Source organism: Spiroplasma endosymbiont of Tiphia femorata, assembly GCF_964020225.1.
GTDB lineage: Bacteria > Bacillota_I > Bacilli_A > Mycoplasmatales > VBWQ01 > Spiroplasma_E.
Map to the genome: position 1 here is coordinate 1,499,457 of NZ_OZ026544.1, position 57,671 is coordinate 1,557,127.

Below are 57,671 nucleotides of genomic sequence, written 5' to 3' on the forward strand. Positions count from 1 at the left end.
CATAAAATAATTGAATATTATGACTCTTTTTATTACGTCGTAATAATAACTGAAAATCCTTTCTACTAATAAAACAAATTGGAAACTCATCACTATGTCATAATAAACGATAATATATGCCTTTAATTTGTTCAGAAAATGGATTGGAGTAAATAGATGGTTGATTTTGACTATCTTTAATGTTTTCGGCATTATTACTTAATGTTTCCAACTCACTTTCCAGTTCAATCTGATTTTGTTTCAATGTGTAAGTTAAATCTTCACAATATGCTTCATTGAAAAGTTTTGTATACTCTTTTTCTTGATCTTCATTATCTCAAATACAGTAAGGAATAATCAATAAATCAGGCTTATCAGTAGTTGTTCTACCATTATAATAAGCTGAAGCTTTTATTAATTTAGCAATTTTTTTTCATCTTCGATCAGAAATGTAAGCTTTACCATTAGTTGCTTCTGTTAAAATTTTACGAAAACGAGAAATAAAATTTAATGTTTCTTTGCTTAAAGTAACAGTAGTTTCCAATTCTTTTAATCACTTTTCATATTCAGAAGTTTTAATTTGTAATTCAAGTGGAACTTTTACTTCTAAACTAGTAATACTTTCTAACATATCATTAAAATTTTCTTCATTAGTTAAACCATAAACTATCATTCTAATAATAAAACGATCAAATAAAGCTTCTAAACCTTTACCACTTTCTGGTAACTCATTGGAAGCTGAAATTAATAGTTTTAATGGTACTTTGATATCAACACCACCATTACGAAAGATTTTTTCATTAATAATAGTTAGTAATGTATTTTGAATTGAAGGGCCTGCTTTTCAAATTTCATCCAAAAAAGCAATATCAACAGCAGGCAAATATTGATCAATAATTCTTACATAGTTACCTTTTAATAAATCTTTGATTGAGATTGGTCCAAAAATTTCTTCTGGAGTAGAAAAACGATTCATTAAATATTCAAAATTTCGCCCATCATGGAGCGCATATTTAATTCGTCGTGAAATTAATGATTTAGCAATTCCTGGTAATCCTAATAAAAATATTGATTCTCCTGATAATAACGCCAAAATAGCAAGTTTAAAAACAGTTTCTTTTTCATAAACATCAGCGCTAATTACTTTAATTAATTGTTCAATTCGCTTAGAAAGTAAACTATCTGTACTCATTTATATTCTCCCTTACTTATTATTTATTCGACACTTAATTCTCTTCTTACATCATCACTTTTAACAATTAATAAACAAGCAGCAATTAATCATAAAACAGTTATTAGTAAAACAATAATCATAAATATTGGAACTTCTGCAGAAACAGTTTCATTTACTAATCCATTAACCACTAACAAAATTGTACAAAATACTTCTAAAACTATAAAATAAGCAATTGCTAAAATAATATAAACAATTGATCATCCAAACATAGCACTAGCAGTGCGACCAATCGCTACTGGTAAATAAAATATAAAATTAAATCCCAGAGTTATAATTAAAAATATATAAATTATATAAGTTGGGTTCATGTTACTACCTTTATTACTCAAAATTTGATTAACCAAATTGTTAGCTAAAAAATAAGAAAAAATTAAATGAAAACAAGAAACTGTAAGTAACAAAATACGAGCAATATTTTCCATTTTTGAACTTCAATACATTCTTTTAAATTTAATACTATCACTTAATAACGGATTATAAGTAGTAAAACGTTGTTCTTCAATATCTTTAAATGATGGATTATCATTATTTGGTTTGATAATACTATTATCAACATTTGACAATGGAGTATTTTTTAAGTCATCTTTTTTTTCTTCCATATATCTAACACCCCTTATTTTTTATTTATATTATAACTTATTTTAGGTATTAAAACTTAATAATAGTATCTGATATAAATCAAAATTATAAGTGTTCAATTTTACAAAATTATCAAATTTAAATTTATTTTTTTAAAATATAATATGGCAAAATTAAAAACAAAAAAATAATTATTTAACTTTGACCATCCAAAATTAAATAATTATTAAAAATATTTTTTAAATAAATAAGAAATTATAAATCATTATAAATCATTATATAAAATAAAACATTTTGTTGATTCACTAAAAATAATACTTAATATATTTTAAAAACAAAATACCTAATGAACATAATAACTGTTAATTATTTCACATTTTTGGATTGCATCTCAAAAATTATTATTTTTTATTTTTACTTTTAAACCAATAATTAAAAAAGTTAATGCAATAGTAAAAAATCCAAAAATTGGAGTTAAAATTATACAAAAAATAACTCCAATTTGTAATTGAACTCAATCATAATAACCATCATAATTATGAACTACTGATGAACATATATTTTCTGCAGAATGATTTAAAATATAATTTACACTCATATAATTTAATAAACTAAATCCATTTGTTATTTCTATTGTTATTTCTATAATAAGTCTTTTTTCTTTATATAATTTAAGATGTTCAAAAAAACTTTTATTAAAATTAGAAAAACCAATTAACATTAAACCAATTACCATAATTAAAATAGTTAAAATAAATAAAAATAAGGTTACTAATTTTAATTTTTTATATTTTTGCAATATCATTTATAATTTTCCTTTCAAAATAAAAACCCATTTGCTTTTATCTCAACAAACAATGGGTTAAAACTACGGGAGATTATCAAAAATCCGGAATAAATTAAATCGTTGTAGTCTTATTATAAATTTAGACAAGAAATAATTTGGATTTTTATGAAATTGTAAATTTATCTTACTACTAATTTAAAAATATTACAATTAAAATACTCAATTTTATAAATTATAAAAACATTTTAATAATTTAATTAACATAAATATATAACAAAAATTCTTATTAACTTTTAATTTAATAAGTTTTTTTAATTTTTTATTTTAAAATAAGTAAAATTATGTTTTTAAATTTATTTGATTACATTTAAAAATAACCATTTTTATATAAATAAAAATACTATATGTTCTATTAACAATCATTTCTTTTAAAACATGTCAAATATTTGTTTCAGTAAAACAACCAATATTTCATTTTGCACCTTGATTAACAATACCTTTTTTATTATTTTTAAAATATTGTTTTTTTAACTTTTTATGATTATCTAATTCTTTATATAAATAATCAATTAATTGTTCATATTGACCATTATTAATGAAATCTTTACAATTATTATATTCACTTCAATATTTTCCTTTATTTCCCGCCATTATACCAAGATATAATGTTCTAATTAAATGGAATTTATCTAAAACAAACTCAGCATCAAGATAATCTGCTACATCTTTAATTCATCCAGCACTATCTCCACAAATAATTATTTTTGCTTGTTCAACATTTTCATAAAATTTTTGACAATGTTCTTTAACAAATTCAGCAGTTTTTTTAACTCCAATTGCTGTTCTTGTTGGTCTAATAATTGCTTTTACTCTTTTATTTTGTACTTTATGATTAATATTATCTGTATATGTTGTTATTAATCTCATAGAGTGTTTTATACCTTTACGTTTAAAATCTCAAAACTTTCGATGTCCATCATCAATTGCTACAAAAATAGGTTGATTTTTTTCTAATTTTACTTTTACTGGATTTGCTTCAATTACTTCTAAATTTTTAAAAACTCTATGAACAGTACTAACACTAATACCTGCTTTTTTACAAATAGCACAAATATCACATGATATCTTTTTCCATCAGCAAAATATTCAATAATAGTTTGTTCAACATCTTCACCAATTCTTTTATATTTAGGTAATTCTAGTCATTCATCAACTAAACAAACACGAACTCATTTTTGTAATTTTTCATCAAAATATTCATAAATTCTTCTTTTATAAGTTACTAATCCATACATTATTTTTCTTGTTCGATATTGATAATCAACAATTTTATATTTCTTTTTATCTCTTGTATTTTTTATTCTTCAATCTCATTTTTCTCATTTTTTTGTTATATGTTCTAAAACTAATTTATCAATTTTTGCACTTTGTTCTCTAAAATTTCATTTATAATTAAAATTCACATTTACTTCTCCTAACTATTTTAAAAAAATCTAAATTTATTGTAAATATATTTAAAAAAATAATTTACTTAATTATTATATAAATATATAAGTGTAATTTTAAATAAAATAAAAATTATTTAAAAAACCACTTTCATATTTAAAATATAACAAACAATTTCAATATAATTAATAGTATAGGTATCACAAAATAAACACCTTTAATTTAGGCATTATTTTGAGTTTAAAAGCATACTTGTAAAAATAATCAAAAATAGTACAATTTATAAGTAAAATCAAGGAAAAAAGGAGTAATTAAATGAGCAAAATAAATAAATGTTTAATAATAAATTGTAATAAAAGAAAAGAATTTTTTAATAAAAAATATGATATTTTTTGTAATGAGCATAATATTAAATTTACAGATTTTATTGGTAATCAATGAATTCCAAATGCAACAATAGAAAAATGAAGAAAATATCCAAAATTACATACAGAATTTGTTAATTTAAAAGCAGCAGAGTTTATTCACCAAGAAAATAAAAAAATAAATCCCAAAGTTAGTTTTAGTCAAACAGGAAAAGAAATTTTAAAAAGGGAGAATTTAAATGCAAAATAGTAAAGGAAAATCATTAAAAGTTGTAACTAATTTAAAATCTTTAAAAAAGATTTTGAAAAATGAATGTTGTTTGTCAAAGTAAAAATTGTAATAACAAATGAAGTAATATTGTTTTATTAGAATTAAAATCAACAACATTTAGTCTTTTTCTTTGTGAAAATCATGCAATTAATTTAGAACATGAATTATTACCAAAATGATTAAAAACTTCTGAAAAATTAAGAAAAAATAAAAAGGAGAAATTTATTATGAAAACATGAATAAAAGCAAATTTAAGTAAAATAACATTAGCATTAGCACTAACTGGTGCTACAACTGGAACAATAGGATTAATCATGGGGGGGCTGCTTACCCATGAAAATAACAAATTTAATTCTTATGAAAAACCAGACCATACAGTAGTATTATGTAATGCTCCAATATGAGTTAATATGTATAATGGTTCTTATTATTCTTTATACTGCTCAAATAAAAAGTTACATGATGTAGATATTAAATGAAATGGAAAATATTGAAAAGGTTACTTTGATAATTAAACTTCTAAATTTATATAAGAAATATTTTCGTTATATTTATCAAATAAATTAATATTTTTTTAAGTCTATTTCTTCTTTATCTGTTATTAAAATTAAATTATAATTACCAGCACCAAATATCCCACTAATTTCAATCCGATTTAAATTATTAATCGGATTTTCAATTTGTAATTCAAATTCATTATTATTATCAATTTTTATAATTTCTTTATAAAATTCTAATTTAGAAAATAATTGAGATTTATTTGAACCATATAAATTTAAAGCATTTTTAATTTTATTTTTATCAATAATTGCTCTTGTAAAATATTTACCATATTCTCCATTACCTAGTGTTCAATCTGCTGGAATTAATGATGGAATATTATTACTTTCTAATTCATTTGTAATAGATAATCAATTAAATTGATTATTATCTAGTTTAAATAATTCATTTTGACTAATATCATTATTTTTTAGTTTAATGTTATTTATATCTGTAAAATCAAAATATGCTGATTTTAAAATCACTTTTGCATTTTTAAATTGTCAAATATCTTCCTTAGTAGGATGTATTGGATTTGATTTTAATTCAAAATAATAAGGTAACAATATTTTATTATCATCATTTAAACCTTTATTAATTGACATACTTGAATAAATATTATTTGATAACATAATAATTAGTTGTTTAAATATTTTCACTTGCTCTAAATTAATATAATTAGGATAATCTAATTTTCATTGCTTAAATAAATTAGTTATTACTTCATCGGGTTTTTGATTTTCAAACTTTCCTCTTAACATGTCCATTTTATTTGGTGATTTTGTTGGGTCTAATGATGCTCCATCAAAATTACGATTATAATTATATGTGTAACTTAACATGTCTAATAATAGTTGTTGTAAACTATCAATTGGTGGTTTATCATTTATTTCTAGTTCAACATCATGAAATTTATTAGTTGTAGAAATAAATAAATTATAGTTACCTGCTAAAAATCATGACTCTAATTTTGTATCTTTTAATTCTAGTTCATCAGATAATGGTCATACTTTTGAATTTTTAGTAACATCATAACCAATTTTAGCATTAGTTACTCTTGCATTATTAATAATTTCTTTTCTTGTTTCACTTCCACCACCAATAGCAATTAAATCTAAAACTGATTTTTCTTGTTCTATAAATTGTTTTGCTAAATGTCAAGGTAATATTTGTTCACTAAATCATTGTTGTAATATTCTAACTTTTGGTTGAGTTTCAATAGGCATTGATAATAGGGGAAATGCTATCTTATCTTTAACAAATAATTTTGGGTATACTTCCATATTGTCAACTTCACCAAGTACCTTTATATTATCGAAAATCATACTTCTAGGGGCTTTAATTTTTAAACCGATAACTTTTGTATCTTTATCTAATGGTTTTTGTAATTTAATAATAATGGGATAACCATCTCTTGTTTTAAAATCTTTAATTTTAATAATAGTAATACTTTTAGTACTTCTTGTTTTTGGATTTTGATAAGGTTGTGAATAATTATTAATTATATATAAGTTATCAATATTATTTTCAGTTAATGGTTCATTAATAGATACTGCATATAACTTAAATTGATTTAATAAATTTATTTCTTGAAATATTAAATTTTTAATATCAGTCATACTATATTCAATAGTATTATCATTAATATTTGTGCTAGCTCTTTGATTTAATTGCATAGTAAAGTCTGATGTTTCAACTGCAATAGTTTTTAATACTTTATCAATATCAATAAAACCTATTTTAATAGTATTTGCTGAAAATCTTAAACTATTATTTTCATTATTTTTAAATAAACGTTCAATTTCATAAATATATATAGTTCTTTTTTTAAATTCATCGTATGCTCTATTAATATCTGGGTCACTAGTAGCACTCATCATATTAGTAAAATCATAAGGAATATTATCAATTAAATAATCATTTTCTACTTCTGCCTGATTAAGTTTAGTTTGTTTCTGTTTCTGTGGAAACTTCGTTTGTGGTTTGTTGTTGTTTTCCATTGTTCTCTCCTATTAATTGGTTATTTTCGGGATTAAATAATTTTAATTTAACTGTTAAGTTATTAATTTCTTGTTCATCATTAATATTAAAGGTTTTACTATTTAATAAGTCTTTATCAACACTTACTAATATTTGAATAAATTTAAGAATATCAATATTAAATTGTCATAATTTTTGTTCAATATAATTAATAGTTGAAATATTTACAGCTGTACTTTCGGGAACTGATTGTTGTGCAGATTTCTTTTGACTTGGTATATGAATACCACAACGTTTAAATATTTCATTAACATTTCAATCGTATATATCAGTTAAATTTTTACCTTTAAAATTACTATTTGTCATATTGATATTTTCGTTTTGTTCATTATTATCTCCACCACTTTTAAATATATAGTTTTTAGTAACTAATGTTCTTACTGCTTCTTCTAATGTTGATTGAACATTACCATAAGTTTGACTAAATATAAATTTAGGTGAATTTAAAATGGTATCTAAAACAATTTGTTCATAAATAACATCTAATGCTTTAATTTTATCCATTACTTTATCACAATCTGCTAACTCATTTGCTTTATTTCGCATAATTGATATTGGTATATAATTAATATTTAATGTTTGTATTAGGATTATTAATAAATGATTTAAAATCTAATGGAAATTGTTTTTTATTATCACTAATACTATAAATTGAGCGATTAATTATTACTTGTTCATTATTTAATGTATAAATTTCAAATAATCTTACAGTTTGTGCATTTTGTTGATAACTATCATAAAAAATAGTACATTGAATTAATTTACCACCAATATCATAAACTCTTTGTTGTATATCTACTACTTGAAAATATAAATCATCATTAGCAATATAAATTAAATAACCACTAATTCCTAATTTGCTTAATTTAAAAATAGAATTTCAATTTTTTCTATAAAATTCTTGCTGAATTAAGTATTTTTTAATAGTTTCATTATTAATATCTAATGGAGCATTATATAAATTAGCATTATTTTCTGCTACAAAATCAGTGAAATAAGTTTCATGATTAAAATCATTAAAACCAAAATAATTTAAAATTGAAGCATGAGTACTTTTATTTTTATTATTTAAAAATTTTACTTTTTCATTTTGATTATCACTAATATTACTTTTATCTTTTCTAAAAAATTTACCTAACATAATATTCACCACCTTTCTTAAAATATTTGATTAATTTTTAATATGATTTTTACAATGATAAATATAATTAAACCTGCTGTTGCTGATGATAAAATTACTCCTATTAAACCTAAAATAATTTTTATAATTTTAAAAAAAATAATATTACTCCTGTAATTCTTCTAATTTTCATGTATTACCTTTATCGCTACCTTTTAAAGAATAAATAGTAATAAATTTTGAGTGTTGTACTGATAAAACTAAGACATTAGTATTATTGTTAAAAACTTCTATTGGTACACCTGCTATTTTTGTATTAGTTATAATAAATTCTTTAATTGCAAAAACATTATTATATATATTTCAAGAATAATAAACTTTATATCTTTTATTAACTATAAAATCATAAGTAATTTGTCAATTATCTCATTTATTTTTTTCTCTTATTCCTACTTCTTTTCATTGTGGAATATTTGGTGTTGGATTATTTTTTAATTCAATATCTCATTCATTTTCTCTAATTTCATTAGTTTCTAAACTATATGAATTAATTTTAATAGGTTTTTCTATATCAATTTTTTCAGGTGCAATAATATTTAATGTTTTACTATTAATTTGATAAACATTATCATCTGCTTGTTCTAATACTTCAAAACTAATAATTGCTCCACCATTACCATCATTTAAAGTTAAAGTTCAATTTGTATTATCAAAATTAATATTTAATGTAGCATCACTATTACCAATTTTTCCCGAAACAATTCTTCAATTTCCAGTACCCGTTACTCTTGGTGATTTAAAAAATATAACTTGTTGATAACCTTGGTCTAATGGTTTTTCATTTGCAACTTCTCATGTTACAAATATTCGATAAATATATTGATATAATGGTGCATATGTAATTTTTCATGTTTTATCATCAATTCTATTACCTATTACTTTTCATTTAATAATTTTAAAATCTGCTAATTTTTTATCTATCTCAGTTTTATTATAATAATCAGATAAATTAGGTATTTTTTCTTTTAATTCATTAATAGCACCACCAATAGTTTTATTAGTAGTTTCTAAATTAGGAATTTTTTGACTTACAGCATTTATTTGAAATGCTACTGGAAACTTTTTTTCTGTATCTTCTAATTTTTTATCTACTTCTGTTTTTATGTAATAATTATCTAAATTAGGTATTTTATCATCTATATATTTCTTATTTGGAATATCTAAATCATCAGTTATAACTGGATTATTTCTATAAATTAAAGTTTTACCACCAACATTAGTTTTAATAACTTCATTAACTAATCTTGTAGTATTCTCTTTATCATCTTTATTATTAAATATTCTATTTTCATCAACTGAACTACCACCAGAAGCACTAATTTTATTATTTTCATTAATAGTTATATTAGTACCAGCAATTAATTTATTTTGTTTTTTATCTAATAAATTATTAGTTTCTAGTTTTGTATAATAATCACGTTCAGTACCTTCTTCTGTTATAAATTCAGTTGGTATTCCAGTTCCTTGATATTGATATACTTCAATTTGATTAATTACATTTGTATTAAATTCTATTGTTGGAGGAGTAGGAGAAACTTCGAATAAAATTTTTTTGTACTATAATCATAAAATAAAGTTACGCTTCTAGTAGCATCTGCTACTGTTGTCATTTCTTCTCATGATATTATTTGAATGATTGATTTTGTATTATAACTTTCATTGTTATTTAATAAAAATTTTATTTCTTTTTTAAGAGTATTAACTATTTTTTTATCATTTTTATCTTGTAAATCAATTACTCAAAGAATTATAGTTCATTTATCTAAATAAAAATCATCATTATTAATTTTCTTTCATAATGGACTAGTTTCAATATTAAATCAATTATTTTTAATATCATCAATACTTTCATTAGTTTTAGTTAATTCATCATTCAATTTAGTTATATTATTTTCATTTGTAGTAATTCGTTTTTGTTGTTTAGCAGAAAAATCACAAGTTGGTGCATGTGTATAATCACCAATTTGTGGATTATTTTGTAATGTTGTGGACGTATGAGATTAACCCTTAGAATTATTAGTAACATTAACAATATAACTGCAAATTCTATGATTTGTTAATTAAATTATACCATAAATTTTAAAAATGTTAAAAAATATAATTACAAAATTACATTTAAATAACACAAAAATTCTAATCTTAAAATTAGTTTTTAAAAATATTAAATTGTATTAATTTAAGTACTATTAAGATAACTTCTATAATTTAAATAATTTGCTTTTGCTATTAATATATTATTTAATGTTTGATAATTATATATTTTTGCTCCATTAGTTAAAGATTTTAAAAAATGATATACATCACTTTCTGCAGAACATCCAATATTTCAATCAGCATTTTGATTAATAATTCCTTGTTCATTATTTTTAAAATAATTATAAGTTTTTTTAGTAACTTTATTATGATTATTTTCTAAAATAGTAATTAATCCATTATAATTACCATTTGAAAAAGTAGTTGTTACATCTAAATACTTTGTTCAATCAAGTGCTTTTTTTTGATGTTTACCACGAACATTAACAAAAGATTTTCATAAATAACTATAAGCATGATATTTATCTAAAATATAATAACAACCCAATCAACTAGCCATTGCTCTAATTCATAATGCACCATCCCCAGCAACTACTAAATTATAATTATTATATTCTCAATTAATAGCAAATATATTTAATTTAATATCATAATGATTATTAATAGTTTGCATTGTAAAATTATGTAATTCTTCTTGTTTTGGTGCATTATTAGTTTTAAATAACATAAATGAAGTTATTTTCTTATCTAATTTATTTCTATATGAATAAATTTCTTTTCTTCCTAAATTATAAGTTAAAAGTCTACAACAATATTGTTGTTTTAAACCATTTTCATCTCAACAAGTTATATAAGCATCATCTGCACATATATTTAATTTTTCATTATCTAATACTTTAAATTTTTCTTCTGGTATTCATTTTTCAATTTTTGCATTTTTAAAAATTCTTGAAATAAGATTTTTAGAAAAAGAAGTATATTTAAATTCTGATTGAATATTAAAATAACCTTTTTTACTTATTAAATTTTCAATTAAATTATCTAATATATCAAAATATAAATCATTAGTAATTCTTGCTCTTTTTTTAATACCAAATTCTTCATAAATTGGATAATAATGTTTTTTATTAATTGTATCTCAATAAACTCTTTGTCTAAAAGTATCCATTCCAATTGGCGTATTTACTGTTCTATTACATGTTCAAGCAACTTTATATTGATTTTTATCTCTATTTAGAAAAAAATATTCATCAAAATCATGGATTTTTTGAAAATATTTTGCTAAAATATCAGTGATTTCAGATTTTAGAAATCCTTTAAAACTAAACATTTTTTAACACCTTTCTATTTATTTTTTTATCCTAACTATTCTAACAAATTTGTTAAAATATTGTTGAAAAATGTTTGGTTTTAGAGTATAATATTAAAGAACGATAAAATAAACTGCAAATTCTATTTACGTTTAAAAGATAACTTTTATTAGTTATCTTTTCTTTTTTAATAAAATAATGTACAATAAAGAAAAATATAAATAGAAAAGGAAAATAAAAATGATTGAGCAATGATTAGCAGATGTAATAGTACTTTCAGTAATGTTTGGAATAGTATTTTTGGTGTTAATTACATGTAAAGGACATGATTTATGTCATAGAGAAAAAAATGGGTATATTTTTTATGTTTATATCTTTGAATTTTTTTGGTTTATTTTGAGCATATAAAATATATAAAAAAGACCATCCTAATTTTAAATTCTGATTAACTGTAAAAAACAAATTTAGAAGAAAAAATAAAAAAATAGCAGTGTAATGCTATTTTTTGTTATAATTATATTATAAAAATTAAATAAAAGAATATATAAAAGAATATATGAAGTAATTAATAAAGTTAATAAGTTAGTTTTTTCCGCCACTTAACTTAAAGATTATATTAATTATATCATAATTTTTCGTTTTTTAAAGCATATGAAAGGAGATTTTTATGTGCAAGAAGAAAAAATAAAAATAAGAACAATTTTTAATGATGCTAAAAAATTAAGAGAATCATTAGAAAATTATTTTATTCATTGTAATGAATTTAAAGAAGTTCCTACAAAATTAGGAATGTTAATTTATTTAGATATAACTGAAAGTACTATTAGGACTTGAAAACAAAAAAAGAGAAATACTTTTTTACAACAAATTAATTGAGCGCATTCTCAAATTGAACACTTAAATTTACAAAGATATTTAACTTCAAATGCTGGTACTTCATCATGATATTTAGAAAGAGCATATGTTAATAAATATCATTTATCTACAAAAATTGATATAAAGAACAGTGATAACGTCGCCCCTATAGCAATTAGTTTAGAAAATAAAGGAAAAAATAAATGTTAAGTAATTTTGGTTATTTATTAGATATTGCTAAAAGAATGTATTTAAAACAACCTTTAAATATTACTAAAATTAAACAATTAGGTAGTCGTAAATCTGGTAAAACATTTAGTGATATTGAATTCTTAGGTATTTTATTAATGTTAGAAAATATTAATATTCATGCTTATTTAATTCGTAATATGTCAAAACAATTAAATGATAGTTGACAAGAATTAAAGCAAATTATTAGAGCAACATATCCTAGTATTAATTTTATTATTAGTGAAACTAAAAAAACTATTGAATTTAATGGTAGTAAAATAACTTGTAAATATTTACATTCACAAGATAATAGTAATGTTAAATTAACTGGATTAGCAAGTAATTATTTATATGATTATGTAATTATATGAAGTGATGAAAGATATGAAATTACTGAAAATGATTATCAAGATTTAAAAGATGCAATAAGAGGCGCAAATCAATTATTAGAAATTGAAAGTTGTAATCCTTGAAGTATTTTAAATGAATTTATTAAAAAAACTATAAATGCTTGTCCTCAAAATGAAAAGCAAATTATTAATGAATATGAACAATTTACTATTATTGATAATACTATTTATCATTATCAAAATTGAAAATTAAATACTCATTTAAAAGATAGTGATAAACAACAATTATTAGAAATAGAACTTCTAGACCCAATATCTGCAAGAGTAAGAAGTCATGGTTTAGTAGATTATGAATCTGGTGGAATATATTCACATTTAATTCATAAGATTAGTAGATTATTACAACCAAGTTATAGATTTAGTGCTGGATTAGATTATGGGTTTAAAGATGATGCTTTAGCATGTTTATTAATAGGTTTTGATTATAATTTTAAATTTGTTAATGTTATTGATTGTTTAAAAATAGAAAATAAATTAATTCGTTATGATAATAAACAATTAGCAAGATTAGTAGTTGAGTTTTATATTAAATTAGCAAAAGAAAATAATTTGTTATATGAATATGGTTTAACTGTATATTGTGATTTTAGTAATTATACATTTATTGAAATGTTAAATGATACAGCAATTAAATATCAAGTTAATTCATGGCTATATTTTAAAGATTGTGTGAAATTAAGACTTGAGTTTAGAATAGGTAAAAATGTGGCTTTAATGGCATCAGAACGCTTAAATATTAGTATGAATGCACAAGCATTATTAGATGAATTTAGATTGGCTGTATGAGACCCTAAAAGTATTAAACAAATACCATTAGCTGGTAATGACCATTTACGTGATGCATTTGATTATGCAATTGAGCCATATATTAGAAATTTAAGTGCAAATATAAATCCTTATTTTGAAAGGAAGTAACATATGAATAATCATAATACTGAAATATTAATTCCTAAGTGATGTATGATTAATCTTCAAGAAATAATAGCAAATCATGCAAGTAAATTATTATGGGGTAATGGTTATACTTTAACAAGTGAACATGAAGAATATAAAAGAGCAATTGAAAAAATAAAAGAATGAAATAATTTTGATAGTTTGTTTTATCAAGATTGTCATATTAAATCTGGTTATGGTTATAGTATTGTTCAAATTGATAAAAGTAAAACTGGTAGAATATCATTAAATTTTGCTCAGCCATATGCTCAATCAAGAGTTGCAAGAGTATTAGAAACTGAATATAGTGCATCAACATGGTCAAGAGTACAGTATGATGACCAAAGTATTTATGTTAAAACAACATATACTCAAAATCAAATAATTAGATATTTTACAAGTGATTATGTTACTTTAGATGGTTTACAAGAAAAAATAAGTAAAGATTTACAATTACCTTTAATAGAAAATCATAATTTAGGTATTATTCCAGTTAAATTTATGCAAAATTTACCTAAAAAGAATTTCTTTGGTGGAGTTATTGGTGATTATTATCCAGATATGACTCCAATTAAAAAATTACAAAAATTATTAAATAAAACATTTGAATCAATTGAACATGAACTTGAATATAATGTTACTCGTGTATTTTTAGATATTACTGAACAAGAAATAAATCAATCTAAAACTGCTTTTGATTTAAAGAAATTAATAGGTAAATTTATTTTACAAGCAAATTTAAGAAGTTTAGGAAGTACTAGTGGAACACCACCAATTGCAATATTACAAGGTAGTCCAATATTAGATAAATATGCAGAATTTATTCAATTTATTATTGATAAAGCATTTGAAGGTAGTGGATATAGTCCAGTAAATGATACTACTAGTCAAAAAACTGAAGCAGAAGTATTAATTACTAATTCAAGAGATATGGAAACTACAAGAATTAAAAGAACTTTAAATCAAAGTGATTGAAATGAAATATTTCAAAGATGTTTTATATTAATGGGATTAGATGGTGATAAATCAAAATGAACATTTGAAATTAAAGAAAATACTATTACAGATAGATTAAAATCACTTGAAATTGATGAAGCAGAATTAAGATTAGGAATTACTAATATTAAAAGAATTATAGTTAAAAGATATGGTGTTAGTGAAGAAGAAGCACAACAAATTATTAATGAAAATAGAAAATATCAAAAAGAAGAAATTGAATTTAATAATACTTTTTTAGGAGAAACTAAAAATGGGAATGACACCAAAACAGAATCATCAATTAATTAAAACTGTATGAAAAAGTACAGGTGAAATTGAAAAAGATTTTACACAAAATAAAGATTTACAATTTCGTGTATGTCCTTTTACTATTATTTTAGGTGCTATAAATTCAACAGAAACGGGTTATAAACCACCAACTTCAATACCTAATGATTTTATACTTCATTTAGTAAAATCTTTACTGGAAAAGAAGCAATACAAGCAGTTTGAGACCATTCTTATTATCCTATTCAAAATAAAGATAATCCAGATGAAGCATATAAACAATTACAAATTGGTGATGTATTTTATGGAAATATTGTAAGTGACCAATTAGGTATTACTTATTCAGCAACTCCAGCAAATAATGCTTTTATTCAAGAACAAGCAATTAAAAATGTAGTTATTAATATTCCAAATGAAAAAAAGAATTTTAGTTTTATTAATAATATTGTTTCAAATTTATATAAGTTATATATGATTCCAGAAATTAATAAAGTTATAAATACTGATAAATCAATTAAAGTTGATAGACAATGATATATTCTTGAAGTTGCAACTAAAACTTATAATCCAGAAAATAAAGAATTGGCTTATATTCAATGTACTTTTAGTTCATTAAATGATAAATTAGCACATAGTGGATTAGCAATTAATCAATATGTGCAATTAGGTGCACCTGCTGACCCAGTAGCATTACCAGCATTAGATGAAAATAATAATATTGTTTTGGATGATAATTATTTAACACCATTACCAGTTACTCATTGTCAAATATCATTTTATGGTTCAGTAAAACCTATTTCAATAGCATTATGAGGTAGAGATATTGATAATAATCCTATTAATACTAAACAACATAAATATCGACAATATCCAAGTAAATTATTATTTCCATGACAATATCAATGTTCAACTTATGACCCAGTAAGTTTTCAAGCATTACCAGAAACAAATTATGTTTTAACTGTTCAAGGTCAGAGTGTTATGGATAGTTATCAAGATTGACAAAAAGTAATTGCACCAAATTATGATGATGGTGCAACTAAACATTATGAAGGTCATTTAAGAACTAATGTTGAAAAAACTAAAAATACTAATAAAGTTGATGTATCAAATAGATTAGTAAATTATTGAGATAATAATTTTTTAAATGGTGCTGAAATAGAAGATTATAATTATGCAACTGCTGGTAATCCATATTTTCAATATTATAATAAAAATAATAAAAAATTTATTGGTAATACTCATTATAATATGAATAATAATAAATTTAAGCAATTAAATACTATAAATGCATTACATTATTTTATTTATAATCCTATTAGTGAAATACCTTTAACAGTTAGAGAAACTATTAAAATTAATCTTAATACTATACCTATATTTGGGTCATTTATGAATGCTTTTGTTGGTGGATTAGATATTGGTGCTAAATTATCAAGTAATTTATTAATACCACAATTTCCTTATATAAATGGCTTAATATCTGCTGAATTATATAATTTTTATACAACATTATTATATAGTTCACAAAGTACTAATCCAGCATTAATTCCATTAGATGTATTTAGAAATGATACTCCAGATGCTATACAAGCAGTTGCTGGAACAGCAAGTCATATGACATCATTTACATTTAATTTAACTGATATGATTAATTTACAAAATTTTGATATTAATGATGGAAGTATTTCTTCACAAGGAATTTATGATACTGTAAATTTAGTTCAAAATGGTGCTGGTGGTAAAGATACAATTTCATTATTAGCAAAAGAAGATAGTTCAATTCCATTATTAAATGCTCCAAATTTTAATAATACAAATATTGTTAAATGAGCAATTGATATGATTGATATTAAAGTAGTAGGTAAAAGTAATTTTAAAATAACATTTTATTCAATGCCAGATAATAGAAATGGTGCTGTTAATGATAATTTTAGTATTTGAAGTGGTACTTATCAAACAGTTGGTAAAGCAAGTAATAATAGTAGATTAATTCAAAATACATTTATTTTAGCAAATAATACTTTTAAATTTGACAAACCATTTAATTATCCTCAAGCAATACAACCACCCCCATTAATAGAAAGAGCACATCCTATATTTATTGATTTAAGTAATCAAAGTAAATATGGAATTAATAATACTATTATTAATACTGCTCAAACAGATGTTCATCAAAGTAGATATCAAATGAGGCCACATACTTTAGAAGATGTTAAAGGTAAATTTCATAATAGTATTGGTATTTATGTAAATCAATATGGTTATGATAATGTTGATAAATTTAAAGAAGATTATGAAAGTATAACATTTAATTTTAATTTTAATATGAATGCGTTATATGAAACTTATGATGGTGAAACTACAAAAAGTTGAACTAATTCTAAAAATTGAATTACACCTATTAAAATAAATTTAAGTGATATTGGTAATTTGCCAGATAACCAAAATGATACTGCTCTTTTTCAAGATAAAGATATTATTTATAATAATAATTCTGGAAATCATAATGATAATAATAATAATAATAATTGAACATTTAATGTTAATAATAAAGAAGATTATAGTCAAATTGCTTCTTTAACAAATGCAGAAAGATTAAATAATATATATATTAATGATTTATTATGAACAAATGATAATCCAAGTAGTGGTCACACAATATCTTCATCAACATGATTTAAAATAATGGCTTTTAAAACAAAAGCATATGAAAGTCAAGAAGATAATTTAATTGTTATTGAATATCAATTTATAACTACGTTTTCAGCAATACCTCCACAAAGATCACCTTCATATGAAAAAACTAACGCTAATTGAAACTTACAAACTACATCATTGGTAATTAATCCTAAAAGTTCAACTTAGAAAGGTGGTGGTAATTATGTTAAATGAAAATGAAATGAAAGAAGGTAATACTATGGAAGAAAAAGAAAAAGATGAAGAACAAGAAAAAACTAAAGAAGAAGTAAAATCAGAAGAAAATACTGAAAAAGAATCTGAATCTGAAGATAAAAAAGAACCCGAAAAAGAAGAGTCTAAAGAACCAACTTTAGAAGAAAAATATAAAGAATTAGAAGAAAAATATAATGCTTTATATAAAGAAAAAACTGATAAAGATAGAGAAATTAGACATTCAGAAAGTTATAAAAAATATGATTTATCACAAGAAAATATTAATTTATTAAAAAGATATCTTGGAGATAAAGAAGATATTGAAGAAGAATTATCATTATTAAATAAAGATTTTCCACATTTATTTAATAAAAATAAAGATACAAATATTAGTTCTTCTTTAGATGTAAAAGATAAATTTAAAGAAAATAAAGAAGATGAAGTAGATACTAGAAAAATAGGAATGGTAGGTTAATATGACTATTAAAGAATTTAATGAAAAATATAAAAATATAAATCTTCGTTATGATAAAACTTTAAATTCTTTAAGTTTATCTACAGAAGATGATATTAAGAAAATAATAACAAAATATGATGAATTAAAATTTTATCATCATGAACAAATAGATTTTATAGTACAAGTAACAAGTGATTTATTAGAATTACAATCAGTTTGAGAAATTAAACCTACTAGAGAATATTTAAAAATAGAAGAATTAGAAGCGCAAGGAGATAAATAAAATGGCAATTATTACAACACAATCAACAACAATTAATGACCCAAGTAATCCAACTGGGAAATTAGATTTATCAGTTAAATATATTAAAAATTTAAAAGTTTTATTATCAAAAAGAGTAGCGTTAATTAATGCAACAGTAGAAAATAGAGAACAATTAGATGCTGGTACTGCTATTTATAATATTACTAAAAGAAATATTACTGAAGATTATACTGCTGGTGCTGGAGCAAATAATCTAACAGCAGTGAATACAGTTCAAATTCTTTTAAATAAAAAGAAAGAAATTAATTTTGAAGAAGAAACATTAGATTTAAAGTTATTAGGTGCTAAATATGAAGATGGTAATGTTCTTGTATCAGATAGTTTAGCATCAAGTTGAATTGATGCAAAAGCAAAATCTGTTGAAATATATTTAGTTGCAAAATTATTATCATTAGCAGTTAAAACAGCCAAAGATAATGGAATTATTAATATTGCATTACCAAGTAATCCAAAAATAGATGATTATAGAATGTTATTATGATTAAAAATATCAAATACGTTAGCAACATTAAAAGCAAGAATTACTGATGAATATATTGGTACAGATGAAGAAGATTATGTATTATGAGTATCTAGTTTTTTTAAACCATTAGTATTATTATCAACAACTACATTAGGTAGTGATAGTGCTTCACAAGCATTAAAAGATGGTAAAATTGTAGAAATTGGTGGTATTAAAATTATAGAATGTCCATGATTAGGAAGAAATTATCCTGCTGGAGTTATTGATAAACAAGAATCATTTAATTTTTTAGGATGTGATGCTGTATTAGTACATAAAGAAGCATTAGCATTTCCATTTAATCGTGGTCAAGATAATACTTTTGTTTTACAAAGTAATGGTAATGTTAAGAATTTTCATAAGTTTTTAGTTTCAGAAGGTAAAGCATTAAGACCAGATTTAGTTAAAGGATTTACAGTTACTTCAAGTATAGATATTGCAACAGCAATTGAGTTTACGAATTTAGGAAAAATAACTATGGCTGGTGATGCTCCAACTGCAGATGAAGTAGAAAAAGCAGTTATTGCTAAAAATCCTAATTATGTTAAAGGTAATGCTAATTTTTCAGATTTAACAGCAACAAATGCTAATGTTGAAGGTAAAACTTTATATGATGGTTCTTTACAAGTAACTTTTACAAAGAAGTAATTTAAATGCCTATTATATTACTTTTAAGAATGATATTAGAAACTGCTGTTAGTGATATACAAACTGCTGAATTAATAGAAAAATTTAAAAAAAATAATTCATTATTTAATAGTTTTTAAAAAATCCAGCAGGAATATTAAAAAATCAATTAATGTCAAAAGTATTAGGACAAGGTAAATCTCAAAAAGAATTATCTGAATTTCAACAAGTTTTACAAAAATTAACAAATTTACCAGTAATTCATAAAAAAATAATGACACATATTACTAATAATAATATTGCTAAATTACAACATATTCAAAAACAATATTTAAATGGTAAGTCATTAATGGATAAAGGTAAAGAAATAATAATGAATTCTTTAACTGAACAAGATTATGATAGTATGATTGGAGTTTATGTAAATCTTTCTAGTAGTGCATTAGCGGGTGGTATATGAACTCCAGTAATACAACAACAGTCGGGTACTTATGGTATTGCTACATTAACTTATAGAACTAATTTATCTAAAAGTTATGATTATTTTATGGTTTCTAGAGAAACTTGAATTGATATGTGTAAAGCAACAGGTGCTTATGGTACTGGTGCTAATAAGATATTTCAAAATCAATATTATCACGGTGGTTTATCAAAATCTGATAGAGAACAAAGAGCCAGAACTAATGTTAAAAATATGAATAAAAAAGTTACTCAACAATCTAAATATAAATCAGTTATTGGTGTAGTTAATAAATCACAAGCAGTACAAGGATATGGAAGGTTTAAAGATTATGGAAAACAAAAATAATATTGATTGAAATGTAAATTTAAATTATATTACAAAAGATGATTTAAAAACTATATATGGTTTTATACCAGATGCTGACCAAACTACTATTGATAATACTAAAACTGATTTTACTATTATGTCTATTGCTATATCAAGTGAGCGAATTAATACTATTACTGGTAATCAAATTGAAGTAATAGGATTTAAAAATCTTAATGAAACTCAACAACAATTAGTTAAAAGAGCAACAGCAAGAATGACTATATATTATTTAACTGATGGAATGGCATTTATAAGAAGTAGTGTATCAATTAGTGGTAATGGTTTATCAAGTAGTATTAGTCCACCAAGTGAACCAGATTATGTATTAATGGAAGTATATAATTTATTACAACAAGCAAATTTACATACTCCAAGAAAAGCAATTAATAATCCTATTTCATGTAATACAGATAATTTTAATACACCTAATATTTTTGATGAAAGTGATACTAGAGTAATTACTTGAGATTCTGGTAATAAAACATTTTTACGAAAAGAAGGATTAATTGCTGGTACTGGTATAAAAATAGATGATATTACTGATACTATACCTAAATTAAAAATTCATGTTGATAGTAATATTGATTCATTATGAGAAGTTGATAAAGATAATCCTAATTTTATAAAGCCAAAAGATGATAAAGGTATTGATGTTAATGGTAAAAGAATTATTGATGTTGGTACTCCTACATTTTTAAGTGATGCTACAACTAAAGAATATGTTGATAAAAAGCAAGATAAATTAATTGCTGGTACTAATATAACTATTGATGAAAATAATAAAATTAGTGCTACTGGTGGTAAAGTAGATTTATCTGATTATTATAAAAAAGAAGAAGTAGATAAAAAATTAGAAGATACAAAAGCAATGTTTCCAGTAGCATTTCAATTAAATGCTATTGGTCAAGAAATTCCTAGTTTAAAAACTACTAATAAAACAGTTGTTGGTGCTATTAATGAAATTAAAGTAAATAGTAGTTCAGTTGATGAAAATAGAATATTTGATAATAAAGAACAGAAAAAAGTAAGTTTACATTTTACAAATGATATTGCTATTGCTGGTGGTCAAACATTTACATATAAAAATAATCCATATTTAACAGAAGATAATGATATACCAAATAAAAAATATGTAGATAATAAAGTAAATGATAAACAAGATAAAATTAATGATTTAGATAATAGAATATTTAAAGATAAAAAACAAAAAGAAAATATTATTGAATTACTTACAAATGCTTTTTATCTTGCAAATACTCTTTTTGATGAAAATGAATTTTATGGAACAAATACAAAAGAATTAGGTAATAAAATTCATTTAAATGCAAATGGTATTGTAAAAATTTTAAAAACTAAAAATATACCAGAATTAGAAACATTTTATAAAACTATTATTGGTGCTATTAATGAATTAAATAAAAGAATACCAAAAATTAAAAGTAAAACATTAAATATTAATGAAGTAGATAATACTTATGATATTGAATTAAAAAATAATCCAACACCAAGTCCAAATATTTCAAATTGAAAAGAAGTAGGAGAAGTTATAACAGATAAAAATAATAATAATCAAAATTATATAAAATATATATTTAAAGATAAAACACATTATAGAATATATATAAGTTATGGTGATTATACAACTAAAGAAAATAATAAAAATTATAGTTGACAAATAATTAATTTTTATTATCAATTAGATACAAGCGTTGTAAAAAGTAGTTTATGAATAGCAAATAATAACAATAACCAACAAACTGAAATTAATATTTATAACATTAGAATAATGTGGGGTATGGGTAGAGATTATATTTTTAAAAAATTAGAAGAATTACAGGAATAATATTATGATTTGAAAAATTATAAAGATTATTTTAGGTTTGATTGGAGTTTTATTATCTTCTGCTGTTGCTGGTTTAATTATATTTATTATTGTAAAAATTATATTAAAAATTAATCAAATATTTTAAAGAAAGGTGGTGATTAATATGGATACTACAACAATTATTATAGTTGCTAATTTATGTATTAATGGAGGTTATGTTTTAATTAAATTAGGAAAAGCATTAGTTGCATTTGGCAAATCTTTAACAGACCCTAATAAAAAAGCACTTAAAAAACAAAATAAAATTAATAAATTACAAAGTAAATTAAATTCTATTAATAAACAACCAGAAATAAAAAGTATTTATTAATAATAAAAAAATGCCTTTAATAGGCATTTTTATTTATTTATAAACTCATATGACTATAATCTCATCTTAAATTTGATTCACTAATTTCACTAGTAGCACCATATTGACTTATACTATCATTAATAAGATTTGCAGTTTCATTATTAAATGCTGTTTCTTGCATTTCTTCATTATGATGTGTGGTTTCCATAGGTAATAAATTATGGATTATTTCACTTGCACCAGCAATTATGGTAGGTACTGCATAAGCAGCATTATTAAAATCATTATTAATACCCATAGCAACACCACTACTAATTAATGTTCCACCAGTAGCCATATTGGCTATTTTACGTATAGTTTCAAATTTACTTGGTATTAATTCAGTAATTCCAGCAACTAAATTAGCAATACCATATGAATTAAGACTAATAAATGTATCTCAATCCATTAAATGATTATCAGTAGTATTGGGATTGCTTAATAATAAATCTGGTGGAAATGGGTCAACTGTTGTAGTACTAGTAGTAGTTATAGGAATAGGTGTTGTAGTTGGTTCTATAGGATTTGTAGTATTAGTAAATTTAGCATAATTAACTATTCCAATTGTTCCTAATCCTAATAATATTTTTTTAGAACTATTTAATAATTTAGTTTTATAAGAATGTCTTTGATTTAAATTTCAAATATCTAAACCTAATTTTTTACCAAATAATAAACTATTAATTGAACCTAATAATGGATTACTTATTACTTGACCATAATAAGCACTTGTACCAATCATTGCACAAATTGGACTTATTAAAGAGCGAAGTATTTTTATTAAAGTATAATTATTTGTTTCCATTTTTATTCTCCTTATTTTTTTCCTTAAAATAATTTTTAATACCTTTATTATATATTTCTAATAAATGATTTAATACTGCTTGTTCTCTTTGATATTGATAAGTTGCGACTATACATTTATTAGGTTTATGATTAGCACATATATGTTCTTCTGACATTCTTTCAATCATTTTATTCTCCTTCATTAATTTCTATTTCTAAATTAGAAATAATACATTCTAATATATAAATAAAATCTTTTACTAAATGAAATTGTGATTTTTTTAATAAATCTTTAATTTTCATTTCTTTATAATATCGTAGATGATGTAATTTAATATTACGTGCAATTACTTCTTTATTCATTTTTATTCTCCTTTTATAAATATAAATTTAAATTTCATATTTCCAATAGTATCTCTATTATTACCACAAATAATTAAATATCCTGTTTGATTATTTTCTAATATTCATGAATAAAAAATATCTTGTGGATATAATTTTGGATATAAATTTAATGATAATAAATAACATAAAGCATCTTCTTTATTTTTTAATAAACTTACTGTTGGACATTTTATTTCTTTTGGGCTTTTTTCATTATAAAATCATTCAGTTCTAATGTTTCTCATTATTTCACATCCTTTTATGAACTCATCAGCACCGTAATAAACGGTGGACTATAGAATTATAATCTTATCCAAATTTTAATAATTCTATAGTTTCGTTCTGTATAAAATAAAATTTAGGACTTACATTGACATATTATTTAAGCAAGAATAAAAAATAGGGAATAGGAGTTAGAAAGGGTATATGTCAAATGCCTAAATATTAATTATTATTTTCTTTCCTTATCTTTATTTAATTTTTCATTTTCATATTGGATAAAACAAATTTTATGCATATATCAATATGTTTTTATTGTTATTTTAAAAAATCTAAAACTATTTTTTACTCACTCGCCATCCATTATGGATTTTTTACAATAATTACATTTATGAATTATCATTATCAAATTCTCCATTTTCTATACATTTTAGTAATGATTTTATATATAAACATTGTGCTTCACTTACTATTTGTAAATCATTATTTAAATAATTAATTAATTTTTGTTTATATTCGTTTTTATACTCATCAATAATATCTTGGGTAGTAATTTCCATTTTTTATTTTCCTTTCATTAAACTTCAAAATTTTCTATAATTTCTTCTTCTTTTTCTAATTCTTTTAATTTAGATAAAGCAGAATTTATGTCAGTATTATCAGTTGAATTAGTAATAGCATCAATAGTATCATGATATTCTTTAAACTTAGGATTTGAATCAATAATATCAATAATATGATTATTTGGATTATCAATATATATTTTTTCATTTTCAGTAATAATTGCTTGGTCATTTTCATAAGCAGTTTGCATATCAACTGACATAATTCCCCATTTTCTTAATAATTGAGTTAATACAGTTTTTTTAGCCATACTATCAAAATCACTAACAATAAATTTTTGATTCTTTTTATATGTTTCACTATATTTATTAAAATGTTCTATTATTTGTTCAGTTGTTCAATATAAATTTTTTTCAAAACCATTTTTTAATTTAAAATAAGCACAATAACCTACTATTTTTGATTTTAATCTTTCAATAGGATTTTCAATAAATTTAAATTTTATTTCATCTTTTAAATAATCAATCTTTTTTAATTCTCCTTCTCTAACTTCAATAACATTAATTTTTTTATATTGTTGACTTCTTTGTGCTAATTGAATATAACCTTTATATCCCATTTGAAACTGTGCTTCTTTAACAGTTACTCAATTACCTTTTTCATCTTTATATTTACGATTAAAAGGTACAACTCAACAATAACCAAAATTCTTTTCTAATGGTAATTGTAATAATGTTGCTTGATAACATGCTTCTAATATTGTAGTTAAACTAGTTTTTGCTAAACCTAATTGATTTTTAATTGCTAAAGCATTACTTTTAAATCTTTGTACTTCTTTTTCACTCATATTATTACCTTGATTTTTATTAGTAAATCATTGTTCAATAGTTAATGAATTTTTATTATTAGTTAAATCATTACTCATTATTTTCTTCTCCTTTTTTATTTAATAATTCTAAAATTTCATCTAATTTTTTATTAATTTTTCCTAAATATTTTAATAAAATTAAAATTGATTTATCCATTATTATCATCCTTTTTACTTGTTATTTCATCAACTATTATTTCTAAACATTTCATACATCAATTTTTACTTAACCAAATTCTTTTATTACAATATTTACATTTATTCATACTTATTTATCCTTGTTTTTAATAAACTTAATTCATATTTAATTTGTTTTCTAATTTCAAATTCAATTACTTCATCATGCGAATATTCTAATAATTCATTTAAATATTTAATATTTTCTTTAATTTGCTCTATGTTTTCTTTATTCATTTTCATTTTTATTTTCTCCTTTAAAATAATTTATTTTTGCTTCTAATCATTCATTTATTAATTCATGTGTTATTTCTATTTTTATTTCTTGCTGAGTATTTTTATTAGTTAAATAAACATAAGTTTTATAAGATGGAGTTATACCATTCTCAAGTAACATACAATAATAAGCAGTTAATTGTAATTTAATTCTTTTTAATTTATCATCATCAATACAAGCATAAGTTTTATAATCTATTAAATAATATTTATTTTCTTTTTTATTTAAATAAACTAAATCTGGTGTTCCAGTAACTAAAGTATCAGTAATAGGTTTTTCTATAATAAATTCATAATTATTTTTATCTTTAAATTTTTCTTTTAAAAACATAAGTGATTTTTTACAATAAGAATAATTTATTGAATTTGTTACTGGTTTTAATTTTTTTAATAAATCATTAATAATATTTTCTTCATTAATATTTTGTAAATATAATTCATTAAGTTTATGAACTCATTTACCACGAACTGAAGCATTTTTTAATACTTCTGGTGCTATATGACTATAACCAAAACCTAAATAATTATCAATAATTCTAGAAACTGATATTAATTCTTTATCATCTAAAAAATATTGATGAGTTTCTTTTTTAAAACTTAATTTACTCATATTTATTTTTACCTATTAATATTCAAAAACATTTATTACATAATCTATTACCAAAAGAAGATTGTTTTCTACATTTATCACAAGAACCAATCATTCTATATTCTCTATATTCCATAAATATTTTTTCCTTTCATTAATATTTAGAAGCAATAATTATTAATGTTAAAATCATAATAATTATTCAAATTGTTAAAAATATAATTCTACTTTTTCATGATTTTTTATAAAATTCTTTTTGTTCCTCAATTAATTCAATTTGTTCTTTTAATAATTTATTTTGTAATTCTTCATTTTCTTTTTCTTCCATATTTAATTTTTCCTTTCATTAATTAAGTTTTTCTTTAAGTTTTTCTTGATTTGGATATTGCATATCTAATTCAAATGCTAATATTTCATAATGTATAATATATGCATCTTCTAATAAATGATGTTTATAATTTTTATGAAAATTATTTGCTTCCTTAAATGTATAAAAAACTTTATATTTTGTTTCAAATGTATAATTAACTTTGTATTTTACTAAATAAACGTATGTCATATTTATTTTTCTCCTTTTAATTTTTTATTGTGTTATGATATTGTTAATAAGGTATGTATTTATATATAAAACCCCCTATTTTCTTAAATAATACAAATGTAATTGTGAATTAGATTAATGGGTTCTTTACTGAGCCATAATAAGGCTATTCAAATTAATCTATAATTACATTAAGCGATACAGTGTAACATTTTAACTTGCTTAACATTAAATGCTCTTTTATACTGATATAGAAGTATTTACATTTCGTACTCACTATTAGACTTCTACGACAGTTTTATTAAGTTTTAATCTTTTAACAAAAAAAGAACGATAGTTATATCGTTCTTTGTTATCCAATTATGAATCTAAGGGTTAAAGTGATGCGCCCTTTTAAGTATTTAAATTCACCTTACTTTAAAAGTAAAATTAAAACTATGGGGCTTGGGAACATAGTCACTGCTTATCAAATTTTTTCCAATATGAAATCTAATTTTTTTAATATCATTAGTCTTAATAATATCAGTTGCCTTTAATGATAAATTATTACCATCAATATCTAAAAAAGTAAAAGCACTTAACTCATTAATTTGCACCTTTAAAGCTTTAACAAAATATCCTTTAAAAGTAGCAAGTGATTTAATAACAAAATTTCAATTAATATTTGGATCAACCGTCGAATCAGGATAATCTAATAAGAAAAAAGTAGAATTATTTTTTGCAAATTGATACATTTCTTGTCAATATTTATTTTCTAAAAAAGTTTCTAAATCACCAATATTAATATAATCATTAACATTAATATTTTCAATACTATTATTTATTGAATTTGAAAAGCCAAAATAATAACTCAATTCCTTATATTTAAAATGATTACCACTATTATCACTAGTCAATAATACATGTGGAGGACTATATTTTATTAATGATTCATCACTATCTACTGCTTCTTGTACCATACTAAAAGGAACAAAATCAATAGGATTAACTTTAAGATAATCAATAACCTCTTCAATACTTGTTGGTTTTAAATCAATGAAATCATAAACAACATTTGGATTAGAAACATATGTTATATAAAAAGGTTTTAATGGAAAATTTGAAGAATATGAATAAAGATTAACATATTCTTTGGAACTATTCACAGCATTACCAACATAATTTAATTCGGGATTATGAACTAGTTCGAAATATGGTTTAATAGTAGCTACATCATTAAAATCAATATCTGCTAAAGGAATTGTTGATATTATTGGATAAAGATGAGTATCACTAGCAAATTCTTCTTTATAATCATTAATAAATTTATTAATTTCATCTTCGATTGTTTTATAAATAACAGTATTATCAATTTTATCCGCATAATAAAAATTAGTTGGTAAATAACCATGTGTTCATTGTTCTTGCAAATAATCACTACCATTTGGAAATTTTCCTGAAACATGTTTACTAAATTTTCCTTCAAATTGATTAAACATCATAAATTTTTCATAAAATTTAGCAGTATTTTTAATTAATGCAATTACTGGTATTTTAAATTCAATAAATGAAGATTGTAACTTTAATTTTAAATCAAATTTAGTAACACCATCAGTTTGAATTAAACTCTTATCTAATTCATCATTACTATTGGGTTTATAAAAAGTGAAATCATAATTAGTAATATTAGTTGGAAAAAAACTATCTCATCAAGATTCTTTTATTAATAAATCAAAAACTTGTTTTTTTGTTTCTTCTTCAAAAAATGGCAAACGTAAATTTTTATTACTACTATCAATTGGAACATCATTCATATCAACAATAATTGATTCTTCTGGAATATTTTGTTTAAAATCACCAATATTAAAAGCACTCTGCATAGCAAGAGCAATAAAAAAAGTGCTAATTGCTAAACAAATTATCATAATTAAAGAAATAGTTATTGTCAGAAAAGTTTTTTTTACTTTTACTGGTTCTACTTTACCAGTAACGTATTTAGTAATATTATTTAGTTTTCTTCAATCATCATTATCTTTCTTTTTAGCCATATATTATTCACCTAAATTTCCATTATCTAAAACTTAATTCATACATTTTAATAATACTTTTAATTAAATATTTTTTATTTTCAATAGTATTTAATCATCAATGCAAAATAGCAATTCATCATAATAAGAGTGCTATAACCGCGAAAATCAATACTGTGATTCGATAAGGACTGTCACTATAAGAAAACATAAAAAAACTAATACCAATAATTATTAAATTAACAATAGAACCAAATATTAAAAAAAATAAACAACTTAAACCAATACCTCTAATAGTTTTAGATAAAAAAACGGGTAAAATCATAATTAAAATTATAAAAGCAAATAAAACAGTAACTAACATTGCTACTACTTTTAATATTGCACTTTGAAAAACTGGTGCTGATGGTATACCAGGAAGATTAGCAACCAATTGACCAAAACCAATGCCATTAAAAAAAATCAAGCCAATTCAAAAAATTTGAATAGTTAAAATAAATATTCGCGAAAAACCATCACCAAGACTAGTAAAGTAAACTCTTGTTAAATTTAAATCTAATAATGAAGGTAAAGGAGTTTCCTTTAATTTCTTTAACTCTTTTTGACCAATAAGATTACTTGTAGTTAAAAATTGTTTATCTAATGATTTATCCATATCTTTCACCCATCCTATAAAATAATTATAATGCATTTTATTTAAAAACTATATAGTTAACTTATATCCGAATTTTAAATATATAAAATAATCAAATTATTATTTTAAAATAAATACAAACATAATTAATAATATCTATTTTTAACTACAAGTAATATGAAAAATAAACAATAATTTTCAATAATTATTGTTTATTTTAATAATATAATATTGTTTAAATATTTTTTCGATTATATGGAGTATCCAGAAATATTTGCACTTGCTAATTTTGAGTGAGAATATGATAAATCTATTGAGTTTATTTGTTTTCACTTATCAACTTCATTATTTAGATTTTCTACATTTTCATCACATACAGATTGTAATTCAATATTATCCATAATTAATATTTCTTCTTCATTATTTATATTTATTAATTCTTGTGATTTATTTGCATTATTTCTTTCTAAGTTATTATTTGATTTAAAATTAGTTCTAATTTTTTTTAAAATAAAACCTATTAAACCTCCAACTAAACAAAGAGAAAAAATAGGTAAAATTCAAAAAGACATTGAAACTAATTTATTGTTTTCAACTTGCTCTGACTCTAATTTAAATGTTGCCAATTGTTCTTGATTAAATCATGAAATTTGGTCAGGAGTAAATGCTTGAATTTGTTCTGGTGTAAATGCTTGAATTTGTGCAGTTGTAAATTTTTCTATTTGTTCTAGTTCAAATTTTGGTATTTGTTCGTTTGTGAATGATTGAATTTGTTCTGGTGTAAATGATTGAATTTGTTTTTCTGTAAAAGATTGAATTTGTTCAGTTGTAAATTGTGTAATCTGACTTGGTGTAAATCATGAAATTTGGTCAGATGTAAAAAAAGCAATGTCTGCATGACTGAATATTTGTATTTGTTGTGGTGTTAGTGCTTGAATCTGTCATAATGTAAATCATGAAATTTGATCAAAGGTAAATTGTGCAATCTGTTTTGGTGTAAATCATGAAATTTGTTTTGGACTAAATGCGTGTATTTGTATTTTAGTAAAATGTGCATTCTGAACTGGTGTAAATCATGAAATTTGGTCAGATGTAAATAATCTAATCTGAGTTGGTGCAAGCGCTCGAATTATTTCAAATGATAATGATTGAATTTCTGATTTTGATAATGATTGAATTTGTTTTTCTGTAAATTCTCGAATTTGTTTTTCTGTTGTTGAATCAACTGTTGTGCTATTAAAATACCCCTCTATTTTTCCAACAAAAATTTTTCGTTGTTCTGATGTAAAAAAATGAATTTGCTCTTCTGTAAAATTTAAAATTTGTTCTTGATTAAATCATGAAATTTGGTCAGGAGTAAATGCTTGAATTTGTTCGGTTGTAAAAACTTGAATTTGTTCTGGTGTAAATGCTTGAATTTGTTCTCGTTCAAATTTTGGTATTTGTTCTGGTGTAAATCATGAAATTTGATCAGATGTAAAAGAATCAATGTATGCACGACTGAATATTTGTATTTGTTCTAATGATAATGATTGAATTTGTAGTTTAGTAAAATCTGTAATCTGACTTGGTCTAAATCATGAAATTTGTTTTGGACTAAATGCTTGAATTTGGTTTTTAGTAAATTCTACAATCTGACTTGATCTAAATCATGAAATTTGATCAGATGTAAATAATCTAATCTGTCATGGTGCAAATCATAAAATTTGTTTTGGACTAAATGCTTGAATTTGTTCTTCTGTAAATGATTGAATTTGTTTTAGTGTTAATGCTTGAATTTGTTTTTCTGTAAGTGCTTGAATTTGTTCTCGTTCAAATTTTGGTATTTGTTCTGGTGTAAATCATGAAATTTGATCAGATGTAAAAGAATCAATGTCTGCGCGACTAAATATTTGTATTTGTTCTAATGATAATGATTGAATTTGTTTTTCTGTAAATTCTCGAATTTGTTTTAGTCATAATGCTTGAATTTGTTCTGGTTCAAATTTTGGTATTTGTTCTGGTGTAAATGCTTGAATTTGTTCTGGTTCAAATTTTGGTATTTGTTCTGGTGTAAATGCTTGAATTTGTTCGGTTGTAAAAACTTGAATTTGTTCTGGTGTAAATGCTTGAATTTGTTCTGGTGTAAATTCTGAAATTTCCTTTTCTGTTAATGATTTAATTTTCTGACTAGTATACATTTGTAAATTCGAACGAGTCGAACGTTTTTTTCTATTTAAACTTAATGAAGTTACTTTTATTGGTTTTAATGTAAATGTTTGAAATTGTTCTCTTTGAATTATTTTTTTGATTCTTTTATTCTTAAACTTTAAAACTTGTGCCGGTGTAAAGGCTGCAAGTTGTTTTTTAGTAAATCATGAATTCTGCTCTTTAGTAAATCATGAAACTTGTTGTAAAGTAAATACTTGAATTTGTTCTTTTGTGAAATGTGGTATTTGTTCTTCTGTAAATGCTTGAATTTGTTTTTTATTAAACATTTTAATGTGTTTTTGCGTTAATAATTGTAATTGTTCTGCCATTAGTAATTGTAGTTGTTCTTTAGAAGTCATTTCAATATTATATAAAAAATTTAATGATAATATATTTTTTAAAATTGGTTCATTGATACCATTTTCTAATGTTAATGCATTATTCACTGGTATCAATGTCTCAACATTATTGCTAATTACGATACTTGAAGATGAGTTATTAAAAATTAATAAATTATTTATCATATTTTCGCTCCTTTTTAAAAATTAAAAACTATTATTTAATAATAGTTAAATTTAAATAAAATTATATTTATTATTTAAACTATACGTGTATTTTAATATTATTAATTTACTTAATCAATCAAAAACTTTCTTCCATAATGAGTAAAATAATTATTCATTATACCAATAAAAAAAGAGTAAGACCTTTTACTTACTCTCTAAATTAATACTGCTTATGTTTTATTTTCTAAATGGCGGTCTTGACGGGGATCGAACCCGCGATCTCCTCCGTGACAGGGAGGCGTATTAACCACTTTACCACAAGACCGTGGTTGCGGAGACTGGATTTGAACCAATGATCTTCGGATTATGAGCCCGACGGGATACCACTTCCCCACTCCGCGATGTATAAAATTTAATAATAATGGAGGAGGCTGAGGGATTCGAACCCTCGAGCACTTGCGCACTGACAGTTTTCAAGACTGTTCCCTTTAACCGGACTTGGGTAAGCCTCCGAGTATTTAAGTATGGTGGACCCTATCGGATTCGAACCAATGCTCGCCCGGTTATGAGCCGGGAGCTTTAACCAACTAAGCTAAGGGTCCTAGACTATGGTAGCGGGGATGGGACTCAAACCCATGGCCTCTCGGGTATGAACCGAACGCTCTAATCAACTGAGCTACCTCGCCAGTTTTAGTTTAAATGTTTAACCGATATATAATGGTGGACCCTATCGGGATCGAACCGACCACCTCCTGCGTGCAAGGCAGGCGCTCTACCAAATGAGCTAAGGGCCCTTATTTAATAATGGTCGGGAAGACAGGATTCGAACCTGCGACCTCTCGGTCCCAAACCGAGCGCTCTACCAAGCTGAGCCACATCCCGATGGTGCGCCTGGCAGGACTTGAACCCACAACCTTTTGATCCGTAGTCAAACGATCTATCCAATTGATCTACAGGCGCATTTAATTACTAAAATTTATAGTAACTCATTAAATCATTAAACCTAATCAATTATAACTTATTAAAAGTAATATTTACAAGTATATTTGCAAATATTATTAATATTTTGGAGGAGCCGATCGGATTCGAACCGACGATCAAAGTTTTGCAGACTTATGCCTTAAACCACTTGGCCACGGCTCCAAATATAATTAAAAAAATTTAAAGACTTTTCAATATTACCAAGACTAGTTACTATTTGCAACTTGTTTTACAATATTATTCATAAAATATTTAAATATTTTTTTATTATTTATTTCACTAATTAAAATTTTATAAAGGTATTTATAATTAATTATTAAATTAAATAATAAAAAAAGCACAATTGTGCATTTAATTTATGGTGGAGATGGCGGGGATCGAACCCGCGTCCAAAAGTTAACTGACTAACTGTATCTACAGTTTAGTATAATTTAGAAAAATCACTATTTAATAATAAATTATACGAAATTATGAATAGCTAGTTAATGGAAATTCGAAAAAATTTATTAACATCATTTTTTCTAGTTTATCCTATGATACGTTACTAATAATGATAAACTTGCTATTAGTAACGGTAGTATTTACTTCTTAAGTAATTAAGCAGGTAAAACTGCTTGATTTCCTAAACCAAATCCAAAGTTGTTTAACTTTGTTGTGAATCAGTTAGGTACTACGGTTTTAGTTTGTTTTCCGGTTATGAAACCTCGTAGTATTATGGTCTACCAAACCACTGCCACAATTAGTTGTTCACTCCTGTCGAAACCAGAACATCCCCGCTAATATTATACATTACTTTCTACTATAAAGCAATTTTTGGTTTTCTTAAAAATTACTAATAATTCTTTCAAACTTTCATCATAAATTATAAAATCTAAAAATTAAAATTTGGCAATTTATCAATGCTATTACTAATTCAAGAATTAATGGCAAAATTATCATGAATTATTACTTTTGAAACATTTCATTGTGATAAATTTTGATCAAACGTTATTGCACCGGCAAACATAGAATGCATAGTTATTACATTTGAAACATCTCAACCCGAAATATCTTGATTAAATTTTCTTGCACCAGCAAACATACCATGCATATCTGTCACTTTATTTACATTTCAACTTGAAATATTTTGATCAAAAGCATGTGCATTAAAAAACATACCTCTCATAATTTTTACTTTTTCTACTCTTCAAACTGAAATATTCTGATTAAATGAAGTTGCATATGCAAACATATCACTCATATCTGTAACATTTGAAACATCTCAACCCGAAATATCTTGATCAAATGATGAAGCACTTTGAAACATCTGTTTTGTACTTGTTATTTCTGATGGTAACTGATCTGGCACTTTTTGAATTGTTTTTGGCATTTTAACAGCTTGAATTTCTCCAATTTTATTTTCATAAAATCCAATTTGAACAATTTCAATAGTTTTTATATCTGATAAGTCTATTTTACTAGTTGTTTGCTCTTCTCCATTACTATCAACGTAAATTGTATCTTGTTGTTGTATTATTGTATATTTATAACGATTTGATTGTCTATTTGAATTTGGTGGTTTAGGTAATAAAATCTTTGGATTAGATTGTGATTTTATTTTTTTTCTTTTTCATTTTCTTCCTCGTTTTTTGCTTCTATATCAGAAGTATACAAAATACCAGCAGTGGCTCCACCAACTAAAGTAGTACCACCAACAATTGCAGTAATAATTTTCTTTTTTTTACTTTTTTCAGACATAAAAAAACCTCTCTTAAATTCTTATTTTTTTATAATGGCATGACCATATTTTATATAATTTTATGTAGTAAAGTATTTAATATACTTAAATTTTATTTCAATTGTGATTTGTTAAAACATGATGCTTTTCTGTCACTCAATAATTTGAAGAAAATAACGTAATAAATATTAAACTAATAACAGTTAATAACGCAATAATATTACCAATATAAAACATTATTTCATTATTTAAAGTAATTAAATTATAATTAATAAAACTATCGAGTAAATCAACACTACAAGTTAAAATAGCTATACATGATGCATAAATTCCTGTGATAGGCATTAATTATCGATAATTTCAATCTAAAACCAAACTATATATAACAAAACTGCAAATGCCAAAAGCAATATTGGATAAAATTTGTGAAATCAAAACTGCGTAAATATTAATAGTTACTAAACTAATCATAATACTTACTATATAGATTCCAAAACCAAAATATAAAGCAATATTAGCACTGAAAAAATAATATAATCATCATCCCAATAAAAAAACACCAATTACTTGTGGCAAAGTAGTAAATAAAGTTTTATAAACATGCCATCTTTGATCAATATTACTTATTTTATAATTAAAAAATTGAGAATTCATTAAATAATAAATTAAATAAATAGTTAATCCAAAGATAATTAAAATTATTATTTTTCATTGAGAAAAAGTTTTAATTTTTTTTAAAACTATTTCATCATGCATACCCATATTTTTTGGATCTTCTCGCAAAAGAAAAGACATGAAAAAAGTCAAAATGAAAAAACACAAAGCAGCAATAATAAAATAACTGATTTTTGAAATTGTAATAGTTGAAATATTAAGCGTAAGCATATTAATTGGTATAATAATTAAACTTGCCAATAATCCCGGAACAATAAGTATAGTAAAAGTTAAAAAAGCATGTGATTTTACAAAATATTGTTCATTGAACATTAATTCATGAACTCCCAATGATGCAGTACTCATTCCTAACGCAATATTTAACAAAATCAAAGAACAAAAATTTGGTACAATTAAAACTAAACAGCAAGTAACCAAAAGTCAACTATGCATTCATCAAATATACAACTTTCTTTTTTTAAATTTTGCAGTAAAAAAAGTAGCTGGTATAGCAAAAATAATTACAGTAAACGAAATAATCACTGTAATACTAATTGCTTCAGTTACTAAATTAGTTAATGATAAAACTAAAAAATTATTAATAGCTTTTAAACTATTAATACCAAGATAAAGAAAAAAATAATAACTAATAAATAATCATTGCCACTTATTTATCTTTTGCTTAAAAAGAAAAAATAAATAAAAACTTGTAAATAAACAAAAGATTATTAAGAAAGGTAATCATATTATCATAGTTTTTTCCTTTCTTAATTAAATTATTATTTTTTGATTTGTCTTACTGCATCACGATTTTTAATGGTCTCTCTTTTATCATAATTTTTTTTACCACGAGCCAATGCTATTTCTAACTTTGCTCTACTTTTACTATTTAAATATATCATTGTTGGAACAACAGTTAAGTTTTTTTGCTTTTGTTCTTGTTGAATTTTTTTAATTTCACGAGCATTTAAAAGTAATTTTCTTTTTCTTAATGGATCAAGTATATAACTAGTAGTAAATTTATAAGTAGTAATGTTCATATTAATAATATAAGCTTCATTATTACTAAAAGTTACATAACTATCCTGTAAAGATACATTACCTAAACGAATTGATTTAATTTCAGAACCAGTCAAAACAATTCCCACTTCTAATTTTTCTAATAATTCATAATTAAAGTACGCTTTTTTATTTTTTGCAATTATTTTCATTGTTTCCACCATTATTTTCATAAACTTTATAATTAGATTATATAATAATAATTTCATAAATACTGAAATACTTACTTAAATTTGTTTTTTATTAAGAACATGCTATAATTTAATGAAGGTTAGATTAATCAATAGTTTTTCTAGCAATGATTAATGTAAAATTAAACATAAAATTAATATTTGTTGTATAGCGACCCAAGAAATAGATTTTATATTTGTTTTACGGGTTTTTGTTAATTTTATATATTAATAAACAACTGAAAGGAGTCTAAGGACATGGCAGGAGAGTTAAATACTAAACCAACAGCAGTAAAAAATAGTCAATTTTATCAAGGCGATTTGGGTTTTGATAAAAATAATAATGATAAAGTAATTATTTATAAGATTTTAACTGGTAAAAAACTTGAGGTTTGCAAAATTATTATTGATGAACAAAATCATATTTTAAAAATTTCTACGAAAACGGAAATTATTAATGAAGATGAATTTGAAATTTACACATTTGCTTTAGAAGCAGATACTGCTGATTTTATTTTAAAACTTATTGCTAAAAATCAAATTAATGCTGAAATTAATTATGCATTTATAAATAATATTGAAGATTCTTATAATATATCTGAATCAGACTCATTAGAAGAAAAAAAGAAAAAAATTAGGAAACTCTTTTAACTATTTATAAATTTCTTCTCAATTATAAACTGAACCATAACACAAAGCTTTAATTTTAAAATCATTGTTATTATTGATAATTTCTAAAATAGTTTGGGCAATAGAAATCCCTGAGGCAACTATATCATCAATAATAATAATGTTTTTTTTATTAAAAAATTTAATATATTTAGGTAATAAATGAATTTTATTAGTAATTTCCATTTGTCTTTCGCTAACTTTTAATTTATTTTCTCAAAATTTACGGTAGTTATCAACTTGGAAAATATTATTAATAAATAATATCTCATAATTTAATTTTTTTTTAATAATTTTAACTAATTCAATTATTACTAATTCTAAACTACTAACTGAAGTAGGTTTTTTTGGCATCATAATAAAATAATCTAAATTTTCAAACAAATTAAATTTTTGACCAACTTCAAATAAATTAGTTGCTAATCTTATTACAGTATCTTGTTCAATATTTACTTGCTTAATTAAGTTATAATCTTCATTAACTCATAATAAATCCGGATATTGTTTTAAGCCTGGCGATTTAAAATAATTATAATAATAGCATTCAATGTTAAGATTGCTTTGTTGAATTAATCTTTTTTGCCCTTGTATTTTCATTTTTTTACTCCATTTTTCTTTTCACTTTTATTTTTTTTAACTTTACCATTTAGTTTTATCTTTTTTCTATATTTAAAATTATTTGCTTTATACATTTTTGATGATTGATTATTATTATTTTTATCACGGTTTTTATTTTGCTGACCATTTTCTTCTAAAATAAAATCAATAGTTCTAGCAACTTTATTTGCACTTTTAACAAGAACACTGACCTTTTGACCAAGAGCATACTGTTTTCGTTTTCTTTCACCAAACAAAATCATTGCTTTTTCATTAAAAATATAATAATCATCAGTCATGTCTGAAATTCTAATTAAACCCTCAATTGTATTATCTAACTCAACAAATAATCCAAAGCCAGTTACACTAGAAATTATACCTTCAAATTTATGACCAATAAATTGCATCATGTATTCTGCTTTTTTCATTTGATCTACAGCTCGTTCACACTCTAATGCTTTTAATTCCATATTACTAGATTGCTCAGCAGCTCAATTAGTAAAACTTTGATATTTCTCAATTATTTTAGCATTTATTTCTCTTTTAACTATATATTGGCGCAATAAACGATGAACTATTAAATCAGGATAACGTCTAATTGGCGAAGTAAAATGTGTATAATAATCACTAGCAAGTCCAAAATGGCCAATACATTTATTAGTATACTGTGCTTTTTCCATACTTCTTAATAATAAAGTTGATAAAACTTGAAATGTTGGTAATTGTTTTAAAGAATTTAATAATAATTGTAAATCTTTTGAACTAATATTTGTGATTTTTGGATTTAGTTTAATGCCCATTAATTTCAGAATTGTAACCATTTGATGCATTTTTTTAGAACGAGGATGTTCATGAACACGATAAATAAAAGGTAATTTCATATCAAATACAGTTTTAGCAACTACTTCATTAGCTCTAATCATAAAACTTTCAATTAATTTTTCAGCGATATCACGAGTTCTTAAAATAATATCAGTTACTTCTCCATTGTCATTAATAATTGTTTTTGCTTCATTAATTTCAAAATCAATTACTCCAGCATCTTGTTTAAACTTTCATAAAATTTGGTGCAATTCTTTTGCTTTTAGTAACATTTCTCAAATTTGTGGATGTGTTTTAATAAAATTTGGATTTTTACCATTATATCCATCATTTACTTCGTCATAATTCATTCTTCTTGCTGATTTCATAAATGCCTGATAAATTTTATGTTTTACTGTTAAACCATTCTTATCAATTTCCATATCACAAACCATACATAAACGTTCTACTTGTTCATTTAAAGAACAAATACCATTTGATAACTGCGTTGGTAACATAGGAATAACACGATCTGCTAAGTAAACAGATGTACCGCGATTAAATGCCTCTTCATCTAAAGGACTATTTTCTGTTACATAATGACTAACATCAGCAATAGCTACAATTAAACGATAATTACCATTAGCTAGTTTAGTAACACAAATAGCATCATCAAAATCTTTAGCATCTTTACCATCAATTGTAACTAATAACTCTTTAGTCAAATCAATACGACCAATTTTATCTGATTCTAAAACTGTTACTGGCACCTTATCTGTTGCTGCTAATGTTTCAACATCAAATTGTGCTTTAATGCCAATTTCATAAATAACAGCTAAAATATCAACACCAGGATCATTAATATTACCCAATATTTTAGTAATAGTAACATTAAAAATATTTTGTTCAAAATTTTTAATTTTTGCAACAACAATATTATTTTCTAACGCTTTATCAGGATTTAAAATATTAACTTCATACTGTTGTAACTTTGCATTTTGAATTAATAATGTTTTTACTTTCGTATCTGCATTAACAATAACAGTACCAACAAGAAGATTAGTATCACGTTTAATAATTTTTAATACTACAGCCTCATCATTCTGATTATTAATTTTTACTAACTTACATAATACTTCATCATTATTTAACGCATTATTTATATTTTTTATATTAACGTAATATTCTTCTTCACTATTTAATAATTTAACAAATCCAAATCCTTTTTTAGTAATTTGAATTTTACCAATAAATAAATTATTATTTTTTAGCATATAAAATTGTTGTTCTTTATTTTCCAAAATAATTTCACTATTTTTCAATTCTTCTAAATCAGCAATAAGTTCTTGCTGTTGATGATGATTAGTAATATTAAGTTTCACTGTTAAATCAACCGTTGATAAAGGTGTAATACTATTTTGTAACTCATTAATAATCTCTTGCTTCATTTCAATCAATCCCAACTTTATCCTAATTATATAATTAATTATAATCTATCTTTTAAAATTTATAAAAAGGCACATTTTAGTGTGCCTTTTTATAAAATAATTATCATTAATTTATAACTCCAATAGTATTAATAAGAATTCTTACTATTATTGCCATAGTAAATAACGATATACCTAATACTAAAGTGGCAATAGAAAATAACTTACTTCAACCACGTTCTTTAGTACTAGCAAATAATTCTTGATTACCCCCACTTAAAGCACCAAGTCCATTATGATTTTTTTTACCTTGTAATAAACCTAAAATTACTAATAATATAGCGATAATTAAGGCAATAATTTCAAAAGCAAAAATAATGTTTTGACTCATTTTGTCACTTCCACTTCTTTATAATATTATTAATTTTACACTTAATTTTACTAAAAATAAAAAAATTTTCATAATTATTATTATGACTTATTCCAAAATTAAAATTTTAATTATGAAATAAGCCTAATATGTTATGTTTTATAATTCTTTTATAGGAAAATTTATTAACTTTATTCTGGTTCAATTTCTAAGTAATTTCCAACAGCATTTGTTACAATCTTTCATCCATGTTGATTGGTCATCATATAAAAAATGTTTATTTCTGAAAAATTATTATACATAACTTTAACCAAAGTTTTTAAATTACTATCACTTAAACTATTTGCTAAGGTTCCTATCAATTGTGGAAATTTAGTAATTTCACTTAAAATTTTTTTTTCAAAAAGTTGATAGTCATCTTTATTATCTTGATAAATTTCTGCTAATTTTATTCACATATCATTACTAATACCTAATTTAATTTTACTTGATTCTGTATATTGTGGAGTTTTATTGTCTAAAGGTATGTAATATTTTTCTATTTTATTATATTGATTATGGGAATTGATATCAGCATTATGAGCATGCGATCAATTATACACTAAATATGCTATTCCACCAACTATAATTACTCCACCCACAACTCATCCAATAGGCCCTCCTTCAATCATAACAGATGCACCACCTTCAACAACCTCTTCGCCAATAGCAATCGCACCTTCTTCACCAACCTCTAATAAAGGCACTGCTTCTTCTGTTTCAACTACTGTTGTAGCTTGTGGAGAACTTATTCATTTAACAACTTTATATGCAGGTGGAATACTCATAGTTGTGGTAGTGGCTAGACCTTTTAATAAATATTCATTTTTATTAGGTGTTATAAAAACGATTCCATATTTATGCAATTCAACAATTTTTTCAAATTGTGTTCAACTAGCATCAGTAAAATGTTGTCCATAAATTTCTGTTAGTTTTTTCTTACATTATTTTTACTTTCTGTAGATGTGGTGTAATAAATATCTAATAATTTTTGATCAATAATTTGTGTTTTTAAAATATCACACTTTGGTTTCTGATTTGTTCTAGAGCCTGTACTTTGATTACTGTGTTGATTTCTATTTCTAGAACTAGTTCCAATGTTAAAAGATTGTTCAGATGTTGATGGCAAAACAGCGCTTCCACCTGCTGAAGGTGAAGGGGTTGTTGTTGTAGTGGTCTGCAAATTACTTGGTTTATAATTTGATATATCTTCAAGTGTAGTAAAAGTAACACTAAAATCACAATCATAAATAATATTCAAATTTTCTGTAAATATTATACTGTTTGGACGAAACATATGTGATAGCGGAATTATTAATGTAGTTGAAGTTAAAAATGGAGAGAAATCTATACCCGGCACAAAGTCGAAACGAAAAACTAAATCAGGATTTAATTCTCATAACCTTTCCATAATAGTACTCGGATCATTACGTCTAATTTGTCCTAAATTAGTATTTCTAAGTAAAGTCGATAATCTTACGCTTTGTTCATTAATAGTAAAAGTTACATTTAAATCACTATCAAAAACAATATGAGGATTATTCTGTTGAAAATCATAAACATTTTCTGATAAAATTTGAAAATTATTTATGCCTATAGGATGTCTATTTGTAAAACTAGGATAACGTAAATGCAAATCGGGATTTAAAAAATTTAATCTCTCTATTATTGTTAATGGTGCATTATCTAACAATTCTCCTAACTCAGTTCTAATAAGAATACTTGATAATGTTAATCTTCGAGGTGTAAAGTTAATAGTAAAATTTAAATTTTTTGGAATATTTCTTGCGGGATTTTGATCGTAAATGTTAATACCAGCATGTACTGTTGCATTAATATTTGTAATGTTTTCAAATTCAATATTTTCTAAAAAATCTTCTCTAGATAAAATTGGATGATTAATTTCTCTTAATCTTTGAATAATATGTTGTTTATCATTCGCTTCAATTTGACCAATATTAATTGTTGTCATTGCTTTTTGTAAACTTGGTGGAGTTTGTCTTTTAACTCTTTTTTTTGTAGAATTTGCTCTTTTATCTTTTTCTTCTAATTCATTTTCTGTTTCAGTTTCTATTTTAGTTAAAATACCACTTTCAGCAGGAATACCACTAGTTAATGCAGTTGATGCAATGATTGTTTTAATAATTTTCTTTTTCATAATATAACCCTCTCTTTAAATCTTTAAATTTTTCATAATGTAATCATTTTATATGATTTATGAAATAAAACAGATTTGATATAAAAATATCGGGGTTTTAGAAATTTAAAATATATTCTTTGATAATTAGAAAAAACACAACATATTGATTTACATCATTAATATTTTCATCAATATTTCAATATTGATTTGAGTTTTTAAGTGGTCATTCATTTATTTGGATTTTTTTATTTTTATTACTTAATGAGTTTTATTTTTTTGACTTATTTATATAAATTTTTCTTGATTTTTAAAAAAGTAATATGCTGATAGTTTTGATTTAATATATTTTGTTAGATATCTAATTGAAAAATATTTTTTCCGTCTTTAATAATTTTTAATTTTGAAAAAATATTTAACTTATTAATAAAATCCTTTCATGTCAAAATTAGTGTTAATTATATAACACAATTGTTTTTAGAATACATTCAGTTTTTTAAAATTAATGTTCTGATAAAAAATCTAAGAAACAAGAATCAACCACCCCAAAAACAACATATTAACTATTTTATATATCTTTCAACGATGAAAGTCCATTTTTAAGTAAAAAATATATGTTATAATTTAATAAATAAGTAAAAAATATTATAGTTAGGGTGAGAAAATTGAAAAAAAAAATTGGTATTGTTGCTGATTCCTCTTCAGGATTTTCAATTAAAGATTTAAAAGAAATGAATATTGGATTTTGTCCATTATTAATCACTTTTAGTGATGATACAACTATTACTGATGACCCTAACATTCTAGAGGATGAAGAATTCTATAATAGAATAGTTCATAAAAAACAATCTGCCAAAACTTCGCAAACACCACTTGGTCAAATGAGTATAATTTGAGAAGATGCTTTAACTAAATTTGAAAAGATTATTTTTATTCCTTTATCAAAGGGGTTATCGGGTCAATATAACACTGCTACTATGTTATCAAAAGAATCTAATTTTAAAGATAAAGTTTTTGTTTTTGATAGTAATGGTGTTTCAGTTATTAACTGACTATTAGTTAAAAAAGCATATCAAATGTCACTTAACGAAAAAAATAATGTTAATGATATTATAGAAGCACTAAAATTAATAAGAGATAACTATATAGCATTTATTTTACCTTATGATTTAAATTATTTAGTTCGTGGTGGTAGAATTTCAAAATCAGCAGCAGCCTTAGCTACTATGTTAAAAATAACTCCAATTTTATCTTTTGACGGAACCATTGATAAATTTGATAAAACAAGAACATGAGATAAAGCAATTAAAAATACTCTTAAAGAAATTAATAAAAGTAAAAAAATAGAAAGCATTACTCTCTTTTACATTATTCATGCTTTTGCTGAGGCAAAAGAAATAGAAAAAATTACAAAATTTGTTAAAGATTATGGCATTAAAAACGTCAAAACTATTAATTTAGCAAACGTAATTTGTGCTCATACAGGAATTGGAACCTTCAGTTTTGTTGCTTTTAATTTAGATAAAGATAAGTTACCAAAATTATAATAATAAAAAATTCACTTTTATGAGAAACATTTAAAAGTGATTTTTAATAATGGCAGGGGTGGCAGGACTCGAACCCACAACACTCGGATCTGAAGGCCGATGTTCTACCATTGAACTACACCCCTAAAATATTTAATTTAAATAGTACATGTTCAATTTTACGCGAAAGAAGTTTTAAGTTCAATTAAAATTTCATTTTTTTTATTTTTAATTCACATTTATCACAAATTCCATGAATTTCTAACTTATAATGTGAAAAATAAAAATTATTTTTAGTTGCTAATTTTTCAAGTTTTTCTTCTTGTAATGGTGAAATTTGTTGTTTATCTTCGAAAGAGGCATGAATAATTTTATTACAAAAATTACAAATAATATGAACGGTATTTTCTGATAGTTCATAAATTATTTGTTTTCCTTCAAAAACATTAGCATGAATAATATGTTCTGTCATTAATAAATCAATAGTATTATAAATACTCATAATATTAATATTATCATTACCTTCTTTTGTTAAAAAACTAATAATATCATTAATACTAACATGTTGCTTAAGCGTTAATACTTTAATAACTGCTTTACGAACATCAGTTAAACGATAGTCTTTATCTTTCAACTTTTGGATAATATTTTCAAAATTTTTATTCATACTAATCTCCTGATAAAATATAATATTACTTTTTTTATTTTCAATTGCTACTAATCTTTCAATTTCATTTATTAAATCTTGAACTGTTTTTGTTTGTAAATCCAGTAATTTATTATCATTAATTTTTACATTATGTTTTTCTTCTATTTTAATAACAATCATTACTAATTTAAGAGAGTCAATTTTTACATCTTTAAATTTAGTTTTGGGTGTAATTTTTTCTTTAATTTCTGGATAATCTTTTTTAATAATTTGATGAATTTCACTTAAAATATCCATAAATTCACTCCTAATTTAAATCATTTTTATTAATAGTTATACTTAGTATAACATAGAGCATTAAATTTTATTTGTTATTTTAAAATATCATTCTAAATAATCTAGTTTTAAATTAGTATTATATTCAACTCATACAGCATTATTTAAAATATTAAAATGAAAAATAAAATTATTAATTTTTCATTGTGGAAATGTTTTAATAATTAACTTTAAAAATATGTATTGAAATAAATTTTGATTAAATTGTATTTTATATATAATCTGTGACTGATTTGCTAAGATAGTACTATTTTTATCTAAAATAATTGTAATACTTTCATTTAATTTTTTAATATCAATAGCTTCTACAACTATGTCTGGATTTAAATTTTCTTTTTTATCATCTACGGTCTCTAATTCTACATCATATTCTTTTACCATTTCATTTAAATTTTTATTAGTTGAAAAATTTTTGATAATAAAAAATAACATAATACTTAATGTAATAGTGATAGTAATAATTAAAATGCTAATTTGTAACCTACGTATAAACATTTTATACCTTTATTTGACTATGAATTAAATACTTATAATCAATAAAACTAAAGTTATCACTACTATAAAATTTTAATATTTCATTGTAAGTTAAACTAAAATTAGTGGTTGCCACTCAATTTTCACTATTATTTCTTATTAATTTTTTAATAAAAATAGAATGATATGGACCACCAATAATTGGTTCACTACTTTCTTCAATAAATTTTAAATTAATATCATATTTAAAAAAGGTTTGAAAATTAAATGGAATATTTATATTAAAGTGAAAACATTCAAATCTTGGTAAATCAAATTGATTTTTTCCTATTTCATCATTCAATACTATTTTATTTACAATGCTATTATAAATAGTACTATAAAATTCTAAATAATATTCATCAATATTTTTTTTATTACGTAATAAAAAAGCTGGTATTTTATTATTTTGATAAAATTTTGATAGATTTTCATTAATATTTAATGATGTATTTTGTTGTAAATCAAAATTATTATTAAATATTAATATTTTACGTAATATTGTTTCTTTATCATCATAATAATAATCTTTTACTTTTGGAAAATGTGATACTAGATAACGTTTTATTCTTATTGGCACTATATTTGCAGTATTAATATTATTACCAGAAAACTTAAAAACCTCATCTAATCTTGATTTTCCACCAACTATCATGTTCTTCATAATCTTTTTAGAAAAAATATGATAAAATCCTTTATCAGAGAAATTTGTCGTTAAAATAATGGGATTTTTAATTTCCAAATTAAAATTTGTTGTAATAAACATTTTTGGTTTAATTTGTAATTGATACTGTGGATTACTATTAAAGTAAAAACTAAGTGTTCCATAATTATGTTTATTATTAATATGACGAACTTGCTTTAAATTACTAGGTTTTTTACAATTAAAACTATAATTTAAAATATTTATATTATCTTTTTTAATTGCTATTGCTGGTAAAATTATCTTATAAGTTTTCATAACCATATGTAAAAAAGAAATATCAGCATATGGACCAAGTTTATTATTTTCAAGTAATTCTAAATATGAAGAAGTAAGAAATACTCACTTAATTGATTTAGATATCACAAGTTGTCCACTTGCTTGCTTAATATTACTATAATTCAAATCATATTGAAACGTTACATCGTCAAGTAATCCTTCACTTGGTTCTTTGTTAATATCAAAATCATAACTATATGCTTCTACAATTTGAAGTTCAATATAATAATAACTGCTTTTTTGCAAAGTTTGGATCGGAAAACCAACCACTGTAAATCTTGGAATTAAAAATAATTCTTTTTCATAAATGGGGCTGTTTTTTACATCACTCGTTAAATTCAGTTTTTGTTCTAAAAAACTACGCGAATTCAATAAATCAATACTATTAATATTCATTTTATATCCTTAAATTAAATATAAGTATAAAAAACGCTTAATAGTCGTTTTTTCTAATTTTTCATATTCTTTGATATGATAATATTTTTTTCATCAATTTTTATTTGATTTAACTAAGAACGTTCTAACAATATAACTATATTCATTTTTTGGTAATAATGCTAAAACTGTATCAACAATTTGCACATGTTTCTCATAATTTTTTAAATCTTTATTTATCGCTATCTTATTAGCATAGTGAACACTATCCTCTTTCAAAACATAATTTTCTTTAAAATTATTATTTGCTAATGTTAATTTTGCTTGTTCATATTTAACAAAAATAGCAGCAATTAGTTGCTTATCAGCACTTATTTGTTCTTTCATTATTATCACCTCAATAATAATTTAAGAACAAATAATTATCTTTCCTCTATTTTATTTCTATTTAACTTACTAATTTTAATATGATCTTGCAAAATAAGTTCAGACACTATTAGGAGTTTGACACTTAAAACAATTACTTGGTTTTTTATACGGTTCTAAAGGAATACAACGTGATGTTGTACCAGTTAAACTTTTAATTTCTTCTTCACACTTTATTTGATCACAAAAAGGTACAATAAAGAAACCTTTATGAATTTTAACTAATTTATGATATTCATTGAAATCTGTTAACTCTTTTAAACTTGTATTTAATTTTTTTTGTGAATTATTAAATAAATCTTTATTTAATTTATTTAATTGATTAATAATAGTTGTTACTAATAGTTTTTCATTATTAATTTCAACATCAATAGTATCTAAATTATGACGTAAAATTAATTTAATTACTTGGTTTTCAATTTCTTGCTCACCAATTGCAATAGTAATTGGAATACCTTTAATTTGACTTTCACTTTTCTTATAAGAAAAACTTTTATTATCTTCATTTATTAATACTCGGAAATGAGAACTTAAAATTTTAAATATTCTTTCAACAATTATTTTAACTTTATCACTTTTAGGTGATAAATTTAAAAGCATAATCTGATGCGGTGCAATTGTAGATGGCAATACTAAACCCAGATCATCGCTATGCGCCATAATTAAAGCACCAATTAATCTTGTCGATACACCTCATGATGTTTGATATCCTAATTCTTGTTTATTATCTTTATTACTAAATTTAATATTAAATACCTTTGTGAACTCTTGACCAAAATAATGACTAGTACCGGCTTGTAATGCTTGTCCATCTTGCATCATAGTTTCAATTGTATATGTCATTTTTGCCCCAGCAAAACGTTCGTGAATTGTTTTTGCACCAACAATAACTTTAATTGCTAATTGTTTTTCAACAAAATCAGCATACAACTTAATCATTTTTAATGTAAAGTTTTTTGCTTCTTCATCGTTATTATGCATTGTATGCCCTTCTTGTCATAAAAATTCACTAGTTCTTAAAAATGGTTTTGTATTTTTTTCTCATCTAACAACATTACATCATTGATTATATAATAATGGTAATTGTTTATATGAACTAATTATTTTTGAAAAATGACGACAAAATAAAACTTCTGAAGTAGGACGAATAATTAGTTCCTCTGATAATTGATTATTTCCAACTTTAGTTACAGTTGCACATTCTGGTGCAAAACCCTCAATATGATCTTTTTCAACTTGAAATGCTTTTTGACTAATTAAAAGTGGTAGCATTACATTTTCAATATTTAAAATTTTAAATCTTTGATTTAATAAATGTTGAATATTTTCTCAAATTGCATATCCGCGAGGACGAAAAATAATGGTACCGGCTGCTGAACCATTTTCTGCGCCATAATCACAAAGTTCTGCTTGCTTAATAACATCAGTATATCATTTGGCAAAATCAATCTCTCTTGCTGTAATATTTTTATTCTTTGCATTATTCATAATGATCTATTCACCTTTCGTTGATTGACTTTTATGTCACTTCCAATAATTTGGGTAATTTAAAGCATCTAGCACTTTATTTGCTTGTTCTGATTCTAATACTTTTCCTAGTAAATAGTCAACCTTTAATCCTTTTAAAACAATAATTTCAGGAACGTTAATAATACCACGAGCTAAAATATTTTTAATACCTAAAATTCTTAAATAATGCAAACAAATAATAACATCAATATATTTACTAAAACTAAAAGTAACTTGTTCTAATAAATTAGAAGTTAAAACTACATAATCAGGTTTAAAATGATTAATTAATTTAAAATTATCAATATGACGTAAATCATGAGTAAAAGAAATTTTTATTTTATTACTACGAATAGTTTTAATAATTGAATCATACTTATTCCAACTATTAATTTCACCAATATCTTGAAAATCAAAAATTAAATCACAATTTTCAAAAAGATTTTTTCTCTTATTAACAAGAGCAATTAACTTTGTTAAAATAGTTTTATCTTGTAACTCAATTAAACTAACAGGAAGAATAAGGTTTTTTTCTTGTTTTAATTTCGCAAATTTTTCAAATGTTTGAATAAATAAAGGCTCATTTACTTTTCACCACAATCCTGAATCTTGAATATTACGCATCAAAACAATAAACGAAACATAATAAGAATTTTTAACAAAATTTCATCAAGCATAGTAACAATTTGGCTCATTTGAATTATCACTTTTATATACTGGTCTAATACTAACACTTAATAATTTTTCCATTTGTTCTGATTGTAGAAGTGAATAATGATTATAATCGGGATAATTTAAAATATCATTTGTCTTCAATTTGATTTCAATTAAGTCTCTACTTTGTACTACTTCTAATTGATTCTTATCAATAATTTTATTATATAATATATAGACATTTGAAGCATCAGTTTTTACTGAAGCATAAACACATAATATTTGACTTTGAATCTGCAAATAACTACTTTTTTCTACTAAATTACGTTTAATATAACTATTTATTTTTTTTTGGAATCGATATAAATTTATTTTCTTATTTCTAGAATAAATTAAAAACTGACCATCATAATATTTACAAATAATAGTATTATCTAATCCTAAAGTTATTTTACTATAATATGAAATTAATAATTCCATTCGTTCAATATTATTAACAGTTAAAATATTTTCTAATGCTAAATAATTTTTTATTTTTATTAAAATCATATATTCAAATTGACTATTTATTTTTTTATTATATTTTTTTTGACTAAAATTATCTAAAATAGTTTGTACAAAAACTGACTTTACCACTGTTAACTCATTTTGTTGTAAAATAATTGCTTGTGAAATAGCAAAACGATTATAACGAATATTACTTTGCATTTGACCATACAAAACTTTATTATTATTATCAAAATAATCAATTGATAAATCATAAACAATAACTTTACTTCCTAATTGAAAGGAAACAGAAAAATGACACGGCTCAAATGGAACTTTATTCACTAATAAATCTTGAATAAAAATTTCAATTTTTACTTTAGTTTTACGATTCATCATTGATTTAAATACAAACAATGAAATTCGTTTTTTACGATTTAAAACTTCTAAGCGTTCAGAAAAAGTAATGATTTCATTTTTTAAATCAATTTTCAATGGAACTAAACTTAACAAATCACCATGGATAACATTATAATATTGATTATTACGATGATTTAAACGTATAAATAAAATAATTATTATTGTCATAAAAGGAATTAAAGCAATAATTACAATTGCAGATCAACGCATAATTTTACCTCCATTTAATCAAAGCCTAAAGTAATATTACCATTATTTCCTTGGAAAAGTTTTAACTTTAGTCTTTGATTATCAATATATAATTTAGCTAAACGAAACATTTTGCGATCTTTAACCAAAATTCAATCAATAGCTTCAACAGGAATTGTTTCGTATATTTGAACACGATTAGTATCAACATTTAAACCTCAATCTTTAGTAGTGCTTTGAAATAGTTTATGAATATCAACAGAAATAATAGCTATTTTATTAACATCAACATTTTGCTCTGCACATCACTTTCAAAAAAAATGACGTGTTGAATTACCTAACTCTAATTCTAAATAAGTAGCATGTTCTAAATAAGTTCAAACAATATATTCTTGCTTTGGCAATAATTTAATTTGTGAAGAAGGTTTAATTCCTTGTTCTAATATTAAAGTAATATTACTAACATCAGTATAAAAAAATAAGTTAAAAATATTTTTATTTTCTAAATGTTTAATAATTTGAATAGTTGATCTTCTTCTAAAATTTAAAAAAATATTATTACGTTTTTTATTATTCGTTGAAGTAGAAGATTTATTAGATTTTTTTTGTTTTTTAAACCTATTAAAAAAAGGAGTTTTTTTTTCATTGTCTTCTGATAATTTAGAAATATCCAAATTAGGTTGATTTTCATCACTAAAATATTCTTTAATTTTTTTAATTCGTCGACTTCAACCCATAAATTATGACCACCTTATTATTAATATTTACCTAATTATACTAAATTTTTTTAAAATAATGGTGCTAAAATTCTAAGCAATAATAAAAATACACCCCGATAGGCAAAACTACGATGTAGTAGTGGATTACTAATAATTAAACTAGAATGAATAAAATCTTTTTCAAATGAAGCAGATAAATCACTATTTGTTTTACTATCATAAACAATTACTAAAGTTTGATGATCTGAATAAAGACTACGATAATCAAGATTAGTTGAACCAATAATAGTAATATCATCATCAAAAATACCAGACTTAGAATGGTTAAAAACATTATTATATTCGTAAATTTTAACACCTGACTCAATCAATGAATCATAATAAGTTCTTGACATGTCTAATGATAAAAATTTATCAGTAATTCCGGGTAATGATAATCTAACATCAACACCAGAATAAGCACTATTACGCAATGCAGTAATTAAATCGCTAGTTGGAATTAAATAAGGAGTACTAATTCAAACTCGCTTTTTAGCATTACTAATAAATTTAATAAATAAATCTTTTTGAATTGTTTCTTTAGTAATAGGTCCATCATCAATTACTTGGACAATAATATTATTTTTAATTTTTATTTCAGATTTTTCAGCACTAATATCAAGAATATTACCAGTAATAAAATGCCAATCTTGTCTAAATATTAAATCAATTGATTTAACAGCTTCCCCAACAATTCTAATTTGGGTATCTCTTCAAAAGCCATACTTTGCAGAAAGATAAATATAGTTATCTGCTAAGTTAACTCCACCAGCATAGCCAATATTCCCATCAATAATAATATCTTTACGATGATTACGAAAATTATAATTTCCTGTCATAAATGGTAATCTAACTGGTGAAAATTTATGAATAATAATTCCCATTTTTTTCATTTTTCATATTTTATATTTTGATAAACTAAAATATGAACCAACAGCATCATAAATCATATAAACTTTAACTCCCGCTTCAATCCTTGCTTTTAAAACATTAATAATTACTTCTAATAGCTCCCCTTCACCAAGAATAAAATAATTAATAAAAATATAACTTTTTGCTTGTTTTAAATCTTCAATTAATTTAACAAATTTATTAGGACCATTATTTAAAATTTGAACATCAGTATTATTATAAAATGGTCGATGAGAAATTCTTGTTGTATAGTTAAATAAAGATAAAGTATCTTCACTCAAAGTTATTTTTTTTGATTCTAAAATTGAATTAGCAAAAGTTCAATCTTCTTGGGTATAAAAATAACTATTTGTTTTTAAATAAGCTTTTTGTTTTCGTCGATAACGATAAGGACGACCAAAAGTTCAATATAAAAAAATACCGATGATTGGCAAACATAAGGTAACCATAATTCATGATAGTTTTGCATCTTGCATACGATTGGTAATGAAAATAATAATACCAGTTAAAATAGTTAAAGTAATAATTATCATCAAAATAATTCATGAATATTTAATATAATTAAATATAACAAAAACTATTGTTGCAATCAAAGCAATATATAAGATTAATGATAAAAGTAAGTTTACTCGTTTACGCATGATTTCTCCTTAATATAAAGAGTTCTTTATTAAATTATATCTAATTATTAATAAATTTATTATTTAAAAGTAAAAAAAAGCAATTAATGCTTTTTAAATAATGGCGGAATGGGAGAGATTCGAACTCTCGCGACAGTTTCCCGTCCTAACTGATTAGCAATCAGTCCTCTTCAGCCTCTTGAGTACCACTCCAAAGTTATAATAATTATTTTTTTTACAATTATTATTATAACTTTAATTTTAAAATTTACTATGTATTTTTTAATTTTTTTTTAAAAATCCTATATTCCAAAATAAAATTTCACTATTTTTTAAATTAAATAAATAATATATTACTAAATTTGTTACAAATTTATTTTTTACTTGAAACTACTATTCAATAATCTAATTAATTTATACAACACAAACATTACATTGATAATTTTCACTATCCTCTAAAACCTCTTGACGAATACGAACATAATAAATTGATGAACAACCTTTTTTAAAGGCTCTAATATAAGCTTTATTTAAATCACGAGTTGTCGCTTTATCAGTAATAAATAAAGTTAAAGAAATTGCTTGATCAACGTGCTGTTGTGCAGCTGCTACAATATCAATAATTGGATTAGGACCTAATTCATATCCACCTTCAGTGTAATATGATAAATTATTATCATCAATCTTATAAGCAGGAACATAAACACGACCTAATTTCCCTTCTTTTCGTACCTCAACAGGAGCGACTACCGGTTGTAGACTTGGTGTACACGAAGATAAATAACTAATTGAACCAGTGGGTGCTACTGCCATTAAATGTGAATTAGCCAATCCCGTTTCTTTAATTTTTATTACTAATTCTTTTCATTGCTTCTGAGTTGGAATCATAATGTTATATTTTGTAAATAATTCTTGTATTTTTTTTGTTTCAGGAGTTCATTTATCTGACTGACATTTTATGTATTTATCAAAATATGAACCATCAGCAAATTTTGAATTTTTAAATCCACCAAAACTTCCAAATTTTAATGCTAATTTATTTGAAGCACTAAAAGCATGATAAGCCATAACATAAAAGAAAATATTAGTAAAATCAATTGCTTCTTTTGAATCATAAAAAATATGATTTGTTGCTAAAAATCCATGTAAATTCATAGCGCCTAAACCCAAAGCATGATTTTTTTTATTTCCATATGCAACTGACGGAGCACTAGAAAAATCACTACTTCTTGATACGTGGTCTAATGAATGAATTGCTTGAAAAATAACCTCACCAAATTCACTTCCACTTTCCATTACTTTTGCAATATTAATACTTCCTAAATTACAACTAATATCTTCACCAATTTCTTTAAAACTTAAATCACTATTAAATTCACTAGCTGTACTTACTTGAATAATTTCACTGCACAAATTACTCATAACAATTCTACCGGGATGAGCATTATTTTTATTTACTGTATCATCAAATAATAAATAAGGATATCCACTTTCAAAATGTAATTCAGCAATCATTTGAAATAATTTGCGAGCACTAATAAAATTTTTACTAATTTCAGAGTTTTTTAACATATTATAATACTCTTTAGTAATAGAAATATCTGTCATTGCTTTACCATAAACTTTTGCAATATCATAAGGACTAAAAAGTGCCATCTGTTCATTGTTTTTTGCTAATTCAAAAGTAATATCAGGAATAACTACTCCTAAAGACATTGACTTAATACGAATTTTTTCATCTGCATTTTCACGCTTTGAATCTAAAAATAACATAATATCTGGATGATGAACATTTAAATAAACTGCCCCAGCACCTTGTCTTTGACCTAATTGATTAGCATATGAAAATGAATCTTCAAGAATTTTCATAACTGGGATAACGCCTGTTGCTTGATTTTTAATATTTTTAATTGGAGCTCCAAATTCTCTTAAATTTGTTAAACACAAAGCAACTCCACCACCACGTTTTGATAACTGTAATGAAGTAGTAATAGCGCGAGCAATTGATTCCATGTTATCTTCAATTCGTAAAAGATAACATGAAGTGTATTCACCTCTTTGTTTTTTCCCTGCATTTAAAAATGTGGGAGTAGCTGGTTGAAATCTACCAGACATAATTTGTCTTAAAATTTTACTAGCATGTTCAATATTACCATCAGCGAAAAATAAACTATTCATAACAACTCTATCTTCATAATTTTCTAAATATTGTTTACCATTAAAACTTTTTAAAGCATAAGAATTATAAAATTTTAAAATACCCATAAAACTCGTAAACTGATAATTAAAACTGTATGCTTCATTTGTTAATCGTTCAATTTCCGTAATTGAATATTTATTAATTATTGTTTCATCATAATATTGATTTTTTACTAAATATTCTATTCTTTCTTTAACGGTTTTAAAAAGCAATAAATTTGGTTTAATATGATTTTTCATATAAGATTGTGCTGCTTGCAAATCAAATTGTGCATTATTAGTAGTTTTTGCTCTAGCATTTAAAGTAACATATTCATCACTTTCTAAAGTTCCAGATAAAGTATTTATTTCATTGGTATTTTTTTTATCTTTATCTCAAAAATCTACTAATATATTTTTTATTGTTGATACATCATTATTAGTTCCTAATAATTCAAATTGAAATAATAGTGGGACATTTAATTTTTTTGAAAGAATTGGCCCGGCAATTGCAAAAGTATCACCAAAATTAGTATTCCCCGACGCAATAACACCACGACAAAAATTACGATTTTGCTTATTATTTAAAAATTTAATTACCTGTTTAGGAACCGCCCCTTCTTTAATATCACCACCCCCACTATATGTTGGTGTTATTAACACATAATCTTTATCAACTAAAATTTCCTCTTGTAAATCGTGAGGAATTCTTGAATTCAAAACCTCTAATTTTTGAATAAAACGATGAGTATTATTTGACAAAGAAGAAAAATAAACAACATGAATTTTTCCCTCTGGCTTTAATATTTTTTGGTTTGAAACTTTTACAACATCATTATGCATTTTTTTCTCCTTTAAAATTAAAATTCTCAATCTTCATCTTGCGTTTCTACAGTAATGCCCATTACATAAGATGAACCATTACCTGAAAAGAAATCGTGATTTTCATCAGCTCGAGCTGATAATTGATTAAAAATTTCTGGCTTAATTCTTGTTTGTTCTTCACTAAAAGGTGAATCATATCCTAAATTTTGTAAAAACTTACCAGCATTATATAAACTAAACTTAATAGCATCTTCAGCTAAATTAAATTCTTGATATAATTCTGTTAAATATTGCTTTTCTAAATCAATTAATTTAAACAATAAATCAAATACAAATTTTTTCATTTCTTCTTGTTTTTCTTTTGGTAACTTTTCAACTTTTCTTTGATATTTATAGCCACTATAATAATTATGAATAACTTTATCACGTAAAATTAATCTAATAATATCTGAAGTATTAGGTAATTTACTACGAGCAGATAAATAAAATGGTAAATAAAAACCACCATATAATAAAAAACCTGGCATTAAAGCGGCAGCTACTTTGGATTTTAAAGGATCATCACTTGTATAATAAGGAATTAGTGCACGTGCTCTGGCTTGTAAACTTTCATTATTAATTACTCATTCATGAGCAGA

Annotated in this window: 60 protein-coding genes, 11 tRNA genes and 1 other RNA gene (2 of these 72 cut by a window edge); 16 read left to right on the forward strand and 56 right to left on the reverse strand. The window is 23.4% G+C overall.

What is annotated here, in order from left to right; translation table 4 throughout:
* The 5 genes from AACK83_RS09220 to AACK83_RS09240 all read right to left on the reverse strand — a co-directional run.
* Positions 1 to 1,171, reverse strand: partial view of an AAA family ATPase gene (locus tag AACK83_RS09220; protein WP_338957914.1) — the 5' portion only. 410 nt of this gene lie to the left of the window's left edge; the window shows 1,171 of its 1,581 coding nt (coding positions 1-1,171); it begins with the start codon at positions 1,169 to 1,171; its stop codon lies off the left edge, out of view.
* 23 nt (positions 1,172 to 1,194) lie between these two features.
* On the reverse strand, positions 1,195 to 1,815 hold the full coding sequence (locus AACK83_RS09225; protein ID WP_252319172.1) for a hypothetical protein: 621 nt from the start codon (positions 1,813 to 1,815) through the stop codon (positions 1,195 to 1,197).
* Between the two features lie 323 nt (positions 1,816 to 2,138).
* Entirely contained in the window at positions 2,139 to 2,600 is a 462-nt protein-coding gene (locus AACK83_RS09230) for a hypothetical protein (RefSeq protein ID WP_338957920.1), read from the reverse strand.
* A gap of 321 nt (positions 2,601 to 2,921) precedes the next feature.
* On the reverse strand, positions 2,922 to 3,509 hold the full coding sequence (locus AACK83_RS09235) for an Mbov_0401 family ICE element transposase-like protein (protein ID WP_338957922.1): 588 nt from the start codon (positions 3,507 to 3,509) through the stop codon (positions 2,922 to 2,924).
* 119 nt (positions 3,510 to 3,628) lie between these two features.
* On the reverse strand, positions 3,629 to 4,045 hold the full coding sequence (locus AACK83_RS09240) for a UPF0236 family transposase-like protein (protein WP_338957924.1): 417 nt from the start codon (positions 4,043 to 4,045) through the stop codon (positions 3,629 to 3,631).
* Between the two features lie 298 nt (positions 4,046 to 4,343).
* Between AACK83_RS09240 and AACK83_RS09245 the strand changes: the two genes are divergently transcribed.
* Complete coding sequence (locus AACK83_RS09245; RefSeq protein WP_338956837.1) at positions 4,344 to 4,643, forward strand: hypothetical protein; 300 nt, start codon at positions 4,344 to 4,346, stop codon at positions 4,641 to 4,643.
* A 59-nt stretch (positions 4,644 to 4,702) separates the two neighbouring features.
* Positions 4,703 to 5,179, forward strand: coding sequence for a hypothetical protein (locus AACK83_RS09250; protein ID WP_338957926.1), 477 nt, complete (start codon positions 4,703 to 4,705; stop codon positions 5,177 to 5,179).
* Positions 5,180 to 5,227: 48 nt separating this feature from the next.
* Here the strand turns inward: AACK83_RS09250 and AACK83_RS09255 are convergent, their stop codons facing one another.
* The 5 genes from AACK83_RS09255 to AACK83_RS09275 all read right to left on the reverse strand — a co-directional run bounded on the left by AACK83_RS09255 (position 5,228) and on the right by AACK83_RS09275 (position 11,788).
* Positions 5,228 to 7,204 carry a hypothetical protein gene (locus AACK83_RS09255; protein WP_338957928.1) on the reverse strand — a complete coding sequence of 659 codons (1,977 nt, stop codon included), beginning with the start codon at positions 7,202 to 7,204 and terminating at the stop codon, positions 5,228 to 5,230.
* Entirely contained in the window at positions 7,149 to 7,790 is a 642-nt protein-coding gene (locus AACK83_RS09260; RefSeq protein WP_338957930.1) for a hypothetical protein, read from the reverse strand. Before AACK83_RS09260 ends, AACK83_RS09255 begins: the two co-directional genes overlap by 56 nt.
* A 19-nt stretch (positions 7,791 to 7,809) precedes the next feature.
* The gene (locus tag AACK83_RS09265) at positions 7,810 to 8,385 is read right to left on the reverse strand and encodes a hypothetical protein (protein ID WP_338957933.1); all 576 of its coding nucleotides are present in this window, start codon (positions 8,383 to 8,385) and stop codon (positions 7,810 to 7,812) included.
* A gap of 1,550 nt (positions 8,386 to 9,935) precedes the next feature.
* The gene (locus tag AACK83_RS09270) at positions 9,936 to 10,301 is read right to left on the reverse strand and encodes a hypothetical protein (RefSeq protein WP_338957936.1); all 366 of its coding nucleotides are present in this window, start codon (positions 10,299 to 10,301) and stop codon (positions 9,936 to 9,938) included.
* A 299-nt stretch (positions 10,302 to 10,600) separates the two neighbouring features.
* Positions 10,601 to 11,788: an Mbov_0401 family ICE element transposase-like protein gene (locus AACK83_RS09275; protein WP_338957939.1), complete on the reverse strand. Its 1,188-nt coding sequence runs from the start codon at positions 11,786 to 11,788 to the stop codon at positions 10,601 to 10,603.
* 649 nt (positions 11,789 to 12,437) lie between these two features.
* On the opposite strand from AACK83_RS09275, the gene AACK83_RS09280 reads away from it, so the two are divergent.
* The 12 genes from AACK83_RS09280 to AACK83_RS09335 all read left to right on the forward strand — a co-directional run bounded on the left by AACK83_RS09280 (position 12,438) and on the right by AACK83_RS09335 (position 23,296).
* Positions 12,438 to 12,833 (forward strand): terminase small subunit, encoded by a 396-nt coding sequence (locus tag AACK83_RS09280; RefSeq protein ID WP_338957942.1) that lies wholly within the window; start codon positions 12,438 to 12,440, stop codon positions 12,831 to 12,833.
* Positions 12,827 to 14,179 (forward strand): phage terminase large subunit, encoded by a 1,353-nt coding sequence (locus AACK83_RS09285; RefSeq protein ID WP_338957944.1) that lies wholly within the window; start codon positions 12,827 to 12,829, stop codon positions 14,177 to 14,179. The genes AACK83_RS09280 and AACK83_RS09285 overlap by 7 nt, the downstream gene beginning before the upstream one ends.
* Positions 14,180 to 14,182: 3 nt before the next feature.
* Positions 14,183 to 15,484 (forward strand): hypothetical protein, encoded by a 1,302-nt coding sequence (locus tag AACK83_RS09290; protein WP_338957946.1) that lies wholly within the window; start codon positions 14,183 to 14,185, stop codon positions 15,482 to 15,484.
* On the forward strand, positions 15,447 to 15,782 hold the full coding sequence (locus AACK83_RS09295) for a hypothetical protein (RefSeq protein ID WP_338957949.1): 336 nt from the start codon (positions 15,447 to 15,449) through the stop codon (positions 15,780 to 15,782). Before AACK83_RS09290 ends, AACK83_RS09295 begins: the two co-directional genes overlap by 38 nt.
* 152 nt (positions 15,783 to 15,934) lie before the next feature.
* Positions 15,935 to 18,331, forward strand: coding sequence for a hypothetical protein (locus AACK83_RS09300; RefSeq protein WP_338957951.1), 2,397 nt, complete (start codon positions 15,935 to 15,937; stop codon positions 18,329 to 18,331).
* 16 nt (positions 18,332 to 18,347) lie between these two features.
* Positions 18,348 to 18,833 carry a hypothetical protein gene (locus AACK83_RS09305; protein ID WP_338957952.1) on the forward strand — a complete coding sequence of 162 codons (486 nt, stop codon included), beginning with the start codon at positions 18,348 to 18,350 and terminating at the stop codon, positions 18,831 to 18,833.
* Between the two features lies 1 nt (position 18,834).
* Entirely contained in the window at positions 18,835 to 19,098 is a 264-nt protein-coding gene (locus AACK83_RS09310; RefSeq protein ID WP_338957953.1) for a hypothetical protein, read from the forward strand.
* A 1-nt stretch (position 19,099) separates the two neighbouring features.
* On the forward strand, positions 19,100 to 20,290 hold the full coding sequence (locus AACK83_RS09315) for a hypothetical protein (RefSeq protein WP_338957955.1): 1,191 nt from the start codon (positions 19,100 to 19,102) through the stop codon (positions 20,288 to 20,290).
* 151 nt (positions 20,291 to 20,441) lie between these two features.
* Positions 20,442 to 21,077: a hypothetical protein gene (locus AACK83_RS09320; protein ID WP_338957957.1), complete on the forward strand. Its 636-nt coding sequence runs from the start codon at positions 20,442 to 20,444 to the stop codon at positions 21,075 to 21,077.
* The gene (locus AACK83_RS09325; protein ID WP_338957959.1) at positions 21,061 to 22,944 is read left to right on the forward strand and encodes a hypothetical protein; all 1,884 of its coding nucleotides are present in this window, start codon (positions 21,061 to 21,063) and stop codon (positions 22,942 to 22,944) included. The genes AACK83_RS09320 and AACK83_RS09325 overlap by 17 nt, the downstream gene beginning before the upstream one ends.
* 4 nt (positions 22,945 to 22,948) lie before the next feature.
* Complete coding sequence (locus AACK83_RS09330; protein ID WP_338957331.1) at positions 22,949 to 23,071, forward strand: hypothetical protein; 123 nt, start codon at positions 22,949 to 22,951, stop codon at positions 23,069 to 23,071.
* Positions 23,072 to 23,089: 18 nt separating this feature from the next.
* Positions 23,090 to 23,296, forward strand: coding sequence for a hypothetical protein (locus AACK83_RS09335; RefSeq protein WP_338957961.1), 207 nt, complete (start codon positions 23,090 to 23,092; stop codon positions 23,294 to 23,296).
* Between the two features lie 37 nt (positions 23,297 to 23,333).
* Here the strand turns inward: AACK83_RS09335 and AACK83_RS09340 are convergent, their stop codons facing one another.
* The 29 genes from AACK83_RS09340 to smpB form a co-directional block, all read right to left on the reverse strand.
* The gene (locus AACK83_RS09340) at positions 23,334 to 24,122 is read right to left on the reverse strand and encodes a hypothetical protein (RefSeq protein ID WP_338957964.1); all 789 of its coding nucleotides are present in this window, start codon (positions 24,120 to 24,122) and stop codon (positions 23,334 to 23,336) included.
* Complete coding sequence (locus AACK83_RS09345; RefSeq protein WP_338957966.1) at positions 24,109 to 24,291, reverse strand: hypothetical protein; 183 nt, start codon at positions 24,289 to 24,291, stop codon at positions 24,109 to 24,111. Before AACK83_RS09345 ends, AACK83_RS09340 begins: the two co-directional genes overlap by 14 nt.
* A gap of 1 nt (position 24,292) precedes the next feature.
* Positions 24,293 to 24,466, reverse strand: coding sequence for a hypothetical protein (locus AACK83_RS09350; protein WP_338957968.1), 174 nt, complete (start codon positions 24,464 to 24,466; stop codon positions 24,293 to 24,295).
* Between the two features lie 2 nt (positions 24,467 to 24,468).
* Positions 24,469 to 24,732, reverse strand: coding sequence for a hypothetical protein (locus tag AACK83_RS09355; protein WP_338957971.1), 264 nt, complete (start codon positions 24,730 to 24,732; stop codon positions 24,469 to 24,471).
* Between the two features lie 363 nt (positions 24,733 to 25,095).
* Positions 25,096 to 25,266, reverse strand: coding sequence for a hypothetical protein (locus AACK83_RS09360; RefSeq protein WP_338957973.1), 171 nt, complete (start codon positions 25,264 to 25,266; stop codon positions 25,096 to 25,098).
* A 17-nt stretch (positions 25,267 to 25,283) separates the two neighbouring features.
* Positions 25,284 to 26,195: a recombinase RecT gene (locus AACK83_RS09365; protein WP_338957976.1), complete on the reverse strand. Its 912-nt coding sequence runs from the start codon at positions 26,193 to 26,195 to the stop codon at positions 25,284 to 25,286.
* A 201-nt stretch (positions 26,196 to 26,396) separates the two neighbouring features.
* Positions 26,397 to 26,552 (reverse strand): hypothetical protein, encoded by a 156-nt coding sequence (locus tag AACK83_RS09370; protein ID WP_338957979.1) that lies wholly within the window; start codon positions 26,550 to 26,552, stop codon positions 26,397 to 26,399.
* The gene (locus AACK83_RS09375) at positions 26,545 to 27,201 is read right to left on the reverse strand and encodes a PD-(D/E)XK nuclease family protein (RefSeq protein WP_338957982.1); all 657 of its coding nucleotides are present in this window, start codon (positions 27,199 to 27,201) and stop codon (positions 26,545 to 26,547) included. The genes AACK83_RS09370 and AACK83_RS09375 overlap by 8 nt, the downstream gene beginning before the upstream one ends.
* Entirely contained in the window at positions 27,194 to 27,316 is a 123-nt protein-coding gene (locus tag AACK83_RS09380) for a hypothetical protein (RefSeq protein ID WP_338957985.1), read from the reverse strand. Before AACK83_RS09380 ends, AACK83_RS09375 begins: the two co-directional genes overlap by 8 nt.
* An 18-nt stretch (positions 27,317 to 27,334) precedes the next feature.
* A complete protein-coding gene (locus AACK83_RS09385; RefSeq protein WP_338957988.1) occupies positions 27,335 to 27,508 on the reverse strand; it encodes a hypothetical protein in 174 nt (57 codons plus the stop codon).
* An 18-nt stretch (positions 27,509 to 27,526) separates the two neighbouring features.
* The gene (locus tag AACK83_RS09390) at positions 27,527 to 27,739 is read right to left on the reverse strand and encodes a hypothetical protein (protein ID WP_338957990.1); all 213 of its coding nucleotides are present in this window, start codon (positions 27,737 to 27,739) and stop codon (positions 27,527 to 27,529) included.
* A gap of 380 nt (positions 27,740 to 28,119) precedes the next feature.
* A complete protein-coding gene (locus AACK83_RS09395) occupies positions 28,120 to 29,745 on the reverse strand; it encodes a hypothetical protein (RefSeq protein ID WP_338957993.1) in 1,626 nt (541 codons plus the stop codon).
* 22 nt (positions 29,746 to 29,767) lie between these two features.
* Positions 29,768 to 30,379: a hypothetical protein gene (locus AACK83_RS09400; protein WP_338957994.1), complete on the reverse strand. Its 612-nt coding sequence runs from the start codon at positions 30,377 to 30,379 to the stop codon at positions 29,768 to 29,770.
* A gap of 230 nt (positions 30,380 to 30,609) precedes the next feature.
* Positions 30,610 to 33,072 (reverse strand): hypothetical protein, encoded by a 2,463-nt coding sequence (locus AACK83_RS09405; protein ID WP_338957996.1) that lies wholly within the window; start codon positions 33,070 to 33,072, stop codon positions 30,610 to 30,612.
* A gap of 231 nt (positions 33,073 to 33,303) precedes the next feature.
* Positions 33,304 to 33,379: transfer RNA gene (locus AACK83_RS09410), tRNA-Asp, on the reverse strand.
* A 1-nt stretch (position 33,380) separates the two neighbouring features.
* A tRNA-Met gene (locus AACK83_RS09415) sits at positions 33,381 to 33,455 on the reverse strand.
* Between the two features lie 21 nt (positions 33,456 to 33,476).
* A tRNA-Ser gene (locus tag AACK83_RS09420) sits at positions 33,477 to 33,566 on the reverse strand.
* Positions 33,567 to 33,579: 13 nt separating this feature from the next.
* A tRNA-Ile gene (locus tag AACK83_RS09425) sits at positions 33,580 to 33,656 on the reverse strand.
* A gap of 7 nt (positions 33,657 to 33,663) precedes the next feature.
* A tRNA-Met gene (locus AACK83_RS09430) sits at positions 33,664 to 33,740 on the reverse strand.
* 32 nt (positions 33,741 to 33,772) lie between these two features.
* A tRNA-Ala gene (locus AACK83_RS09435) sits at positions 33,773 to 33,848 on the reverse strand.
* Between the two features lie 11 nt (positions 33,849 to 33,859).
* Positions 33,860 to 33,936, reverse strand: a tRNA-Pro gene (locus tag AACK83_RS09440).
* A gap of 1 nt (position 33,937) precedes the next feature.
* Positions 33,938 to 34,014: transfer RNA gene (locus AACK83_RS09445), tRNA-Arg, on the reverse strand.
* A gap of 107 nt (positions 34,015 to 34,121) precedes the next feature.
* A tRNA-Cys gene (locus AACK83_RS09450) sits at positions 34,122 to 34,197 on the reverse strand.
* Positions 34,198 to 34,394: 197 nt separating this feature from the next.
* Positions 34,395 to 34,810, reverse strand: a transfer-messenger RNA (tmRNA) gene (gene ssrA, locus AACK83_RS09455).
* A gap of 96 nt (positions 34,811 to 34,906) precedes the next feature.
* Positions 34,907 to 35,404, reverse strand: a complete 498-nt coding sequence (locus AACK83_RS09460; RefSeq protein WP_338957998.1) for a BspA family leucine-rich repeat surface protein — start codon at positions 35,402 to 35,404, stop codon at positions 34,907 to 34,909.
* A 224-nt stretch (positions 35,405 to 35,628) separates the two neighbouring features.
* Positions 35,629 to 35,772, reverse strand: a complete 144-nt coding sequence (locus AACK83_RS09465) for an MspA/MspB/MIB-like signal-anchor domain-contatining protein (RefSeq protein ID WP_286642118.1) — start codon at positions 35,770 to 35,772, stop codon at positions 35,629 to 35,631.
* A gap of 85 nt (positions 35,773 to 35,857) precedes the next feature.
* Positions 35,858 to 36,097: a hypothetical protein gene (locus tag AACK83_RS09470; RefSeq protein WP_338958005.1), complete on the reverse strand. Its 240-nt coding sequence runs from the start codon at positions 36,095 to 36,097 to the stop codon at positions 35,858 to 35,860.
* Between the two features lie 3 nt (positions 36,098 to 36,100).
* Entirely contained in the window at positions 36,101 to 37,159 is a 1,059-nt protein-coding gene (locus AACK83_RS09475; protein ID WP_338958008.1) for a hypothetical protein, read from the reverse strand.
* Positions 37,160 to 37,185: 26 nt separating this feature from the next.
* The gene (gene smpB, locus AACK83_RS09480; protein ID WP_252320720.1) at positions 37,186 to 37,617 is read right to left on the reverse strand and encodes an SsrA-binding protein; all 432 of its coding nucleotides are present in this window, start codon (positions 37,615 to 37,617) and stop codon (positions 37,186 to 37,188) included.
* 276 nt (positions 37,618 to 37,893) lie between these two features.
* Between smpB and AACK83_RS09485 the strand changes: the two genes are divergently transcribed.
* On the forward strand, positions 37,894 to 38,286 hold the full coding sequence (locus AACK83_RS09485; protein WP_174480342.1) for a hypothetical protein: 393 nt from the start codon (positions 37,894 to 37,896) through the stop codon (positions 38,284 to 38,286).
* On the opposite strand, the gene AACK83_RS09490 is transcribed toward AACK83_RS09485, so the two are convergent.
* The 5 genes from AACK83_RS09490 to AACK83_RS09510 form a co-directional block, all read right to left on the reverse strand.
* A complete protein-coding gene (locus AACK83_RS09490) occupies positions 38,287 to 38,901 on the reverse strand; it encodes a hypothetical protein (RefSeq protein ID WP_338958013.1) in 615 nt (204 codons plus the stop codon).
* Positions 38,874 to 41,150 carry a ribonuclease R gene (gene rnr, locus AACK83_RS09495; protein WP_338958016.1) on the reverse strand — a complete coding sequence of 759 codons (2,277 nt, stop codon included), beginning with the start codon at positions 41,148 to 41,150 and terminating at the stop codon, positions 38,874 to 38,876. The genes AACK83_RS09490 and rnr overlap by 28 nt, the downstream gene beginning before the upstream one ends.
* Before the next feature lie 106 nt (positions 41,151 to 41,256).
* Positions 41,257 to 41,520, reverse strand: coding sequence for a preprotein translocase subunit SecG (gene secG, locus AACK83_RS09500; RefSeq protein ID WP_174480339.1), 264 nt, complete (start codon positions 41,518 to 41,520; stop codon positions 41,257 to 41,259).
* A gap of 170 nt (positions 41,521 to 41,690) precedes the next feature.
* Entirely contained in the window at positions 41,691 to 42,404 is a 714-nt protein-coding gene (locus tag AACK83_RS09505) for a hypothetical protein (protein ID WP_338958020.1), read from the reverse strand.
* 62 nt (positions 42,405 to 42,466) lie between these two features.
* The gene (locus AACK83_RS09510; protein WP_338958022.1) at positions 42,467 to 43,696 is read right to left on the reverse strand and encodes a hypothetical protein; all 1,230 of its coding nucleotides are present in this window, start codon (positions 43,694 to 43,696) and stop codon (positions 42,467 to 42,469) included.
* 644 nt (positions 43,697 to 44,340) lie between these two features.
* Here AACK83_RS09510 and AACK83_RS09515 point away from each other — a divergent pair.
* Complete coding sequence (locus tag AACK83_RS09515) at positions 44,341 to 45,222, forward strand: DegV family protein (protein ID WP_338958025.1); 882 nt, start codon at positions 44,341 to 44,343, stop codon at positions 45,220 to 45,222.
* Between the two features lie 50 nt (positions 45,223 to 45,272).
* Here AACK83_RS09515 and AACK83_RS09520 read toward each other — a convergent pair.
* From AACK83_RS09520 to nrdF, 12 genes are all read right to left on the reverse strand, one after another.
* Positions 45,273 to 45,347 (reverse strand) — tRNA-Trp (locus AACK83_RS09520).
* 59 nt (positions 45,348 to 45,406) lie between these two features.
* On the reverse strand, positions 45,407 to 46,147 hold the full coding sequence (locus tag AACK83_RS09525; RefSeq protein WP_338958028.1) for a transcriptional repressor: 741 nt from the start codon (positions 46,145 to 46,147) through the stop codon (positions 45,407 to 45,409).
* Positions 46,148 to 46,207: 60 nt separating this feature from the next.
* Entirely contained in the window at positions 46,208 to 46,681 is a 474-nt protein-coding gene (locus AACK83_RS09530) for a hypothetical protein (RefSeq protein ID WP_338958030.1), read from the reverse strand.
* 1 nt (position 46,682) lies between these two features.
* Positions 46,683 to 48,077, reverse strand: a complete 1,395-nt coding sequence (locus AACK83_RS09535) for a hypothetical protein (RefSeq protein ID WP_338958033.1) — start codon at positions 48,075 to 48,077, stop codon at positions 46,683 to 46,685.
* Positions 48,078 to 48,086: 9 nt separating this feature from the next.
* The gene (locus tag AACK83_RS09540; protein WP_338958036.1) at positions 48,087 to 48,443 is read right to left on the reverse strand and encodes an MG284/MPN403 family protein; all 357 of its coding nucleotides are present in this window, start codon (positions 48,441 to 48,443) and stop codon (positions 48,087 to 48,089) included.
* 75 nt (positions 48,444 to 48,518) lie between these two features.
* Entirely contained in the window at positions 48,519 to 49,970 is a 1,452-nt protein-coding gene (proS, locus tag AACK83_RS09545) for a proline--tRNA ligase (protein ID WP_338958038.1), read from the reverse strand.
* Between the two features lie 6 nt (positions 49,971 to 49,976).
* Complete coding sequence (locus tag AACK83_RS09550) at positions 49,977 to 51,761, reverse strand: hypothetical protein (RefSeq protein ID WP_252319918.1); 1,785 nt, start codon at positions 51,759 to 51,761, stop codon at positions 49,977 to 49,979.
* Between the two features lie 14 nt (positions 51,762 to 51,775).
* Complete coding sequence (locus AACK83_RS09555; RefSeq protein ID WP_338958041.1) at positions 51,776 to 52,477, reverse strand: acetyltransferase; 702 nt, start codon at positions 52,475 to 52,477, stop codon at positions 51,776 to 51,778.
* A gap of 50 nt (positions 52,478 to 52,527) precedes the next feature.
* Entirely contained in the window at positions 52,528 to 54,051 is a 1,524-nt protein-coding gene (cls, locus tag AACK83_RS09560; protein WP_338958044.1) for a cardiolipin synthase, read from the reverse strand.
* A 101-nt stretch (positions 54,052 to 54,152) separates the two neighbouring features.
* Positions 54,153 to 54,243: transfer RNA gene (locus AACK83_RS09565), tRNA-Ser, on the reverse strand.
* Positions 54,244 to 54,444: 201 nt separating this feature from the next.
* Positions 54,445 to 57,051: a class 1b ribonucleoside-diphosphate reductase subunit alpha gene (nrdE, locus tag AACK83_RS09570; RefSeq protein WP_338958046.1), complete on the reverse strand. Its 2,607-nt coding sequence runs from the start codon at positions 57,049 to 57,051 to the stop codon at positions 54,445 to 54,447.
* A 17-nt stretch (positions 57,052 to 57,068) separates the two neighbouring features.
* Positions 57,069 to 57,671 carry the 3' portion of a class 1b ribonucleoside-diphosphate reductase subunit beta gene (gene nrdF / locus AACK83_RS09575; protein WP_252319910.1) on the reverse strand. It continues 417 nt past the right edge of the window, so the window shows 603 of its 1,020 coding nt (coding positions 418-1,020); its start codon lies off the right edge, out of view — the gene reads right to left on this strand; it ends in the stop codon at positions 57,069 to 57,071.